This is a genomic window from Lysinibacillus irui (genome assembly GCF_028877475.1).
Lineage (GTDB): Bacteria > Bacillota > Bacilli > Bacillales_A > Planococcaceae > Lysinibacillus > Lysinibacillus irui.
The window spans coordinates 117,501-175,171 of the sequence record NZ_CP113527.1; the positions used below are offsets into that span (position 1 = coordinate 117,501).

Genomic DNA, 57,671 nt, shown 5'->3' on the forward strand with positions numbered 1-57,671 from the left:
TAACAAACACATTTATTTTTTAAGTTTTTTATAGGCTTAATAACATTAGTAAGGTTTCAAGACACAAGCAGTTCTAGGAAGCAATCGAGTGAATGAAGGAGCGTACTTCAGTACGTAACTGATTGAACGAGTGAAGCTGACAACGAAATGCGATGTGTATTGAAAGCTGTAGGTTAAGTTATTAAGGGCGCACGGCGAATGCCTTGGCACTAGGAGCCGAAGAAGGACGGCACTAACACCGATATGCTTCGGGGAGCTGTAAGTGAGCTTTGATCCGGAGATTTCCGAATGGGGGAACCCACTACGTTTAATCGCGTAGTATCTTGACGTGAATACATAGCGTCTTGAAGGCAGACCCAGGGAACTGAAACATCTAAGTACCTGGAGGAAGAGAAAGAAAAATCGATTCCCTGAGTAGCGGCGAGCGAAACGGGAAGAGCCCAAACCAAGAGGCTTGCCTCTTGGGGTTGTAGGACACTCTATACGGAGTTACAAAAGAGCGAGTTAGATGAAGCGACTTGGAAAGGTCCGCCAGAGCAGGTAAAAGCCCTGTAGTCGAAAGTTCGTTCTCTCCTGAGTGGATCCTGAGTACGGCGGAACACGTGAAATTCCGTCGGAATCCGGGAGGACCATCTCCCAAGGCTAAATACTACCTAGTGACCGATAGTGAACCAGTACCGTGAGGGAAAGGTGAAAAGCACCCCGGGAGGGGAGTGAAAGAGATCCTGAAACCGTGTGCCTACAAGTAGTTAGAGCCCGTTAATGGGTGATAGCGTGCCTTTTGTAGAATGAACCGGCGAGTTACGATTACGTGCAAGGTTAAGCTTTAGAAGGCGGAGCCGCAGCGAAAGCGAGTCTGAATAGGGCGAAATAGTACGTGGTCGTAGACCCGAAACCAGGTGATCTACCCATGTCCAGGGTGAAGGTAAGGTAACACTTACTGGAGGCCCGAACCCACGCACGTTGAAAAGTGCGGGGATGAGGTGTGGGTAGCGGAGAAATTCCAATCGAACTTGGAGATAGCTGGTTCTCTCCGAAATAGCTTTAGGGCTAGCCTCGTGATGAGAATACTGGAGGTAGAGCACTGTTTGGACTAGGGGGCCATCCCGGTTTACCGAATTCAGACAAACTCCGAATGCCAGATATTTATACACGGGAGTCAGACTGCGAGTGATAAGATCCGTAGTCAAAAGGGAAACAGCCCAGACCACCAGCTAAGGTCCCAAAGTAATCGTTAAGTGGAAAAGGATGTGGCGTTGCACAGACAACCAGGATGTTGGCTTAGAAGCAGCCATCATTTAAAGAGTGCGTAATAGCTCACTGGTCGAGTGACGCTGCGCCGAAAATGTATCGGGGCTAAACGATTCACCGAAGCTGTGGATTGACATCTACGATGTCAGTGGTAGGAGAGCGTTCTAAGTGCGTTGAAGTCAGACCGGAAGGACTGGTGGAGCGCTTAGAAGTGAGAATGCCGGTATGAGTAGCGAAAGACGGGTGAGAATCCCGTCCACCGTATGACTAAGGTTTCCTGAGGAAGGCTCGTCCGCTCAGGGTTAGTCGGGACCTAAGCCGAGGCCGACAGGCGTAGGCGATGGACAACAGGTTGATATTCCTGTACCACCTCCTCACCGTTTGAGAAATGGGGGGACGCAGTAGGATAGGGTAAGCGCGCTGTTGGTTATGCGCGTCCAAGCAGTAAGGCGTGTGTGTAGGCAAATCCGCACACTGTAACGTTGAGCTGTGATGGCGAGTCCGTATGGACGAAGTTCCTGATTTCACACTGCCAAGAAAAGCCTCTATCGAGGTGAGAGGTGCCCGTACCGCAAACCGACACAGGTAGTCGAGGAGAGAATCCTAAGGTGTGCGAGAGAACTCTCGTTAAGGAACTCGGCAAAATGACCCCGTAACTTCGGGAGAAGGGGTGCTCTTGAGCGTGCAAGCGCATGAGAGCCGCAGTGAATAGGCCCAGGCGACTGTTTAGCAAAAACACAGGTCTCTGCAAAACCGTAAGGTGACGTATAGGGGCTGACGCCTGCCCGGTGCTGGAAGGTTAAGAGGAGTGGTTAGCGCAAGCGAAGCTGCGAATTGAAGCCCCAGTAAACGGCGGCCGTAACTATAACGGTCCTAAGGTAGCGAAATTCCTTGTCGGGTAAGTTCCGACCCGCACGAAAGGCGTAACGATCTGGGCACTGTCTCAACGAGAGACTCGGTGAAATTATAGTACCTGTGAAGATGCAGGTTACCCGCGACAGGACGGAAAGACCCCGTGGAGCTTTACTGTAGCCTGATATTGAATTTTGGTACAACTTGTACAGGATAGGTAGGAGCCAGAGATCTCGGAGCGCCAGCTTCGAAGGAGGCGTCGGTGGGATACTACCCTGGTTGTATTGAAATTCTAACCCATGCCCCTTAGCGGGGCAGGAGACAGTGTCAGGCGGACAGTTTGACTGGGGCGGTCGCCTCCTAAAAGGTAACGGAGGCGCCCAAAGGTTCCCTCAGAATGGTTGGAAATCATTCGTAGAGTGTAAAGGCACAAGGGAGCTTGACTGCGAGACCTACAAGTCGAGCAGGGTCGAAAGACGGGCTTAGTGATCCGGTGGTTCCGCATGGAAGGGCCATCGCTCAACGGATAAAAGCTACCCCGGGGATAACAGGCTTATCTCCCCCAAGAGTCCACATCGACGGGGAGGTTTGGCACCTCGATGTCGGCTCATCGCATCCTGGGGCTGTAGTCGGTCCCAAGGGTTGGGCTGTTCGCCCATTAAAGCGGTACGCGAGCTGGGTTCAGAACGTCGTGAGACAGTTCGGTCCCTATCCGTCGTGGGCGTAGGAAATTTGAGAGGAGCTGTCCTTAGTACGAGAGGACCGGGATGGACACACCGCTGGTGTACCAGTTGTCTTGCCAAAGGCATCGCTGGGTAGCTATGTGTGGACGGGATAAGTGCTGAAAGCATCTAAGCATGAAGCCCCCCTCAAGATGAGATTTCCCATTACGCAAGTAAGTAAGATCCCTCAAAGACGATGAGGTAGATAGGTTCGAGGTGGAAGTGTGGTGACACATGGAGCTGACGAATACTAATCGATCGAGGACTTAACCAAATTGTTTGAAGCAGTCAATGCGCCGTTTATCCAGTTTTGAAAGAACAATACTTTCAAAAATGAGAGCTTCAAGACACAAGTAGAACAAGGAAGCAACCGAGTGATTGAGGGAGCGTACTATTGTACGTGACTGATTGAGCGAGAGCAGCTGACGCAGTAATACGCCGTGTATTGAAGGTCGAACATAGTCTAGTGATGATGGCAAAGAGGTCACACCCGTTCCCATACCGAACACGGAAGTTAAGCTCTTTAGCGCCGATGGTAGTTGGGGGCTTCCCCCTGTGAGAGTAGGACGTCGCTAGGCAATTAAAAGACCAGAGAAAATATTCTCTGGTCTTTTTTGATACCTTAAAATTCAAGAGCACTTCTAAGATTATTAATATATGATTGGCTCACAGGTAATTCACTTCCGTCAATTAATGTAACAATAAAGTTTGATGTTAGGTCTCGTGCCATCTTTTTTATAAAATAAATATTTACAATATAGGAACGATGAATGCGAATAAAGTAGGTCGGTAATCTTAATTGAAGCTCTTTGAGTGTAATATTCGTTTTAAACTGTTCTTTTTCTACATAAAACCATGTTTTTTTCTGCAAGCTTTCTATATGAGATATTCTATCGATTGCTACTGGCTTCCATTCCTCCTCCTGCTTTCCTGTTAAAAACTGAAATGGTTCAGTTTTTTTCTTGGTGAAGGTGGACGGTAAGACAACGACCAGTGCAGCTGGTTTATGATCAATGTATATTGGATAACCCATACCGTAATATGGCGTATCGAATAAGGAATTATCTAATATGGCATCTGTTTTTTTCTGAGTCCGTAGCACTTGCTCCGCAATACTCCCTGGCATCACTTGTTGTCCGATCTCTAGATGAATATTTTGATGGCCTGAGTGAAAGTAAATATAAGAATTATCAACTGCAATTGCAAAGGATGAATCGGCTGGTACCCAGTCTTGCATCATTAAAATATATTGTTGTGAAATATCTTTTGCAAATGAATTTACCTCATTGTTCATTGTAACATCCCCCTTGTTTGTAAACAGCCTTCCAAATTTCATCGTTTAAAAAGGTAGTTTTATCCTGAAATTCCGATATTTTATCAAAAAATAGTGAAAATTTAAACACTCTGTTATATATTAATTTACAACAAATAAACCTGTTATGGAACAGTGAATTAAAAGTTTTTTAACAGAGTATATTGTACACAAAGGGGAAGGTGGAATTTCAATATGTCAACTCGTCAAGAAAGAATCGAAGCTTTAGAAAAACAATGGGCTGAAAACCCACGCTGGGCTGGTATTGAGCGCACATATTCAGCTGAAGAGGTTGTTAAATTACAGGGCACAATTGTACTTGAACAAACATTAGCCCAAAAAGGCGCTACTAGACTTTGGAATTCGTTACATGAGGAACCGTTTATTAATGCATTGGGGGCATTAACGGGTAATCAGGCAGTGCAACAAGTAAAAGCCGGATTAAAGGCTATTTATCTATCAGGCTGGCAAGTAGCTGCGGATGCAAACCTTTCTGGACAAATGTATCCTGATCAATCTTTATACCCTGCTAACTCTGTACCAGCAGTAGTAAAACGTATCAATCAAGCACTACAACGCGCCGATCAAATTGATCATGCTGAAGGTCGTGTCGATCAATTTGATTGGTTCGCACCAATCGTCGCAGATGCAGAAGCAGGTTTTGGTGGTCCTCTAAACGTGTTTGAACTTGTAAAGGGCATGATTGAAGCTGGGGCTGCTGGTGTTCACTTAGAAGATCAATTAGCGTCAGAAAAGAAATGTGGGCATCTAGGCGGTAAAGTTTTACTTCCAACACAAAATGCTATCCGTAATTTAATTGCTGCTCGATTAGCAACAGATGTTATGGGTGTAGATACAATTTTAATTGCTCGTACGGATGCAGATGCTGCAGATATGGTTACTTCAGATATTGACCCACGTGATGCGGAGTTCATAACTGGTGAACGTACACCAGAAGGTTTCTTCCGTACAAAAGCTGGTATTAAACAAGCAATTGCTCGTGGATTAGCTTACGCACCATATGCAGATTTAATTTGGTGTGAGACTTCCAAACCATCACTTGAGGAAGCTCGTGAATTTGCTGAAGCAATTCATGCTGAATTCCCAGGTAAAATGCTTGCGTACAATTGCTCACCTTCGTTCAACTGGAAAGCAAATCTTTCAGAAGAAGAAATTGCAGAATACCAACGAGAACTTGGTAAGTTGGGTTACAAATTCCAATTTGTTACGTTAGCAGGCTTCCATGCACTTAACCACTCCATGTTTGAGCTTGCACATGATTATAAAGATAATGGTATGGCTGCATATTCTAAACTACAGCAAGCTGAATTTGCTTCTGAATCCAAAGGGTATACAGCTACACGCCATCAACGCGAAGTAGGTACTGGATATTTTGATGAAATTTCTCAAGTTATTTCTGGTGGTACTTCTTCTACAACAGCAATGGCAGGCTCTACTGAAACTGAACAGTTTGTTTAAGTAACATTTTATACGTGTTTTCCTAAATTCATAATCATAGAATAGTCTCCTCCGTTTCTCCTAAAACGGAGGATGACGAAACTAAAATTGCAAAGGTGGGTAAACAACTAATGGAACAAGCAACAACAGGTAAGCTTAAAATTGTTGGAGAACAGAACGAGCAAACAAAAGAAATTTTAACACCTGAAGCTCTTAATTTTGTTCTTGCCCTGCATGAAAAATTTGATACTCGCCGTAAGGAGTTGTTGGATGCTCGTCAAGAACGCCAAAAACGACTTGATGCGGGAGAAAAGCTTGATTTCTTAGCAGAGACGAAGCATATTCGTGAAGGTGATTGGACAATTGCACCACTTCCAAAGGACCTGCAAGATCGCCGTGTTGAGATTACAGGACCTGTTGATCGTAAGATGGTTATTAATGCTTTAAACTCGGGAGCAAAAATGTTTATGGCATGTTTCGAGGATGCTTCTTCTCCGACATGGGAAAATATGATTGGTGGTCAAATTAATATGCGTGATGCTATTAATAAGACGATAGAATTTTCACAAGCATCCAATGGTAAAACGTATAAATTAAATAAAGAAACAGCAGTGCTTTTAGTTCGTCCACGAGGTCTACACTTGCTTGAGAAGCATGTTCTTGTCGATGGAGAGCCGATTTCAGGTAGCTTCTTTGATTTTGGTTTATATCTATTCCATAATGCAAAAAATGCGCTAGCGCAAGGTACTGGTCCATATTTCTATCTGCCAAAGCTTGAAAGTCATTTAGAGGCTCGTCTATGGAATGATGTCTTTGTATTTGCCCAAGATTATATTGGCATTCCACAGGGAACAATAAAAGCTACTGTACTAATTGAAACGATTTTAGCGGCGTTTGAGATGGATGAAATTTTATATGAGCTACGCGAACATTCAGCTGGTCTGAATTGTGGACGTTGGGATTATATTTTCAGTTATATTAAACGTCTTCGCAATCAAGCTGATGTTATTTTGCCAGATCGTGGGCAAGTAACAATGACCGTACCGTTTATGAAGGCCTATACGTCTTTATGCATACAAACATGTCATAAGCGTAATGCACCAGCAATGGGGGGAATGGCTGCACAAATTCCTGTTAAAAATGATGATGAGGCGAATGCTATAGCATTTGCGAAAGTGGCAGAAGATAAACGTCGTGAAGCAACAGAGGGGCACGATGGTACTTGGGTAGCACATCCTGGTATGGTTGCAACTGCAATGGAGCAGTTTGATGCCATTATGACAACACCTAACCAAATTCATAAAAAACGTGAGGATGTACACGTAACTGCAGAAGATTTAGTAGCGGTGCCAGAGGGAACAATTACGCTTGAAGGTCTTCGTATTAACTGTAGTGTCGGTGTACAATATATTGCTTCATGGCTACGGGGTAATGGTGCTGCACCAATTAACAACTTGATGGAGGATGCCGCAACAGCAGAAATTTCTCGTACGCAAGTATGGCAATGGATTCGTCATCCAAAAGGAATCTTAGATGATGGACGTGGTATTACGTTAGCATTTGTCCTAGAAATATTGGAAGAAGAGCTTGTGAAGATTAAAGAGGCTGTTGGGGAACAAGCTTATAGCAGTGGTCGCTACATTGAAGCAGCTGAACTGTTTAAATCCTTAATTGAGCAAGATGAATTTGCGGAATTTTTGACACTTCCAGGATATGAAAAATTAGCATAAGACATAAATCTACTATCAGCATATTTCAACTTTCCTAATTCCACTAACATAGCGTGACGGGGTCTGTTCCCCCGTTTAGGCTAAAGAGATGAGCACGATTGAATTAAAGGGGTCTACTAATAAAAGTAAAGAGATTTTAAAGGGGTGAAAGATCTCTTACTAGCTTTGATGGGGAGCTTGTAAGGCATCTTTTATTAGGGGAATCCGCGTTAATATGGTAACGCGGATTTTTTCTATATTAGTTTACGATAGCAAGTACAAAGCCGTCATAGCCTTTTACACCAACTGTTTGTATAGCTGTTGCCTCAATTCTAGGTTCCTCTTTTAGTAGTTCCATAAATTGCTGAATACCGCGTACACGTTCATCCTCACTATTTTTATCAGTTATTGCACCATCACGTACTACATTATCTGCAACGATTATAGCACCTAAATGAGCTAATTGTATGGCCCACTTCAAGTAAGCGGGGTTATTCGGTTTATCAGCGTCAATAAAAATAAAGTCAAATAAGCGCCCTTCATTTTTTAACTCTGGCAATGTTTCTAATGCGTTTCCAACAATAACCTCAATTTTTTCCTCATAACCTGCATTCTTGATATTTTTCCTTGCAACCTTTGCGTACTCTTCATTAATTTCTAAAGTAACTAGTTTACCTTCTCGAGGAAGAGCTTGGGCTAAGCAAATACTGCTATAACCACCAAGTGTGCCAATTTCTAAAATATTTGCTGCGGCTTTCATTTTGGCTAATAAATATAATAGTCTCCCTTGCGTAGGAGATACATCGATCTCTGGAATACTTGCAGCTTTATTCGTCTGTAGTACAGCATTAAGATGTTTGTTTATTGGGAGGAGCTTATCCATAAAATAATGATCTACATTTTGCCAAACATTCATCTCTGTCATCATACAGTCCTCATTTCTTTAATTTATACGTGCAAGCTTGCAAATAAAGTGTATGATAGAATGAATCATAATAAAAATATATTCTAATTATTTATGTATAACTTTAGATTATGAGTAGGAGTAAAATCATGAATATTCATGGCTTAAAATTGTTTTATCAAGTTGCAACTACAGGTAGTTTCACAAAAGCTGCAGAAATATTACGTATAAGCCAGCCCGCTGTTTCGAGTCAAATTAAACGATTCGAACATGAAATAGGAGTACAGCTTTTTAAGCAACAGGGACGAGGGGTAGTTCTCACAGAATTTGGTGAGGCACTAGCGGAGAAAGCTCAAAATCTTATCGCCCTTGAACATCATATTGAAACATTTATAGAAGAATACCGGCTTGCAAAGGCAGGAAATTTACATATAGTCGCTACCTACCTGCCAGCAAATTTTCTAATTCCAAAATGGGCTGCTCACTTCAAGGCTGTAAATGAGCATGTCAATTTAATGATTACAACGACCAATACAAAGGATGCCTTTGAACAACTTATTCATTATAAAGCGGATATTGCTATTTACGGGGGAGGAATGTCCGAAAGACCTAAAGAAATAGAGTGGGAGGAGCTTTATGAAGATGAATTATGGTTTGTCGTGTCTCCAACTCATCGCTATGCACACCAAAACATTACCTTAGTTGAAATGTTTCAGGAGCCGTTTATTATGAGAGAGGAAGGAAGTTCGATGAGAGAGCATCTTTTTTCACTATGCCAAACATATCAGGTGAAACCTCCGAACATTGCGCTTCAATTTAATGGAATTAATGAAACAATTCGATCGGTCATGGCGGGTTATGGAGCGAACTTTATTTCTTCTCTTGCAGTTAGAGAATATGTAGAGAATGGGCAATTGGCTAGGGTTTATGTTAAGGATATCCATGCTATTAAACATAAAATTGCTATTTGTACGAGGAACAATGAAAAGCATAACTTGCTTGTACAAAAATTTATTGAAACCATCAAGAGTTCTCCTATTTGATATGTACATCATGCATAATAGTAGGAAATTTGTTATACTAGTTATATAACAATATGGAGCTGATAAACATGTTCATTCAAATAGAGCCACAATCGGACGTACCTATTTATGAGCAGGTGACACGTCAAATCATTGAAGGCATTGCAAGAGGTGAGATGAAGCCAGGGGATACCCTACCATCTGTTCGGAGTTTAGCTGCTGATTTAGGTGTAAATATGCATACTGTTAATAAGAGCTATCATGAATTAGAAGCCAAAGGTATTATAGTTATTCGGCCAAAATCGGGAGCTATTATAAGTTCTACAGAGGAGCGAGCTTTGACACCTGAGCAATTACAACAAATCGAAAAGAATTTGAAGCCTGTTGTGGCAGAAGGTATGGTGCTCGGCGCAACAGCAGAACAAATTGAGCACATGATGAAAAAGGTGTTCGCTGAATTGCAAATACCAGCAGAGGGAGTGTAGCACAATGCTACTTGGTGTTTTTATAACGATCTACATCATGACATTAGCTTTGCAATTGGTGGTTCCTTATATTGTGCGAGATACTATTGTTTTTGGGGTCACTGTACCAGATCAAAATATTATGCACCCCGTCTTAGCTAAAATGAAAAAGCAGTATGTTCAATTAGTAGGGGTCACTGGAATAGTATTCTTACTCATTATGATTATTAGTTACAATTGGTTAGCCCCTTCTGAATCAATTCAAAGTATCGTTTTATTAAGCTGTCTATTTAGCATGCTTACGGTCAGTATGGTGCTGTACTGGATAAGTCATCAAAAGGTATCAAGGCTGAAAAAGCAGGAACAATGGGGGGTAAATATTAAGCAAGTACGTGCCGTTGATTTAACTGCGCGAAGCCGTGATGAAATGCTACCTTGGTCATTTTTTGCTGTACCTTTAGGAATTTCAGTATTTTTAATCATTTACACAATGCTCCATTACGACCAAATGCCGAATGATATAGCTGTACATTGGGGGCCAAGTGGAGAAGCGGATGAGTGGAGGAAGAAGACGTATTTTACGGCTATTTCGTTGCCGCTTGTTATGCTAATGATGCAATGGATGATGTGGGGAGTTAGCGATTCCATTAAACGTTCTGCAATTAAGCTGGCTGTCAATCGCAAAGAACAATCATTAGAGGACCAGCTAAAAACTCGAAAATATATGAGCTGGCATATATTGTTGATTAGCTATGCTTTAACCATCTTATTAACAGTGTTACAACTAAGCAATATCTATCCCTTCATGACTGTAGGCTATAAGCTATTGCCAGTCTTTATTTCGTTTTTAGTTGTACTGTTTGGTTCACTATTTATTTATATTGTGAAAAAGCATAAACATAAAGTACGCTATGAAGAAAATATTGATTCACAAGTAATGGATGTAGATGAAGATAGGTATTGGAAGGGTGGCTTAATTTATATTAATCGACAGGATCCTTCCGTTTTTGTGGAAAAACGCTTTGGAGTAGGGTGGACGATGAACCTTGCGAATCCTAGAGGTTATATTTTCATTGGTCTGCCTTTTGTGTTATTGCTGTTGATTTCAATTTTTTCGTTATAAAATAATAGTAATTTGTAGGGGGAAAATTCGTTCCATGTGAACGGATTTTTTCTTATTACTGGAGGTAGGCAGATGAAAATTCTTGTAGTCGATGACGATATTCATATTTTAAAACTAGTTACAATTTATTTAACAAAGGAAGGTTATCAAGTGTTATGTGCAGAAAATGCCGAGCAGGCACTAGCATTACTTGAAGGAAGTCTACCTGATTTAGCTGTTGTAGATGTAATGATGCCAGGAATGGATGGTTTTACACTAACTGAGACTTTAACACAAGATTATGACATTCCTGTCTTATTATTAACAGCGAAAGGCGAGTTAGAGGATAAAGAGCGAGGCTTTTTAGCAGGATCAGACGACTATGTTGTAAAGCCCTTTGAACCAAAAGAGTTATTATTTCGCATAGCAGCTATATTACGGAGATTGGATAAGAAAAATCAAATAACGATTCAAGTTGGAAATATAGTGATTGATCGCCGAAGTTTTGAAGTTGTAATAGGAGAAGATACTCTTATTCTTCCTTTAAAGGAATTTGAATTACTGGCCTTATTGGCGTCACGGCCCCATCAAGTGTTTACGCGTAGCTATATTATGGAGCAAGTATGGGGCTATGACTATGATGGAGACGAGCAAACGCTGAATACACATATGAAGCGGATTCGCGAAAGAATAAGTAGGTATGACACTGCTGTTGAGATCACAACAGTGCGTGGTGTGGGCTACAAGCTAGAGGAAACAACATGAAGACTTTATACAGTAAATTTGTAGTGACGACAATGCTTGTCATGATTGGTAGCTTATGTATTGGTTTTTTAGCGACGAATACATATTATCATCAAGTGGTAAAAGAAAAAAATGATGCAAAAAATGTTACTATAGCTCAGGATATTGCGCAATATATTGAAACGGCCAAGCCAGAGGATTTAGATCATTACTTGATGACACTGGGCAAAGTTGGCTATCAAATATATGTAACATCAGGTGAGGAAGGGCAATTTTTTGGTGGAGAATATCGAGATAAAACATTGTCAGCATCTGTTGTTGAACGTGTTTTAAATGGAGAAGTCTATCATGGAATGCGAGATTTTCCAAAGGAAACTTTTGTAACAGGCTTTTTTGCTAATGAACTAATTAATACAATTGGTGTGCCATTTACATATGAAAAAAGGCCATACGCATTGTTCATAAGACCTGATATTCGTTTATTATTTTCTGAGGTGCATACGATACTTGCTGGATTAATGCTCGTTATGACCGTATTGAGCCTATTAGCTATGCTAATGTTTGCTAAAGCATTAATTCGTCCAATTACAAAGCTTACAGCTGCAACACAACAGCTTGCACATGAAAAGTTTGACACTGTTTTAGACATTGATCGTGCGGATGAAATCGGTCAATTAGCGGCTAGCTTTAATACGATGACAGAGAAATTACAAGAAAATGATCGTTTGCGGAAGGAATTTATTAGTAATGTATCACATGATTTTCAGTCTCCTTTGTTAAATATTCAAGGCTATGTAGATCTCCTTAAAAATCCTTTGCTAACTGAGCAGGAAAGACAGGAATATGCAGGGATCATTGAATTAGAAACAAAGCGTCTATCTACATTAACCAAGCAATTATTATTACTAACATCGCTGGATCAATCGACAAGAATGGTAAAACGGGAACGATACAGCTTAGACGAACAACTGAAAGAAACAGTACGAAAATATCGTTGGCAAATAGAAGAGGCACAGCTGCAGATATCATACAAGCTAGATCCAATTCATTATGATGGCGATGCAGGACTTTTGCAAAATGTGTGGGATAATTTGTTGACGAATGCTATTAAATATAATGTAAACGGTGGGCAAATACAAATCCAATTACAAAAGAAAACTACCTCACTAGAAATCCTTGTGGAGGATAACGGTAGAGGCATGACTGCTGATCAATTAGCTAAAGTATATGATCGTTTTTACCGAGGTGACGCCTCTAGAACCACGCAAGGAACGGGGCTAGGACTGGCGATTGTCAAACAAATTATAGAGCTCCATGGAGGCACTATCCATATGGAAAGTGCAATAGATGCTGGTACAAAGGTAACTATTGATTTACCCATTTTGTCATAAGGAGTTCATGTAAAGTTCATGTTCACACGATAAACTGCTACTTAGTTGAAACAAGCTTAGGGGGAGTTTATCGTATGGAACAAAAGTGGAGTATACGCCTTATTCGATTAGCAGCCATTTTTGCCTTAATCGGAACATACTTAGGTTCACATATGTCAGGTTCGGGTAGTTATGAGTATAGACCGATACATGCACATATTTTACTTGTTGGTTGGCTGAGTATGTTTGCGTGGGGTATTTTTTATCGAGTTTTCAAAGTGAAATCACAAAAATTAGTAACCATACATGGATGGACAGCTATTCTTGGTGTTTTAGGATTAACATTAGGCATGTGGTTTTATAATATAAATCCATTTAATTTTAGTAGCACGTTTACATTAGTCTTCTTTATTGTAGGTGGAACTACGCTATTAATTAGCTTCGCTTTATTTATTGTCGTTACATTCATGATTAATCAAAAAGTGGATATGAAAAAATAATGAAACCTACCGTGTCACGATTTGTGAAGCGGTAGGTTTTCATGTTTATTGTATAACTTCTAGAGATTTTTTCAGCCATTTTGAAGCTCTTGGTAATCTTGTGCACCATATCCTTTTCTTGCTTACCAAGTTTGTTTTTTCTTAAATGAATCGTGACAAAATTCGACAGAGAGATAACACGATAGTTAAACAATTTACTGTTCCTACAATAATATATGAGGGTTTAATCGGAGAAATATCGATATTATTGATATGTTTTGATGGGATTCATCAGTTGAATTGTTGCTGTTACATGATACTATTTGATATAAGGGAAATTCGTCTAAGGAGAGCCTGTCAGCCTATAGATAGGGGATCGAAATAATGAAAAATATTGTAGCTATTATTCCAGCTTATAATCCACAACAATCACTCATTACTTATGTACACCAATTATTAGCAACAACCATTACACAAATAGTTATTGTCAATGATGGGAGTGATCAAAAATATAATGAGCTTTTTGAAGATCTAATGAAAATAGATCGTTGCCAGGTACTGCAGCATAATGGCAATATAGGCAAAGGGGGAGCACTTAAGACGGCCTTTGCCTATTTACGGAAACAATCGAGAATGTATCATGGCGTCCTTACAGTAGGGGCGCATGGCCAGCACACATTACAAGATGTGAAGCTTATTTTAACAATGACAAGGGTGTTTTCTGAAGGTATTGTATTAGGTGTACGTAACTTCCATTCCGTTGATAGTACGTTTCTTTCTTATTGGGGAAACCGTGCAACAAGCCTCTTTTTTGAGCTGCTGTATCATCGAAAATTAATGGATACGCAAACAGGTCTGCGATATATTTCGATAAATGAGCTGCCTTGGCTGATGAAAGTAAAAGGTGAAAAGTATGACTATGATACAAATATGCTAATTGCAGCACTTAAAAGAAAGTGTCCGATTTTTGAGGTAGAGATTGGGCAATTACGTGTAAAAAAGAATACGATTATTCATTACGATGAAATTACAAATGCAGGAACGTTAATTACGAGAATGCTTATGAATTATTTAAAACCAAGGAATAGTAATAGCTAGGTTTAAATTCGAAATAATAAGCTAGGATAAAGATTAATGATAAATATAGAACGTAGCGAGTTTAGAATAAAGGAGCAATGGAAATGGAATATTCAGATCAAGTGAAAAATCGTGTAAAGCGGATGGAAGGTCAGCTACGTGGGATTCTGAAAATGATGGAGGAAGAAAAGGACTGTAAGGCAGTCATTACACAGCTATCAGCAGTAAGGTCTGCTGTAGATCGTACAGTTGGTGTTATTGTCAGTACAAATTTATTGGAATGTGTACAAAATGCTGAAGGAGATGGCGAAAAAATGAATGAGGCCATTCAGGAAGCAGTTAATTTAGTTGTGAAAAGTAGGTAACAGTTATGAATTTGTAGTATGAATAGAATCATAACTTAAAATATACAAATATTAGCAAGCGCAATTGGACCCTTAAGTGAGTTCTTTGTGCTTTTTTTGTATATAATGAAAAGAAGACGGTTGGAGGTGAGGAATTTGTGGAAGAAATTAGCCATTATCGCCATTATTGTTATTTTTATTGATCCCATTTATTCTGCTGGTAAAGCGGTTGTACAGCAGGTGGTGGATTGGACAAATAATGATGAAATTGAAACTATGCTTCTTTCAACAAAGGAGAAAATTGTGGATGTTACTGCTAGACTTTCAGACAATGCCTCAATTGAAACAGCCATACCCATAGAAGATGTACATGAAGCGGAGGTAGCCCCAACAGCTCCACCAATTAAGAAACCAGAAACGAAGTTAGTCGTGACGAATGCCAAGGAAATGGCGGATGCGATGTATTCATATTATAGTAGTTTTTCACCGAAGTTTGAAATTCAATACAAAGGAAATACCCAACGAATTGAACAAATTGTAGAAGAGGCCTACAACAATGCGATTAAACGAGATGACTATGTTTATGGGCATATTAGTAAACATTCAATCCGATATGAATATGGACGGAATAAGGCTACTGTTTTTGGAGAACAGAGCTATTTAATGACACCAGAGCAGGCAGCATATGTGGAGATGAATGTTCAAGATATTATCGCCAAAATAAGTAAAGAATCGATGACAGAAGTAGAAAAGGTACGAGCTGTCAACGACTATATTGTTGCCAATACTTCTTATACGGATCAAACAAATTCAAGTCCGCATAGTGCTTATACGGTTCTTGCTGAGCATGGAGGGGTATGTCAAGGCTATGCTTTACTCGCACATTCAATGCTTCAAAAACTGGGCATTGAAACGAAATATATCGTAGGTTATGTCGGTCAAGAGGGACATGCGTGGAATTTAGTCAAACTAGATGGTCAATGGTATCATCTCGATACGACATGGAATGATCCAGTACCTGATCGCAAGGGAGCTATACGTTATCAATACTTTTTGGTAGATGATCGCACAATGGCGAAAGATCACTCATGGATAGCTGAAGACTATCCAAAGGCAACTAGTACACTTTATAATAACTATCATGATATGGATTTTCCAGCACAGGTTGGAGATCAGTTATTTTTTAGTAATATCTCTGATAATAATAAGCTATATGTATTTGATATAAAGACCGGTAAGACGAAGCGTGTCACAGATTCTCGCGCACAATACATCGTTTATTCGGATGGTTGGCTCTATTTTAGTAATTATTCACGAGGGGCATATTTAACGAAAATTCGTCCAGATGGCAGTGGGGAGCAGGTATTAAATAGAGAGGAAACGAAAGATTTATTTGTGAAGGATGGCTATCTATATTTTACAACAAATGAATTAAAGAGAATGGCACTCTAATTTTTCGGTATAAGAAAAGGGCAATGACTTATAAACAGTCATAGGCCCTTTTTGTTCGTTCAATCAGATAAGTAATAGGTTGATGCTGACAAAGCGTAATAGAAATTTGAGGATATGTTAAGGCAATTTGTTCTGAAAAGGTTTTTAAAATGAGTGGATTATGCTTAATGGCGCCTCCATTACAATAAAGTGAAAAAGGACCATTCTGATAGCCAATTTTTTTTACCACGGCACTTGCTAGAAGGGCTAGTTCATGAGCAGCTTGTTGCGAAATGTGAATGGCACAAGCATCTTCTTGTTCGACTGCTTTAGCCACAAAGGAGCCCATCTTAGCCAATTGTGCATTAGTATAAGAAGGCTGAAATAACCATTCCGCTAGCTCAGTTATATCTTGGATACCTAAAGAACGATAGACAGCATCTTTTAATAAGGTTGGTTGACCACGCCCATCTTCCATTTTAAATATAGCCCTTATAACCTCTTGCCCTAACCAATAACCACTCCCCTCATCCCCAGCTCGATGTCCCCATCCCCCAGCACGAACAATTTGCTGTCCATCATAGGCATAGGCGATGGCTCCAGTGCCAGCAATGAGTAATGCACCTGCCTGTCCAGCAGTCACACCAAGTAGAGTAGCTTCTGCATCATTTTCAATAATCAGTGTATCAATTTGTAGCTGTGCGGCCGCAAGAGCCTTGTGAACGATTGCCGTTACCGTTTTATGATCTTTAGGAGAATCAATACCAGCTAAAGCAAAGGTTGCTACAGCAATTTGTGAACGGGGGAATTTTTGCAAAAATGTTTTTATATTTGCTAAAAGTCCCTGTAATATTGCTGTAGCGGATTCGACACCAATTGCTTGATAATTAGACCCCTTAGTGGAAGTAGAATAAGGAATGTCACCAGATTCCGCATGAACTAATGCACATGCTGTTTTTGTCGCCCCACCATCAACAATCAGAAGCCATTTCTTCATTGATTCCATTCCTCTAGAAATGTTGATAAGATTTTTTCCGCTTCGATAATGCCATTTTCCTTTAAGCGTACCCATTCATAAAGGGTATGAGTATTCATCTTTGAACGTTCTAGAGCTGCTTTCATAGTGGCTGGAGCTGGACCACCTGGTAATGTTCGTACACCAACGAAAGATTCTGGTTTTAATGTCTTATAAAAGTCCTCTTCTGTAATAGTTAATTCTTTTCCTGTAATTAATTTAGATTGGGTATTAGCAAGGCCCCACGTAAGGCTTGCTAGCGATTCCTCGCCATGAGCAAGTAAAACTTTTATACATTTACTAACAATACTATGTGCTTGTCGAAACGAGATTCCTTCCGAACGTACTAACGTATCAGCAAGTTCTGTAACATTGGCAAAGCTATTTTCCGCACGACTTCTTAACTTTTTCTTATTGACATCCATTGTGACAACGAGAGAACCAAATAATTTGTAAATACCTAGTAAGCGATCGATGGCACGCCATAAATAAGGCTGCATGTCATCCTCAGTATCGACGATATCTCCGAATGGTGTATTATGTACCATCTGTAATACTGTGCCCGCATCGCCAACAACAGCAGATAGTAATGAGCGTGTATGCTCTATGGAAACAGGATTACGCTTTTGAGGCATAATAGAGCTAATTTGTACATACGGACTTGCTAGAGTAAATGCGTTAAACTCCTGTGTAGCCCATAATAAAAAATCCTGAGATGTACGACCAAGATTTAGCGCAGCAAGCTGTACAATACTTGCAGCTTCTGCAATGTAGTCTGCACCTGCAACAGCATCCCACGCATTTTCGATAATGTCATCAAATGCCAGTAATTCACGCATACGTTCTCTACTAATATTAAAGCCTGTCGTCGTTAAGGCAGCTGCTCCCATACTACTACGATTGACAGTTTTATAGACATGCTGCATTCGCTCAAAGTCACGCTCAAGCTGATCAATAACAGCTTTTAAATAATGGGCAAAGGTTGTAGGCTGAGCCTGCTGAGTATGTGTGTAGCCAATCATGATCGTATCCACATGTTCCTCTGCAGCAGCAATTAAATCATCACGTAATGTTAGTAACTCACGCATTAATAATAATAATTTTTTTCTTAATGTCATTCGATAGATGGCGATGCCCATATCATTCCGACTTCTACCAATGTGAAGATTTCCAGCAACATCACCAGCAAGCTCTATTAATTTATTTTCAATGCGGAAAAATAAATCTTCGTATTGGGGACTGTAATCCTCTAAACGATAATAATTTAAGTCTATTTTTTTTAGAGCCGCCCCAATCTGTTTCGCTTCATCTTTTTTTACAAGTCCTTGTTCTTCTAACATTTTTAAATGTGCAATATTAATTTGTAGCATAATGGATAAAAAATTTTTTTTCGCCTCATCATAAGCTGGCTGTAAGACAATTTTTCGATAGATGTTAGAAGGAAAGATTATCCCATCCTCAAGCTGTGTTTTGTTGCGAAAATCTTCAAACATTGTAATGGCCCCCTAATAGATGGCAGCTAGATGGCTGTACCAGCACTGCCCTTTGATAATTTTTCAGAAATAATAAGGACAACTAAAATTAAGCAAATTTGTAAGACACCATAAGCACAGGCGGTCCCAAATTTAAATGCATATAATTTTTGGAAGATTGCTACAGACAATGGAATAGTGGATGTACTATAAATTAGAATGGATGCAACAAACTCACCGAAGCTTTGTACGAGGGCTAAAAGTGTCCCTGCTAATATACCGGTGAATGTTAAAGGAACGACAATACGTCTAAATGTATACCACCAATTGGCGCCTAAGCCACGAGATGCCTCTTCAATCGATTGATCTAGTTGTACAAGAGAAGCGGATGTCGATCGAAAAACAAGTGGTAAATGTCGAATAAAATAGGCTAATGGTAAAATCCAAAATGTACCGATCAATACTTGATTAAAGCTAAAAATACTTTCGGTACTAAAGGCAGCGATTAAATTGACTGCAACTACTGTCCCTGGTAAAGCCCAAGGCACCATAATCAAAATATCGAGTAATGTTTTCCCTTTAAAATTTAAGCGAACCATCGCATACGCTGCGGCTACACCAAAGATAATATTGCCGATTGTTGCGACGACACCCATTTGTATTGAATTCCAAATAGGTCGCCATGTGCGTTCGTCAGTAAAAAGGGCAATATAATGATCAATTGTATAGTCTGTTGGAAGAATTTGTGTCTTCCAAGCACCGTCAACAGAAAAGGATATCAATATCAGAACTAAAATCGGTAAAATTAATATTAATGTGCCAACAAAAGAGGCGATGGTTGCCAAAACTCTTATTTTCTTAGAGGATACCTCTGAACGATGAACACTAATTCCCTTACTGAGATTTTGATAATTTCTCCGATTTTGATACCAACGCATAATGATTAAAAAAGTAATAGACACAAAGGATAAAATCATCGACTGAGTTGCAGCCATCTCCAGATTTCCATTCGTTCGAGATAAATAGATTTGCATCGTCATTGTGCGTTCTACACCAAACATTAATGGAGCAGTATAAGAAGCCATTGAAATCATAAACACTAATAAGGATGAGGCGACAATGGAAGGTGTTAGCATCGGCAAAATAACCTTTGTCCATACGCGAATACGGCCTGCGCCTAAACTTGTTGCAGCCTCTTCTAGAGCAGGATCTAGCCCCTTAATTGCTGCCGAAGCGGTTAAATAAAAGTAGGTATACATCGTGAATGTATGGACGACGATAACTCCCCAAATGCCTTTCAATGAAAATGGTACATGATCTAAACCAAATAAATGCTGAAAGATTCGAGGGAAAATACCACTATCCCCGTACAAGAAAGAAAAGGATAACACACCCACTAGGGGAGGAAGAGCCATAGGAACTAATACTAAAATGGACAGGATCCGTCTACCTGGGAAGTTATAGCGTTCAAGTAAAAAGGCCATCGTTACCCCAACAATTGCGCAGCAAATGACACTAATAATGGAAATGTAGATACTGGTCCATAAAGCCTCTAAGTTTGCAGGGCTAGCTACATTAAAAAACTTCTTATAATGAAAGAGAGCCTCATCACCAGCAAAGCTTTGAATAAACGTTTGATAGAAGGGATAAACCACGTAGGCGAACAACACTAAAAATAGTGGCGCTATTAACACATAGACAAACCAATTGGATTGAAAAATTCGTGTCCAGATACTTTCGTGAGGGGCATTGATAGATTGTTTTTCCATATTGGCTTCCTCCTATTCTCCTAAAAAATATAGTGAGTCATGCGCAATATTGATTGTAATGTCTTCACCGAGCTTTTTTATGTGGTCATAAGAATTGATAATCATTACTTTGAGTGAAAATGCAGTAAAATCCACAATGTAATTCACGCTTATACCTGTAAATTCAACGAAGGTAATTTTCCCTGTTAAGGTGTTATCACCAACACCTAAATGAATAGATTCCGGACGAATTGAAATAAATACTTTGTCTCCAATCATATGCGTTAAAGTTGGAGAGCTTTGTTGCTTTCGCCCAGTAAAAATATGTCCATTGGCTGTTTTCACTTTTATATCTTCGTCATTTATTTCTTGTATTGTGCCTTCGATTAAGTTGGTTTCGCCAATGAAATTTGCTACAAAGCGATCTACAGGCCGATTATATATTTCTTGAGGAGTTCCAATCTGCTTGATATGGCCATTCTCCATGACCATGATTCGATCAGACATAGCCATTGCCTCCATTTGATCATGCGTAACGTAAATCGTTGTCACACCAAGCTCTGATTGAATTCGTTTGATTTCAATACGTGTTTCCTCACGCAATTTGGCATCAAGATTGGATAGAGGTTCATCGAGTAATAAAATGTCTGGCTCAATTACTAGTGCTCTAGCTAAAGCAACTCGTTGCTGTTGCCCACCAGATAGTTCGTTGATTTTTCTGTTGCCATAAGCGGCTAAATGTACTTGTCCTCTAATTCGATCAACTTTGTATTGAATCTCGGCCTTCGAAAATTTACGAACTTGTAAACCAAAGGCAATATTTTCATCAACCGTCATATGAGGGAATAGAGCGTAATTTTGAAATACCATACCGATATTCCGTTTATTTGGTTGAAGTCGAGAGACATCTCGCTCATCAAAAAAAATTTTACCTTTAGAAGGGTAATAAAAGCCTGCTATCATTCTTAAAGTAGTGGTCTTGCCGCAGCCACTAGGTCCGAGAAAAGTAAAGAACTCACCTGCTTTGATTTCCAGGTTTAAATCTTTCACACCATACATTTGGCCAAATTGCTTCGAGACATTTTCGATGTTGACACTTCTCAATGATAAACTCCTCTCTAACAAAGAATCCAGATGATACAGAAAGGTAAAAATTCGCTGCATAAGCCGAATTTTTACCAGTTATACTATTTGCCGCGCCCTTTAATATTGTTATCCCAATACTCCATCCATTCGGCTTCTTTGTCAGACATTAGCTGCCAATCTATATCGAATGTTTTTAAATCTAACTCCTGATACCATTCAGGCATAGTGGCTTTATCAATGTCAGAACGTGTAGGAATTTGATAATAATCATTCGCTAACTGTGTCACCATTTCCTTTTCAAATAGGAATTCTACAAATAGTTTTGCATTCTCTAAGTTTTTCGCATTATTTACAACGGCTACACCATCTACTAAAATAGGTGCTCCACTTTTTGGATAAATATAATCAAAAGGATAATCTGTCGTATATTTCTTTAATAAAATATCTTGAAGATTCCATAAGGAGACACTGCCTTCTTGACGTGTTAGCTTTAAATACAAAGCATTAGGATCCTGTGTATACTCTTTTGTATTTGCGTCTAATTGCAATAACCATTCATAGCCTTTATCTGGTGAATTGGCATCTTGTCGTACAATCATAGAGGAATAGATCGTACGCATTGTCCCTGATGCAAGCACGCCGCGGATTAAAATTTGATCCTTCCATTTAGGATCTAATAGGTCATCCCAGTCCTGCGGTCCTGTTTCTTTTGTCAGTAGATCACTGTTAATCATGATGACTTCTGGTAGCAACATCTCGCCAAACCAACGTCCATCGGCATCTTTATGGGCAGTATCAATGGCATTGATAAAGCTAGGCTGCCAAGCATGCAGTAGGTCTTCATTTGCCCCAACCATGAGTGCTGATTGAGTACCACCCCACCAAAAGTCTGCCTGTGGATTGGCCTTTTCACCACGGAGGCGCTCCAAAATTTGCTGTGCCCCCATTGTTAAAAACTCCACTTCAATGTCTGGATATTTTTCATTAAACTGATCGATCACATTTTGCACCATTTCCTCATCGCGACCTGTGTAAATCACAAGTTTTCCTGATGGCGTCGTAGCTGTTACTTCTGTCTTGTCGCCATCAGCGTTTTTGTCGTTATTTGCTGAATTACTTGTGGAATTTTGCTGTTCCTTGCCGTTACAGGCAGTTAAAACCAAGAGCAGAAAGATAAGGAAAAGACTAAGAATATGGTGTTTTTTCATCAACTTCCCCCTTCTTAAAGTAAGTTACTTGCATATTGCAGTATAATACGAAGGGATATCATTAATGTTAGAATTATTAAAAAATTAAACTTACCTTCATCATAGCGAAGCACCAATCCATTAGCAACGGCATTTTGTAAAGTTAAAAAAACTCCTTGAAAAGGAGTATTCCATTTTCAAGGAGTTTTTTTGACTATTTAAGAATGTACCTCTAAGAAGCTATCTTTTTGTCGACGTTGTGCAACAATCGTTGGTAGCATCATACCTGCAATAACGAGAAGAATCCCGATGATTTGTATAGCTGTTAAAGGTTCATGTAGCACAATAACAGAAACAGTAACTGCAACGGGTAATTCAATGGCACTTAAAATTGAAGCAAGTGCACCACCAATTTTGGGGATGGCTATTGAAAATAAGTATATCGGTAATATGATACCGAAAAGACCAAGGGCTAGTCCAAATTTCCATAAGCCTTGCATAAATAACTTGCCGTTCCAAATAACCTCAGGGCTAAGGAAAATACTTATCATAATAAGGGCTATAAAGGAAACGATTAATACCCTTGATGTTGTTGTAACGCCTTCGACAGGTCGAGAATTGAATTGTATGAAGCAGGCAAAGGTGACGGCTGCCGCAAAGCCGAATAGCCATCCTTGGATAGGGATGCCGCTTAAATCTACATTTAATACACCTGCCGCTAAAATAGTTCCTACAAATAAAATAATGATCGAAATCACTTCAGGGCGACTTGGTAAACGTTTATGTAGTGCACAATCAATCAGCAGACCAATCCATGTAAATTGGAATAGCATGACTACTGCAAGAGAAGCGGGAAGATACTTTAGCGATTCCCCGTATACGATACCTGTCGTCCCAGTAAAAATACCAGCACAAATTAATATAGCTAAGCCTTTTCTGGAGGGCTTTGGTAATTTCCTGTCTGTAAAAATAAAAATAGCTACTACGAGTATAAAGCCAATAATATATTGACTTGATACAGCCTCTGCTGATGTAAAGCCATGTTGCATGGCTACTTTGACAATAGTCGACAAAATACCATAGCTACTAGATGCAATAACGATCAAAAGAGGGTAAAGAAAATTTGTTTTCATATTTTCGTTGTTCACTTCCTAAAACTGTTTCACCATATGATGAAATGGTTCGTCAATTATGGACCATGGCTCGGTAATAACAAAACCTAAACGCTCATAAAGACGGCGTGCATCTTCTTTTTGAGTTTCAACATTTAGTGATAACTTTTTATAACCACGCTGCTTTGTAAGCTCTTCCGCAAACTGTAATAGCAAGGTTCCGATTCCTTTGCCTCGTGCTTGTGGTGATACACATACAGTATCGATATAGGCCTCATCTTCATGGGCTTCTTGATCAATAATGATAGACGGTGCATTTTTTTCTTCTAGCCATTTAACAAGGTTAGCATCCATATCAACGGCTTGTGCGCCAAAATAATAAACGAGAATCCCTAAAATTTGCTCACCTTCAGTTGCGACAAAGGTATTTAAATAAGAATGTCGATTGTCGTCACGTTGAAAAAGAATTGTCAGCTCTTGACTAACGGCTTCGGACGATTGCTCGCCAGTTAAGCGATTTGCAATATCACCAATTGCATCGATTATTAGAGGCACAACAGCATGGGCATCATCTGGTTGCGCTTGTCGAATTGTAATACTCATCTTGAAAATCCCTACCTTTCTATAGGCAAGTATAACAAAGATAGAGAATGACTCAAATTTTCAGACATGCTCTTCAAAGTTAAACCTTTATAGAATGACAATTTTCGTGTTAATCTATAATGACTAGACTTTCAGGAGGACAATCATGACAAAGCAAGAGAAGGATTTTATTTTAGTCTATGGAGATGCTTTTATTGACTATATTGCTGATGATGTAACAAACACATCATTTACTAAATATATGGGTGGCGCAACGGTTAATGTTGCAGCTGGTATTAGCCGTATTGGAGCGCCATCAGCCTTAATTACAATTACCGGAGATGACGAGGGTTCTCAATTTGTGCGTGATGGACTTGCACAAGAGGGGGTAAAGCTAGATTATGCTATATTTAATCCGGCTAAGCGAGTAAGTGGTGTATATGTTCATCTAACAGAAGCGTGCGAGCGAATTTTTAAAGATTATGTCGATGAAACACCGGACTTACAAGTCGAACCATCACAATTAAATGAAGCAGCCTTTAAACACGCCTCAGCTTTAACAGTATGTTCAGGTACTATGTTCCATCCAACAGCACTTGCTACAACTCGAGCTGCTGTAGAAATGGCAAAGGACAAGGGTGCAATTATTGCGATGGATGCGAATATTCGCCCCTTACGCTGGAGTAGTGAGGAAATTTGCCGAGAAACAATAACGTCATTTTTTGAAGATGTAGATATTTTAAAGGTGACAGATGATGAATTATTCTTCCTGACAGAGACAACGAGCTTAGAAGAAGGTATTGAACAACTAAATAGCTATCTTGTCCCTATTATTCTAATCACAGTAGGAGAAAACGGAACTTACGCCGTGCTGAATGGTGAGGTTATCCATGTACCTACTGAGAAAGTAGTGCCAGTGGATACTACAGGTGCAGGAGATGCATTTATGGCAGGTGTATTACGCGATGTCCATTACAATGGCTTACCTACGACGAAAGAAGAACTAGTTCGTTGTACAAGCTTTGGAAATAAATTAGGGGCATTTGCTGCTACGAAAGCAGGGGCATTAACCGCTCTACCGTATTATGAGGATATTAAGCATTTACTGAAATAAACATATGGAGTGGGTAAAGTATGGAAAAAAACTATGATGTTTTAGTAAAAGATCAAATATTCTTTGGTGGTGCAAAGGATGCGGAGGCTGCATTTGCACAAGAATCAGTAGATGTAGTGATAGATGTTCGTGTTAAGGGGCTTTCATCACAAGAGCAAGAAGCTGTATCTTATGCATACAAGCATATGCCTATTGCAGATGAAGATATTGAGGTAGCACCTTCCATTCAACAAGTAGCGAAAGAAATTGCTACAGCCTATGAGGCAGGTAAGAAAGTATATGTCCATTGTGGCAGTGGTGGTGGTCGTGCAGGTGTTGCCGCAACAGCCTTGTTAATGGAGCTAGGAATGGCTAATTCATTAGAGGAAGCGGAAACAGCAGTAAAAAAAGCTCGTCCACAAGTAACCATTCGACCAAAAATGGAAGATGCTTTGCAACAACTATATAAACAAAGCTAGAGATGAAGATGTACCGATGATGGTGCATCTTCTTTTTTATTCCTTGTCATAAAATTGTTCTATACATATTAGAACAAAATTGTTATAGTAAATATATAACAACTAATGGGGTGATCTGTATGATGGAGGAATTAGCGAAGGTGCCATGGGCTGTTATTGCGCCACTTATCATTGTCCAAATTATTTTAATGATTGTAGCACTTATAGACTTACGTAAAATACATGCAACCAACGGTCCTAAAATTTTATGGGTATTTATCATTATATTTGCTAATTTATTAGGGTCCATTGCGTACTTTATTGTAGGGAGAAAGCAGTCATGACAACATTACTTCAAGTAACGGGTTTAACAAAGCAATTTGCAGAGCATAAAGTTGTGGATGATATTCATTTTACTTTAGAAGAAAAGACTTCTACAGCTTTAATTGGTCCAAATGGTGCTGGTAAAACAACGACATTATCCATGTTAACTGGTCTTTTAAAACCTACTGCTGGGAGTGTAAGAATGCTGAATGGGGATGTACGTGCGAATATAGGGTTTTTGCCACAATATCCTCAGTTTCATCCTTGGCTTAGTGCATTAGAGTTTACCGAGATGGCTGCGAGGCTGAATGGTATCACAGCAAAAAAGGCTAAATTGGAAGCACAAAAAACATTGGAGTTTGTAGGGCTAGGAAACGCACAACATAAAAAGATTGCTACTTTTTCTGGTGGAATGAAGCAACGTCTAGGTATTTCCCAGGCAATTGTGCATAAGCCTAAATTACTGCTATTAGATGAGCCTGTTTCAGCATTAGATCCTGTTGGTCGTAGGGAAGTCCTCGATTTATTAAAAGGATTGCAACAAGAGACAACTATTTTATATTCAACACATATTTTAAATGATGCCGAGGAAATGACAGATCAGTTATTATTCTTGCAGGATGGCAAGCTAGTAGAGCAAGGAACATTACGTGAGGTACGCCAACGTTTTGATGAGCAAAGTTATGTAGTTGAATTTAATAATGAAGAAGAGGCAAGGCTATTTGCAGGCCCAACAGAAAGTGTAAAGGGATGCTATGTGTATATAAATATTTTGAATGAAGAGCCAACGATGAAGGAGTTATTGCACCGTTTAAGTATATGCCCATATACGATACGAAAAGTGGAGAGACAAACAGCATCTTTGGAGGAAATTTTCATGAAGGTGGCGAAAAAAGCATGAGGGGATTCAGTGTACTTCTAAAAAAGGAATTTAGAGAGGCTTGGCGGAGCTGGAAATTTCTATGGATACCTCTTGTGTTTGCTCTGCTAGGAATGAGTGACCCGCTGACAAATTATTATATGATGGATATTTTAAATGCTGTTGGGAACGTACCCGAAGGCTTTGAAATGTTAGTGCCAGAATTAATGCCAGTTGACTTAATACAAGCTTCTATAGGACAGTTTCAAACAATAGGATTGTTAGTGATGATGGCTACTTTTGTGGGTATCATTAGTAAAGAACGTGCTAGTGGGATGGCTACCTTATTATATGTCCGCCCGATTTCTTTTGGCGCCTATTTTATGAGTAAATTTATCGTTATGAGCTCAGTTGGCTTTGTAAGTATTTTAGCTGGCTTTGCGGCGAATATCTACTACACTAGTATCCTATACGGAACTTTAGAAGTTGGGTCACTGTTTGCAATCTTTTTTACGTATTATGTGTGGCTACTATTCGTCATCGCTGTAACCTTAATGATGAGTGCCAGTTTTAAAACTATTATAGCTACGACATGTGCCTTTACGGTTATCTTTGTAGGACAAATAGTAGATATGATAGTGGGTCTTTTTTGGACAATATCTCCTTGGAAATTAGCGAGCTATGGAACTTTGCTAGCTCGAGGCACAATGGAGATGTCAGATTACTGGTGGAGCCTGATAATTACTGTAGCACTGACAATGCTCTGTATTAGTATTGGGATCGTCATGATGAAGAAAAATGCGCCTATGACAAAAATATAAAGAAATAAAAACGGTAAAAATCCCTTTTTGACGGATATTTACCGTTTTTTTATTTTAGATCATGCCACCATTGATTAACAAAATTAGGCCAACAAAAAACATAATCCATGAAAGGGCAGAACTTGTACTTTGATCAAAAAGTGATTGAATTTTTCTTAAGGGCTGATGCATATATCGACGGAATAAAAGATGGAAACAAAGCAGGATGATTCCAGGTGTAATCATCATCAAATTGTAACCTGCCAATATTGGTAACCATTCATAGAACGATAAATGATGGCTCGTTAAAATGCCAATTGCTGCAAAGTAAGGGAGAGCTGTTGCAACTTCTAAAATAGAGGTAGTGAAACCTAGGGCTATCATAGCACTAACATGTAAAGTTTTTGGTCTAGGTGCTCCCGTTGTCTTTTTCTTTGGTACTAGCCAACTACCTATGAATAAAATTCCGCCCACAATGGTCATGGTTAAACGAGCAGAGTAGCTGCTTAGCAAATTAGCGAGTGGATCAAATATGACATCTAGACCCAGCATTAGAAAAATGCCAGTGCTAAAGTAAAATAGTGCAACAGTTATCAAATAGGTAAGGACAAGTCGCAATTGGTGCTTTTTAGCCACAAGTAATAAATAGACGGTAACACCAATAATAGAGGGACTAAACATATCTAATAAAGCTAAAGCGCCAACCAACAACAGTATTTCATTGCTCATACTTAGGATCACCGAATGCCTTTTTTGTTTCATAAACATGGAAAGCCTGTTCGATAAAATGCAGAAAATCCTCCTCTAAGGGATATAATCCAATCTGTTCAGATTTTTGAGGAGACTTACGTATTGCCCACATTTTTTCTAAAAATTCTTCATTTCCTTCGAATTCTACTTGTGACTTTTCCATCATTCGTTTAATAATGTTCTGTACTGAAACTGCTTCAGGGCTCTCATTACTAAGTTGTTCTAACTGACCTAACAAACCAATCCATTCTAAAGTATTGGGGTCATTACGATTGACATTAGGAAGTTTTTGAAGAAGTTCTATTTCGGCTGCTGCAAAAATTTGCTTACACAATGCTTGCTTGTTCCCTTGATCTCGATTGGAAAGCTGAATAAATTTTTGAATAAGAGACTCAGTTAACCCTCCCTCAATAGCTGAAGCATTCTTTAATCCGTGTATAGCGTTCTCCATCTGTTGAAGTTTTCTTTGCTCTTCTATTAGAAAAGCTAATTGCTGATCTAAGCTAGCTTCCCAATCCCATGTATTATGAAGAAGTGTTTGAATTTCTTTTAATTTAAATCCTAATGCTTTTAAAAATACGATTTGCTGTAGTGTTTTCAGTTCATTCTCACCATAAATCCTATGTCCTCCATCAGTCCTTGTTGTTGGAAGTAATAATCCGATCTCCTCATAATAACGTAATGTTCGAACAGATATACCAGTTTGTTTTGATACAGTGTGAATCGTAAGCAAAATAACCATCCCCTCTCCTGTTATTGCCATTATACAAAATGACGTAACGTAACTTTCAAGGGGGAAAATACATACAAATGCTAACAAAATTACTTTCTTGGAATTTCCATAACTTAGGAATATAATGGGGATGTAACTCGAAATTTGTCAAATAACTCGGAAAATAAAAAGATCATGTAGAAAGAAGGTTTATACAAAGTGGGAACTGAAAATTCCGATCGTTTTCTGACAGCGTTTAATCGGATAGACCATAGATTAAGAGATATTGTAGGCATAAAGGATTTTATGCCATTTTATCGGCTTATTGATCAAGCGAAGAAAAAAGAGGTATTAGTGAAAAAATATGAAGATGATTTACGCTCATACGCTGATTTGCGAAATGCCATTGTACATCATCGTACGGCTTTAAACTATGTTATTGCAGAACCACATACTGATGTTGTAGAAAGAATTGAATACATAGATGCTACTCTTGCTAAGCCTATGCTTGTAGGGCAAATGTTTCGAAAGAGAGTCTTTGTTTTTCAAGAGAATGATTCACTAGCACATGTCTTAAAAGTAATTCGCCAACGAAAATATACACAGTTCCCTGTCTATTATAATCGACAATTTAAAGGACTTATCACAACCGTAGGAATCACCAATTGGCTTGCTTCAAAGATGGGTGGCGATCATTTACCGAAAGGTATTCCGACGTTGTATGATATTTTAATGCATGAGAAAAATAGGGTGAATTATAAATTCGTCAGTAGATACATTACGATTTATGAGGCAGAGGAAATATTTAAACAGGGAGTAGAAAGAGGTAGGCGTTTTGAGGCATTATTAATAACGGAGCATGGCAAACCACATCAAAAATTAATTGGAATTATTACACCATTAGATATTGTTAAAATTGATTAATAAAAGAACGAGACAAACAAGCAATTATGGGCTTGAATGTCTCGCTTTATCTTTTAAGCTGATATATAAGGAACCATTTGTTTGAACTTGTGCAAAAAAGACATCCTCAACTGACTGCACGTTTTGCTTTTTTAACTTTTTCATTACCCAGTCTTCTGTTAACTCAAGCTCCACTATATTCTCCTTAATAAGCTGACCATCAGAAATAACCTCAGTAGGTAAATAGGTAGGTGGCGAAACATCTGCTTTAACATCCTGCTTCGTAGCAACTTGTTCAGATGTTTTTTGCAGCACACTAAGCTTCCCGTTTGTTTCAAGCAATGCGTACTGGACGTCCTGTACAGAGAAAATGGCTTGCTCTCGTAGCATCATTGTTAGTTCGTCCATATGCAAACGATTTTTCTTTAAAGCTGATTCTAAAATAAGACCATTTTGTACAACAATCGTAGGCTTGTCATCAATCAGTACGCGTGCCTTTTTAGACTTAATTGTAATAATGGTCATTAAATAAGTTAAAGCACTCCACCAAATAAGGGAAATCATACCGTCTAAAAAAGGCGTTTCTTCTTGTGAGGCAATTTCTGAGGCAATCGATCCAAATGTGATACCCGTAATATAATGGAAGAACGTTAGTTGACCTAATTGCTTCTTCCCAAGGATACGAGCCAGAATAAGTAAGACAAAAAATGAAAGCGTTGTTCGAAGAATCATTTCCCAAAAATGAGCATGAATAAAGCTTTCCATGCATATATCAACTCCTTTTACAGCTGTCGAAACATAGCTTGTGCAAAATGATTGATAGTATGCGACAATCAAAAATAACCAAAATTTATAAGAGCGAGGTGGCAGCATGAATAATCAATTAAATGTGGCAAATCCTATCTATCCAATAATGATTGCAATAGGTGTTGCTCACCTAATCAATGATACGATGCAAGCAGTAATACCAGCGATGTTTCCGATATTCAAAAGTGAGTTAGGACTGACCTTCACACAAATTGGACTCATATCATTTGTCTTAAATATATTTGCTTCTGCCTTACAGCCTATTGTAGGGTTTGTCAGCGATAAAAAGCCAATGCCATATGCGTTACCGATAGGAATGATAAGTTCTTTTATAGCCATTGCTATTATTGCGTTCACAACACAGTATTGGATTATTCTTATTGCAGTATTATTTTTAGGCTTTGGTTCGGCAATTTTTCACCCAGAGGGATCTAGAGTATCATTTATGGCAGCAGGCTCTAAAAGGGGACTTGCTCAATCTATTTATCAAGTTGGAGGAAACTCAGGGCAAGCTCTTGCACCATTGATTAGCGCCTATATTTTTGATATTTTTGGTCAGCGTGGTGCAGCAATCGTATTAGTGGCGGCAACTTTTGGAATTATATTATTAAGTAAGATTGCAGGATGGTATAAGAAACAATTGGAGCAAGAACGTGAGGCGAAGAAAAAACGTGTTTTAGTTTCATCATTGCCACCTTTAACAAAGAAACAAGTAGGGATTGCTTTAACTTTATTGTTTACTATTATTTTTGCGCGATCATTTTATACAACAAATATAACAAGCTTTTACGTCTTTTATCTGATGGATCATTATGATGTCAGTCTACGACTAGGGCAAATACTTATTTTCCTCTTCATGGCATTTGGGGTAGTAGGTACATTTTTCGGCGGCTCTTTGTCTGACAGGATTGGGAGGAAAAACGTCATCATCCTTTCTGTTGCAGTACCAATGCCATTTTGTTTAGCATTACCTTATGTGCCATTATGGGCTGCTATGATCTTTTTAGTCATTATCGGTACATTGATTATGATTAGCTTCTCCGTGACAGTGGTCTATGCACAGGAACTCGTCCCTACAAAAATTGGCACAATGGCTGGCTTAACGACAGGCTTTGCCTTTGGTATGGGAGCAATAGGTGCGATGGTTATCGGTGTATTAATGGATCATAAGGGTATTGATTTTACAATGATAGTTGTTTCGTTATTACCTTTATTATTGTTAGTTGCTTTCTTCTTACCGAAGGATAAACCCGCATCTCCTGTAGTTTAATAAAAAAACGCGTCTAGGACGCGTTTTTTATTGTCTTAATGGGGCTAAAAATTCGGCAGGAAGCTTCTCTTGATCGATCACATAGCCTTCTGAAATATGGACTTCATGCATTTTATCGTTGTAAGTGAACTTGAAAATGCCATTATCAAAATCTGTGCCGATTTCCTTGAAAAATATCCCTTCAATTGATACATATTTAGGGCATGTAAAGGCTACTTTGAAGTCTTCCTGCTCTTTAATTAAGTAAGCACGTACTCCTTTTTCGTATGTTTCATTTGCATCATCATCTGTTGGACGTTGAACAGCAACAATATGAAAATCCACAAAAGGAACTTCTTTTAACAGAACGTTGAGGAAAGAACCTTTAGTAATTTCCTCCCACCTGCTTTGAGCGCTTTGCCCTACGATAATTTGAGAAATTCCATAATTTTTTGCGACTTCTGCAATTACTTTCTGTATGGGGCGTTTTTCATTATCTTGCAAAATAAATTTTTCAACCTCTAGTTCATCTGATAACTTCTTCCACTGCTCAATATAACTAGATTTCTCTGCGTCAAATGCATCAAGGGGTTGCGAATCGACTGAAAGAATATAGAGTGGGCAATCTAGCATGGAGGCCATCTTGTGACCACGACGTATTAAACGTTCGCCATTTAAGCCGTAGTAAACGCAAACTAATATACTTTCATCCAAACGCCCTTTTACATGCTTCATAAAAAATGTACACCTCTTATCTGTTGATATTTTATTAATTTCACTGCTGATTTTGAAAAAATTATCCTAAAACAGCTAAATTCGATGCTGTTACAGTGCATTATGCTCATTTATATTGTATACTTTAAAATGTATAAAAGTTAACGAAAATATATTGGAAAACCCTTGAAGGATAAAGCTTAAATCAATGATTTATAATTATTTAATTTATGCATCATGTGCATCAAAGATAAATTGCTTCCATATGCCACACTATTATGCAGGGAGTTAAAAATATAGTCAAGTGTCTTCATTGTGCTGATATAATTGAGTTGAATTGATTTGCGACCGTATAAATTATTTGATTTTCCACAAGTTATTTAAGCTTGCATCGGGTTAGATGTAACAAAGTAACTAAAAAGGATCCATTTGTTAGGCATTTTAATACCCCGCACCTTCCAATTACAAAAATTTCAAGAATATATCTAATATGTTACTTAGCTTAAACAAAATTCTAAAGTCTTAGCACTTATTATTCCAATTCACCATAAAAATTGCTAGATGATTTTGATTGTAGGAGGTTTTCATTTGGTTACAGTTCTCATTGCGATACTTTTGCCATTTGTTTGTGCTGCTCTAATCCCATTGCTTTATAGGCGACTAAGGCGTGTTACACATCTTGGCTGGTTTGTTTTATCCGTTCCATTCATCTTGTTTGTTTTACTCGCGCGCTATATTCCTCAAATTGCCGAGGGTAAGACGTTTATCCATACATATGAGTGGATTCCCTCTTTTAATATAAATTTCACAACTTATCTTGATGGACTCAGTATGATTTTTGGCTTGCTGATTACAGGAGTAGGTAGTTTAGTCATTTTATATTCTATTTTTTATTTATCAACGAAAGAATCTCTTCATCATTTTTACTGCTATTTATTACTATTCATGGGCGCTATGCTTGGCGTTGTTTTTTCAGATAACTTAATGATATTATACACATTTTGGGAATTAACAAGTGTGTCATCATTCCTATTAATTGCATTTTGGCATCATAGAAAGGCATCACGTGCAGGAGCAAAAAAAGCAATGATGATTACAGTCTTTGGCGGACTATCAATGCTTGCAGGCTTCTTAATGCTCTATGTAGCTTCCAATACATTTAGTGTTCGTGAAATTGTGGCCAATGTAGAAGTTATACGTGATCATGCACTATTTACTCCCGCACTAATTTTAATTTTATTAGGGGCTTTTACGAAATCGGCACAATTTCCATTCCATATCTGGTTACCTGATGCAATGGAAGCGCCAACTCCAGTTAGTGCTTACTTACACTCAGCCACGATGGTTAAAGCAGGTATTTATTTAGTTGCGCGTTTTTCTCCAATCTTTGGTGGAGAATCAATCTGGTTCTGGCTAGTGAGCGTTATCGGTTTAGTAACGTTATTCTGGGGCTCCTTTAATGCTGTTCGACAAACGGACTTAAAAGCTTTATTAGCCTTTTCTACAGTAAGTCAGCTAGGCTTAATTATGAGTCTATTTGGCCTTGGGTCTGTTGGACATTATTATGGCTATGCAGAAAGCTCGATTGTGTATACACAAGCAAGCTTTGCGGCACTATTTCATCTTGTCAATCACTCTACATTCAAAGGTGCTTTATTTATGATGGTTGGAATTGTCGATCATGAAGTAGGGACACGAGATATCCGTCGTCTTGGTGGTTTAATGTCTTTGATGCCTGTAACTTTTACAATTGCAGTAATCGGAAGCTTCTCAATGGCAGGATTACCGCCGTTTAATGGTTTCCTAAGTAAAGAAATGTTTTTTGCAGCTGTATTGGCTATAAGGGATGTAGAAGCTTTCTCTATTGCTGATGTAGGTTTATTTTTCCCATTCATAGCATGGGTGGCAAGTATCTTTACCTTTGTTTATAGTATGATTTTAATTTTCCGTACATTTTTGGGTAAACTACAGCCTGAAAAAATGGATCGAAAACCACACGAAGCCCCATTTGGCATGTTAATTTCACCCATTATTTTATGTTTATTAGTAGTCGGTATCTTTTTCTTCCCAAATGTGCTCGGCCACTATATTTTAGAGCCTGCAATGGCAAGTATTTATCCTACATTTCCGTCCTCAAGTGAATTAACGCCACATATTCATGCATGGCACGGCATTAATGCAGAGTTATGGATGACGTTAGGTGTCATTATTATCGGTATTATCTTATTTAAAACATTAAAAAGTTGGAAGCCACTGTATCGTATATTTTCTCAAAAGTATACGTTTAACACATACTACAATCGATTGATCGAAATTAGTGAAAATGGCTCTGAGAAGCTCACTCGTAAATATATGACTGGCAATTTAACGCATTATTTTGTCTATATATATGTATTTTTCATTGCGCTTATAGCTGGCTACTTTATATGGTCAGATGCAATGACCTTTCATTTTGACATGGACTCGGTCATTGAGTCTTACGAGTTAATTCTTGTGTTTGTTATGATATTTGCGGCTGTTTGGATGATATTTGCAAAGGGCCGGGTTACAGCGATGTTGTTAAATGGTGTTTTAGGCTATTCCATTGCATTTTTCTTTGTTATTTTCCGTGCTCCAGATTTGGCTTTAACACAATTAGTTGTTGAATCGGTAACAACCGCTCTATTCCTTCTATGTTTTAAATATTTACCGGATTTAATGCCTGAAGCGCCTCCTAAAAGGGTGCAATGGTCAAAAGCGGTGATTTCTATTTTTGTTGGGGCAACCGTAACGATGGTTGGATTCGCAGTAGTGCACTACGACCGCTTTGAGCCAGTGTCCACTTATTTTAATGATGCCTATGAGTTAGCAGGTGGTTCCAATATTGTTAATACAATTTTAGGGGATTTCCGTGCCTTTGATACAATGCTTGAGGTTGTGGTTCTTCTGATTGCTGGCTTAGGGGTTTATACATTAACGAAGCTTAAGCCACGAAAGGAGGAAGCGGATCGTGAAAATTAATGATGTGATATTAAGGACAGTCACAAAGGCAGTCGTGTTCATTATTTTAACACTTGGCGTGTACTTGTTCTTTGCTGGTCATCATGCTCCAGGTGGTGGCTTTATAGGGGGCCTTGTGTTAGCTTCTGGCATTGTTTTATTATATCTCGCTTATGATATAGAGACTGTTCATAAAGGAATGCCTTTCGATTTTAAAAAGGTTGCTGCTCTTGGTGTTTTTCTTGCGACTGGAACGGCAATTGGTGCATTGTTTTTCGATGTGCCATTTTTAACGCAGACATATACGTATATAGATGTTCCGATATTTGGAAAAATGGGCTTTTCAACCGTAACTATTTTTGAAGCGGGTGTCGCATTAACGGTTGTAGGTGTTGTTGTAACAATTATTTTAAGTATAAGTGAGGATGAGTAGCCAATGGAATCTTTAATACTTGTTTTAGTCGGTATATTAGTAGCTGTTGCGACGTACTTAATCCTCTCTAAGCAGTTATTGCGTGTAATTTTAGGAACAGCTGTTTTATCTCATGCTGCCCACTTACTGATTCTGACAATGGGAGGTCTTAAAAAAGGGGATGTACCGTTATTAGGGGAATCAGAGGGTCCTTATACAGATGCATTACCACAGGCATTAATTTTAACAGCCATTGTTATTAGCTTTGCTGTTACAGCTTTTGTTCTCGTTTTAGGCTATCGAGCGTACAAAACAAATGGATCAGGTAATTTTGATGAAATGAGAGGTACGCCGGATGAGTAATATGATTGTTTTACCATTAATTGTACCGGTAATTACTGCCATTTTACTGGTATTTTTAAAAGAGCATGTTATTTTACAACGCATCATTAGTTTACTGACTTTAAGCTTTATCGTTATTATTAGCATCATTTTATTACTAGAGATTCAAGAGCAAGGTGTGATGCGAATTGATTTTAGTGGTTGGGCACCACCTTTTGGTATATCGTTTGTTGCAGATTCTTTTGCAATATTATTAGTATTAGTGGCCAATCTTGTAGCTGTTATTTGTATGCTATATGCAATTTTTACAATGGAGCTTGGATATGAAAAGATGTATTTTTATCCATTTACTCTGCTTATGGTTGCAGGGGTTAATGGTTCATTTTTAACAGGGGATATTTTTAACTTATTTGTATGCTTTGAAGTAATGTTGCTCGCTTCTTATGCATTGATCAGTCTAGGTGGCGAAAAAATTCAACTACGAGAAGCATTAAAATATGTGTTAATTAATATTGTTGCTTCTTGGATTTTCTTAGTAGCTTTAGCCTTTCTATATGGTACAGTTGGTACTTTAAATATGGCCCATATTTCTGTTCGTGTCATGGAGGCAGGAGCGAATCCTCTCATTACAACAGTGGCGCTAATATTCTTAATCGTCTTTAGCTTGAAGGCTGGACTTTTATTATTCTTCTGGTTGCCTGGCTCCTATAGTGTACCACCAACTGCCATAGCGGCTTTATTTGCGGCATTATTAACAAAGGTTGGGATATATGCACTTGTGCGGACGTTTACATTGCTTTTCCCTAATAACACTGAAGTGACACACATGGCTCTTGGTATAATGGCAGGGATAACGATCGTAGCAGGTTGTATCGGTGCTCTATCAGGGCGCGATGTTAGAACGATTGCTTCATACAATGTGCTCATTGGAGTTGGATTTATAGTCACTGGTTTAGCGATTGGTACAGAGTCTGCTTTACAAGGTGTTATCTATTATTTAATGCATGATATGGTTGCTAAGGCAATGCTTTTTTTAGCAGTGGGCATGATGATTTATGTTACGGGGGAAACGGTCATAGATAAAATGAGTGGGCTTATCCGGAATTATCCCTTTTTTGGATGGATGTTCTTCATCGCCATGTGCTCATTAGCAGGTATACCCCCTTTAAGTGGCTTTTTAGGGAAAGTTTTAATCGGACAAGGAGCAATAGAAGGAGGCCATTTTGTTCTATTAGGTCTAGGATTTTTCTCTAGTTTAATTGTTTTGTATTCACTGCTGCGAATATTCCTCTCCTCCTTTTTTGGAGAAACCATTATTAGCTTGGAAGATGAAAAGCCATTACCCAAGCGAATTTTGCTACCTATAACATTACTGGCTGCTTGTACAATTGGCTTAGGAATTGGAGCAGAGAAATTGGCTCCTTTTGTAACGGATGCGGCAGAAACACTTTATACGCCTTCCATTTATATTGATGCAGTATTAGATGGGGAACTATGGCAAGGTGAGGTGAATAAATAATGGCAATGCAGTTTATATTGAATTTATTTATTGCAACACTTTGGTTACTCTTACAGGATGAAGTGACACCCCAATTTTCGACATTTTTAATGGGCTTTATCGTAGGAGTGGGTATTTTATATGCTATGCACCGTTTTTATGGCACCCAATTTTACTTGCGACGAGTATTTTCCATTATAAAGTTATTATGGCTTTTTAATTGGGAGCTATTTTTATCAAGCTATAGCGTATTAAGACAAATTACAACGCCAAAGCTTACTATTACACCTGGTATTTTCACTTATAAAACAGTATTAAAGGGTGATTGGGAAATTACAGCACTTGCATTATTGCTTACACTAACACCAGGTTCTGTCGTTATGGAAGTATCAGAAGAGGGGGATGTTTTTTATATTCATGCCATGGATATTGAACAGTCCAAAGATGCTGTCATACGCTCTATTGGGAAATTTGAACAAGCAATAATGGAGGTGACACGTTAATGATTGATAATATTTTACTTTTAGCACTGGCTTTCTTTAGTATCTCCATTGCATTATCGCTGTACCGTGTTATTCGTGGTCCATCAATGCCTGATCGAGCTATAGCTCTTGATACAATTGGCGTAAATCTATTATCAGCCATTGCCATCGTATCAATAATTTTAAAAACAAAGGCATACCTAGAAGCTATTCTTATTTTAGGTATATTAGCGTTTATTGGAACAATTGCCTTTACAAAATATATAGAAAGAGGTGTGATTGTTGAACGTAAATCAAATGATTGAGTGGGCAGCAGTCATCCTTATTCTTATAGGTTCAATTGTGAGTATGATTAGTGCATTTGGTATGATTCGCTTACCAGATGTCTATACACGATCACATGCTGCTACCAAAAGCTCCACGTTATCAGTATTAACATGCCTATTAGGTGCATTTATTTACTTTTGGGTGCATGATGGCTTTGTCAGTGTACGTTTAATTTTAGGTATTCTATTCGTCTTTGTGACAGCTCCCGTCGCAGGACATTTAATTTGTCGGGCCGCCTATCGTTCTCGCGTTCCATTAGCAGAAGGCTCTGGAGAGGATAAGCTAAAAGCTAAGCTATTTAAAGAAGAAAAATAAGCGCTGGACCTCCATATGGGGGTCTTTTTTATTAACTCGAAATTTTAATTTTTTACTTACCGAACGATGGATAATATTCGAGCTTTCGGAAAATAGTATAGTAAAGCCTTTATGAAAAATAAATAAATTGACTTATCTGAAAATTATGTATATAATATTTCACTAAATTTTTTTTAGTTTGTCTTGATTATTATTTCAAAAGAGTATATCTTAATTAGCAGATAGATTTTTTATTCTTTAACATGAATAAATATCCAATCGACTATTTTCGAGAAATGTATTCTCATACACAATAAATTATAAATAAAAGGAGAGTATAAATGATGAAGAACAAGTTATTCTTGTTAATGCTTGTACTTGTAATAGGTGTACTTGTCGCATGTGGCAGTAAAGATAATAATGCTAGCAATGCAGGATCAAATACTAATACAGAGGACAAGCAGGTATTAAAAGTTGGTACATCAGCTGACTATGCACCATTTGAATATGTGGACGCAGCGAAAGGCGAAGAAATTATTGGCTTTGATATTGATTTAATCAAGTTAGTTGGCGAAAAAATAGGCGTTGATATGCAAGTGCAAGATATGGACTTCAATAGTTTAGTACCAGCGCTACAGGCAGGAAAAATTGATGTCGTTATTTCTGGTATGACGCCGAACCCAGAACGTGAAAAAGTGGTTGATTTCTCTGATAAATACAATGAAACAGAGCAAGTAATCATTGTTAAAAAGGATAGCGGTATTAAAAAAGAGGCTGATTTGGCTGGTAAAAAAATTGGTGTACAAACAGCATCTATTCAAGAAAATTTAGGTAATGAAATCGCGAAAAAAGTAGATGTATCAGTAGAAGGACGTACACGTATTCCTGAGATTATTCAAGATATGATGTCTAAACGCTTAGACGCAGGTATTTTAGAGGGTGGCGTTGCGAAAGGTTATTTAAAAACAAATGATCAATTAGAAGCCTTCCCTGTAGAAGAACAACCAGAAGATTTCAAAGCGATCGCGGTTCCAAAAGGAAGCGATTTAAAAGATAAAATTAATAAAGCATTAAAAGAACTAGCTGATGAAGGCAAAATTCAAGAGCTAGAAGAAAAATGGTTAGAAAAAGTTGAATAATTAAAGCATGCGATAGCTCCTATTTGGGCTATCGCTTGTGCTTTTCTTTTTATCAATTCCGCCTCGGCACAACCTCGTCTAGATTTATTTATGAATTTTCTGTACGTGAGATTGTGCCTTCGGTGCAAAAAATAAAAGCTGTATTAAGTTGAAAAAGAAAGGAGGGAGCGCTGTGAATTTAGATTTTACGGCGATTGTTCCCTCTATTCCTTATATTTTAAAAGGGATAGGTGTTACACTTCAAATTGCAATCGGTGCATCCATCATCGGTTTTATTGTAGGTATACTTTTAGCATTATGTAAAATTGGAAAGGTCAATGTTTTACGTTGGTTTGCAGATTTCTATACGTCGATTTTCCGTGGTACACCACTTGTATTACAATTATTAATTATTTATTATGCAGTACCACAATTATTAGATATTCAAATTGAACCTATACCAACAGCCATTATTGCGTTTGGTCTAAACTCGGGTGCTTATATTTCGGAAATTATCCGTGCCGGTATTAATGCAGTGGATAAAGGGCAGATGGAAGCAGCACAAGCTCTTGGTATTCCATATGCAAAAATGATGAAGGATATTATTATTCCACAAGCAGTAAAAAATATTTTACCATCTTTAGTGAATGAATTTATTACATTAAATAAAGAAACAGCTGTTGTAACAGTTATTAGTGCATTAGATATTATGCGTCGCGCCTATATTGTAGGGGGTTCAACATACCGTTATCTTGAGCCATTACTTTTTGCAGGGGTCATCTATTATCTCATGACGCTTGTTTTAACGTTCCTTGGTAAACGAATTGAGAAAGGAATGAGAAAAAGTGATTAAAATTGAGGATTTACACAAATCGTATGGACAGAATGAAGTATTAAAAGGTATTTCAACTGAAATTAAGGAAAAAGAAGTAATTGCGATTATTGGACCTTCTGGATCAGGTAAATCGACCTTTCTTCGCTGCTTAAACTTGTTGGAAACTCCTACAAGTGGAAAGGTAACGATTGCAGGTGATGTCCTTACAGATAAAGGGACAAATATTATGAAAATACGGGAAGAAGTAGGGATGGTATTTCAGCATTTTCATCTTTTCCCTCATAAAACAGTGCTCGAAAATTTAACGTATGCTCCAATCAATGTTAAAGGAATGGACAAGGCTGCTGCAGTGAAAATGGCTGAGGAGTTACTAAAAAAAGTTGGTCTTTTTGAGAAGCGTCACGAATATCCAAATCGCTTATCTGGGGGACAAAAGCAACGTGTTGCTATTGCACGTGCACTAGCGATGGACCCTAAAGTCATATTATTTGATGAGCCTACATCAGCGCTTGACCCAGAAATGGTTAAAGAGGTATTGGATGTTATGAAAAGTCTTGCAGATACTGGTATGACCATGCTCATTGTGACGCATGAAATGGGCTTTGCTCGTGAGGTTGCTGATCGTATTCTCTTCCTTGATGGCGGCAAGCTTATTGAGGACGCATCACCCGAACAGTTTTTCACAGCCCCATCAACACAGCGTGCGAAGGATTTCTTAGAGAAGGTTTTATAAATAACGAAACGCATTTAGCTCTCCTACCTAATTGAGTGCTAAATGTGTTTTTTTATTAACAGGAATAGGGAAAATTTCTGTTCCTACAAATAGGAAAGGATTATAGAGACTATATTTTAAAAAACTATGCTTATAATCTAGTGAATTAGTATTGAAGATCTTCTATCACTTTCGGTAGGATAGCTTATCCCAATGCATTCTTTGTAATTTCGGTGCATATACTTACAATCACTCTGTTTTTTGCTTATAATAGAGAAGTCAGAGTTTTTTTCTGAAAAAAGTAGCCACAAAGTGAGCGATTGCGATTGAAAAAATTATTATATGGTATTTTCTTTGTCGTTTTTATAGTCATTTTTTTGTACGTAAACAATCACTGGCTCGTTGTAAGTAAGCATGTGTTCGAATCGGAAAAAGTGCCTGCTAGCTTTGATGGGCTACGCATAGTACAAGTATCAGATTTACACGATGCCCTCTTTGGCGACAACCAAAAAAAATTGATTGCTAAGGTTAAGGCTACGAATCCTGACTATATTTTTATTACGGGTGATGTTATTGATAGCAATCGCTATGATTTAGAACAAAGCCTTCAGGCAGTGAAAGGACTAGTTGCAATAACGGATGTTTATTATGTACTGGGAAATCATGAAGTAGCGACGAATAAGGTGAATGAAATTTATGAGGCGCTGTCATCGTTAGGGGTACATATAATGGCCAATGAATCGACTGTTTTAGAGCGCGACGGGGAGCGTTTGGCGATTGTTGGAATTGAGGATCCGTTAATGGGTAGACCAACAGAAGACATGCTGGACATTGCAACAGCTTATTTACCAGATGACATGTTTAAGCTGTTACTAGCGCATCGACCAGAAGTATTTCATACGTATGTAAATTATCACATAGATTTAGTCTTTTCGGGACATGCGCATGGTGGGCAAGTTCGTATTCCTGGGCTTGGTGGTCTAGTTGCACCAGGTCAGGGGCTGTTTCCAAAATATACGGCTGGTGTCTACGAAGCTGCATCCACTAAGATGGTAGTTAGCCGTGGATTAGGCAATAGCTCTGTACCCTATCGCATTTTGAATCTTCCAGAAATTATTGTGATGGATTTAAAGAAAAAATAAGCACTGCGTTCAATTTACGCAGTGCTTTCAATTTGTTTACGTTCTATACGTTTGACAAGGTATATGCTTATTTCATACAAAATAATCATCGGTATTAACACAAGGAGCTGACTAATGAAATCAGGTGGCGTGATAACAGCAGAACCTACGCCCATTGCGATGTAAGACCAACCTCTTATTTTTTTCATGGATTCAGCAGTTAGTACACCAATGGCTGATAAGAAAAGGGCGACAATCGGTAACTCAAATAATAAGCCAAGTGGTACTGTGGTCATGATTAAAAAATGCATATATTCACTCGCTGATACCATGACATCGAAATTAGTTGCTCCTATGCTCACTAAAAACGAGTAACTTAGCGGGTTTACAACAAAGTAACCGAAAGCTATTCCTAATAAAAAAAGGACTAGCATAATTGGTGCATAGAGACCTAGAAAGCGGCTTTCCTCTTCCTTTAACCCTGGTTTTATAAAACTCCACAAAAAATGAACGAGAAAAGGCATAGAAAGACCAAATGCTAAAGTAGTCGAAATAGTCATATAAAATTTAACGACCTCAAGGGGTCCTAATATAATGAGAGAATGGCCTCGAGTTACAAAGGGAAACCAAATATTGATAGTAGAGAAAACAACAATAAAAAATAAAATAAATACGGTTAACCCTTTTATAATTTGCTTACGTAGCTCAGAAAGGTGTTCAAATATGGAATTAACAGGTATAAGTGGTTCATCTGCTACATGCTCCTGCTCCTCAACTACTACCGTTGGCATTTCAACTAAAGCCTCCACTGGTGGGGGAGGCTCAGTTTCTGGTTTATCGAGAGGGCTTAAATATTTTCTTTTTCCATCTTCATATGGATCCATAGGAAACCCTCCTACGAAGCATCAGATTTTTTTTCGACCTTTTTCACTGAATCATCATCATCGTCTATAAGCCCCTTAGTGGACTTTTTGAATTCTGCAAACGTTTTACCAACTGCTCCACCGATTTCGGGCAATTTTTTTGGACCAAATACAATTAACACAATGACCAAAATAATGATTAATCCAGGTACTCCAATTGCTCCAAGACCTCCCATAAGTCTTGCCTCCTTTAAATTAAGGTATTTACACTAAAGAACCGCCAGATTGACTATATTTTATAACCCCTTCCGCACAGCGGTATGCAAGTGCTCCTAATGTGCCTGTTGGATTGTACCCACTATTATGTGCAAAGTTACCAGCACTCACTGCGAAAAGATTATCAACATCCCAGTGTTGTAGATAATTATTCACGACGCCTTGTTCTGGAGTTAAACTCATCACTGTTCCACCCGTGTTATGCGTTGTTTGGTAAGGAACGATATTGTAATCCTTAATTTCAGCATTTGGAACAATCGTTTTAGCGCCCATTTCTTTCATAATGTCAGCCGCACGTGCAGAAATATATTTATGAAGCGCACGATCCTGATCTGTAAAGTTGTATGTCAATTGTACTAACGGTAAGCCATAAGCATCCTTGTAGGTTGGATCCAGAGATAGATAATTTTCTTTATGTGGCATAGATGCTCCCTGTGCACCAATCCCGAAGGAGCGTGTATAGTAATAAATAGATTGCTTTTTAAATTCTGGTCCCCAAGTAGGTGTATCTGGTGGTGTCGGATTTGAGCCAATTGGACGGGCACCTGTCTGAGTAAGGGCAAGATTTCCTCCATGAATAAAATCTAAATCACTATGATCAAAATTATCCCCATTGTAGTCATCTAGACACACACCTAAAGAACCTGCTCCCATAAACGTATTGTATTGTTCATCAAAGAATCCAGCAGCACCAGGTAAAATTTGATAGCAATAGTTTCTACCAAGTGTACCTTTGCCAGTAGTAGGATCGTATCTTTCTCCAATGTTAGAGACCATTAATAGCTTGGCATTATTAAAGACATAACTAGTTAAGACAACAGCATTAGCGGGCTGAATGAATTCTTCTCCAGACACGGTATCGATATATCTTACACCAGTAGCCTTATTGCCTTGCTTTAAGATTTCGACAACATTCGAGTTGTAGCGTAAATCAAAATTACCTGTCTTTAAAGCGGTAGGAACAACCGTAACTTCTGCAGAAGATTTGGCACCATATTCGCAACCAAAGCGTTCGCAAAAACCACAATATTGACAAGCATTGATTGTTTCACCATCAGGATTTTTATAAACCTCTGATAAGTTGGCGGATGGCACCATATAAGGTGTTAGCTTTAAGTTTTTTGCAGCTTTTTCAAATTGCGTAAGCATAGGTGTTTTTTTCATAGGACCTGTTGGATAAGGATTTGAACGTTTACCACTAAATGTGTTTTTGTCATCCCCTGAAATACCAGCGGTTTTTTCAAACTTATCCATATAAGGTTCAAGCTGATCATATGTTAAACCCCAATCTTGAATGAGGTAATCCGGACCGAGTTTGTTTGGCCCATAACGTTTATCTGTTAGCGTTTTGATTTGAAAATCATAGGGTAAGAAACGGAAAGTCATTCCATTCCAATGGGTACTTGATCCACCAAGGCCTTCTCCAAGTAAAAAGGAGCCTAGCTGGCGCATTGGCAAAGCCTTCATATTACGATCATTACGGAAGCTTACCGTCTCTTTGGATAAATTTTGCATTAAATCATATCGTATGGCATAGCGGTATTCATCATGAACATTTAAATAATCTTCGGTACCACGCTTTTGTCCGCGCTCTAAACCGACCACCTTTAGGCCAGCTTTGGCACATTCAGCAGCAACGATACCACCTGTCCAACCTACACCAACTGTTACAACGTCTACACTCGGCAATGTTTTAGCCATATTCTAACCCCCTTAATGGTTGCCTAATGGATTAGGCTCAATTTTTTGGAACTTTGTATCTTCTATTTGTGTAATATAAGCCATTTGGTGGCCAGGGAAGCCCTTCATACGCCAGCCATCCATATTACGATTTCCTCCATACATTGGATCGGAATAGGCACCCTCTAAAGTAGCCGCGCGTAAGAGTGTAAAGAAGAATGCAGATGTAACTCCGACCATTTCTATGTCACCCTTTTGAAAGGCTGTTAAAATTTCATCCATTTGTTTTCCATCTAAATCATTAAAGCTTTTTTTATATCGCTTTTGAGCTTCATCCTCCATCGTTTGAATGCCCTGTCTAAAAATCTCTGCTCTTGTTAGGCGACTTTGATAACCTTGTGTAGGGGCACCTACGTCAAATGGCCCTTGCATATACTCTTTAGAGTTACTTCCATAATTACCTGCAAGTTGATGATCGATAAAATAGGGAACATCCAAGCCTATAGCACCTGGCCCTAAATCATCTTCTGGGAAGATGCGTTCTGTAGCATTTGATAAGATACTAAAATCTCTTTCATTTCTAAAAAACATCTTAGCCTTTGGTGAACCAGTAGCCTCATTTGTTGTTCCATGCCCACCATGCTCCAGAGTAGAAGTTCCTTTACCATGGATGTTGTAACCTACTAGCCCTCCTATTAATCCACCACCGACTAATGTACCAGCAGCAATACCTGTTGTTTTCAAAAAGTCTCGACGCGAAACATTGTTTTTGTCTGAACTCATGGAAATCCTCCCCTCAAAATGTTTTAAACTGATTCTATCTTTAATAATCAGCAAAAAATGTGGATTATAATCAATTTTTGTTGGAAAAAGTTTTAATTTCATCCAACAGCGCAATATATTCTGTCTTTCTAAAGCGAGTTTTGTCCTATAAGTTGAAAATTTGTAGAAAATGGTTAGCACTATATCAATAGTATAAATGGTATTATTATACATTTATTAATCAAAATGGAAAACTTTTGTTGACTTCTACTTTTGGTGACTTTACTCTGTAGTTATAAATAAGCGAAATAGTATAGCTAAAAGTGGAAGTAGTGTGATAAAAGGAATGTGGATAAAAGGTATTGGTGGTAAATTAGTCGTTGCGATCATAGCGCTTGTGTTTGTAACATGTGGTACGCTTGGTCTATCCACCTGGATAAATAGTACGAAGGCAATGAATGAACAAGTGGAATCCAATTTGGTATCCAGAGCAGAGGATGTTTCAAAATACATAGAAGAACACTTCCAGCTAACATTGGTAGAAGTTGAGGCAATTGCTGAGCAAGAGGCAGTTCGTAGTATGGACTTTGCAAAACAAAAACAATATTTGTCAAAGCGTCTTGCTAATAATGAAAATTATTTAGGATTTGGCATTATTAAAGCAGATGGGGTTGCCCATTATTTAGATGATACAACCGCAGAATTAGGTGATCGTGATTATGTAAAAGAAGGCTTTACAGGTAAGTCAGTTATGTCTGACATAACAATTAGCCGTGTAACGGGTGAACCAGTCATTTTAATCGTTTCACCAATTAATACTGTCACAGGCGAGCAAGCTTTATTATTAGCTCGTATTGATGGCTATTATTTATCCAATATTGTAGAGGGCATTAAAGTTGGAGACAATGGATATGCATTTATGCTCGATGCCAAAGGGACTATCATTGGTCATAATAATCATACCTATGTGAAGGAGCAGAACAATCCCATCGAAGAAGCCGAGGAAACGGGTGTCATGACAGGCAGAGCATTAGCTGCAAAAGAAATGATTGCTAATAAAAGCGGCTACTTTTCGTTTAAAACAGAAGATACAGGAACAAGCTTAATGGGCTTCCATACGCTTAATAACGGTTGGAAAATGGGAGTTATTGCTTTAGAAAACGAGATGTTTACAGGACTATCTAAGCTAAAGACGAACTTTATTGTCACAACCATTATTGTTTCGATACTGGGCCTTTTCATTTCTTTTGCTATTTCGCGTTCTGTCAGTAGACCACTCCGTCACGTGCTGCGTATAAGTGAAGGCTTATCAGAAGGTGACTTTACACAAGAGATTCCTGAGAAATATTTGAAACGAATTGATGAAATGGGGACAATGTCACGTGCATTAAATCGCATGACTGATAATATGCGAGAAATGATAGCGAAAGTGAGCCATGAAGCGACCGCAGTGAACGATGCCTCATGTGATTTAATGGGAGATGTAATTGCAGTCACAAAACATTCTGAGCAAATAGCTGGTGCAATTAGTGAAGTAGACAGAGGGGCACAGAGTCAAACCTCTATGGCAGAAGAAAGTGCCTCAGCTATGGAACAAATGGCGCTTGGCATACAAAATGTTGCGGAAGTTGCTTCAACAATTGCTTCTAATACAGAATTTATTTCCCAGAAAATTAGTGAAAGTAACGATGCAGTGCAGCAATCTATTTGTCGTATGAGTGAGATTCAGCAAGGTACGACAGCTGAGCTAACCATTATTCACAAACTAGAAAAGGAGTCAGAGGAAATTAGCTTAATTTCTAAAATGATTACCGATATTTCTGATCAAACCAATTTATTGGCACTAAATGCTTCTATTGAGGCTGCTCGTGCAGGAGATGCTGGTAAAGGTTTTGCTGTTGTTGCCGATGAAGTTCGTAAGCTATCAGAGCAAACAGCAGAATCTGCTACTAAAATTAATGTGTTAATTCAACGAGTTCAATCCTACACATTAGAAGTAGTAAAGGCTGCAGAATCTGGTGAGCATAACGTGGAACGTGGATTAGCTTCAATCGAGGCAGTAGGAAATCGCTTCGAGGAAATGATACGAGCAGTTGGAGAAATAGCAGGCCAAATTGAAGAAATGAATGCTTCAGCTGAACAAATGTCTGCAAATACTGAAGAAGTTTCAGCCTCTATGGAAGAAATGGCAGCTACAGCACATGCGGCTAGTGACTATGTGCATGAGGTAACAGCTTCCACAACGGAACAGATAAAAACAGTCACAACGATGAATAATCAAACCGAGAAGTTATCAGAAATGGCAAAACGTTTATATGGAGCCATTCAAAAATTTAAATATTAAAGAAGTAGGAGCTGTCGCTGGTGACAGCTCCACTTTTTAATAGTGGGATTCAGCGTTTTGCAATACTTCTAGTAGCTCTTCTTTAGAAATTGTACATTCTCCACCGCCTTGTACCATTTGGTCACTTCCGCCACCCTTACCATTAATAAGTGGTAGTACTTTTTCGGCAATGACTTTCATGCTTTTTGCAACATTTTTCCCTTTTGCTGCTACGAACTGCAATTTGCCTTCATTTTCTGAAGCAAGAAGGGCCGTAACATCTGGATTATCGATGACAATAATACGAGCTATTTTTTGCAATTCCTGCATTGTTCGTTGGTTAAAGGCTGCTGCAACTACATCCTCGTTCCCAGCAACAAGTGCTTTTACTTCGTACGCTAGTAATTCCTCTTTTGCGGCAGCAAGTGCTTTTTCAGTATTTTTTTGAGAGACTAGAATTTTAGAAAGTGCTGTAGCAGCTTCGACCTCTGGTACACTTAATTGACGAGCTACATCAGCTAAAACCTCTTTACGCATAGCAAGCTCGGATAAGACACGTTGCCCACAAACAAAAGAGACGCGTACATTGCCCTTCATTTTCTCGGTGCCAAGAATTTTAATGGCAGTAACTTGCCCAGTAGATACAGGATGTGTTCCACCACAGCCGTTATAGTCAAAATCAGGGATGATTACAAGCCGAATATCTCCTGTCACAGCGACTTCTTTGCGAAGATTATAGTTGGCAAGCTCATTTTCTGTAATCCAAGTCGTTTGAATTGGACGGTTTTCTAAAATGATATCATTTGCTCTTGCTTCCGCTGCTGCTAACTGTTGTTCTGTTAGTGTATCGGTAGCAATATCTATCGTGACATGCTCACTTCCTAGGTGAAAACTTACAGTCTGTGCATTGAAAAGTTCAACAAATGCAGCTGTTAAAATATGTTGACCAGCATGCTGCTGCATATGATCAAATCGTCTAGCCCAATTTAATTTGCCATGGACGACACCGTCTAAAGTCGACGGGTCACCTTGAATATAATGACGAATCTCATCGTTAATTTTCTCGACATCTAAGACCTCAATAGCATCCAATGTACCTGTGTCATGAGGTTGTCCACCACCTGTTGGATAGAATGCAGTATTAGATAGCACAACATAATGACGACCAACTTCATCAGTCCCCTTACTGACAATCGTAGCTTCAAACTCACGTAACATAACGTCTTGGTAATATAATAGCTCTTTCAAGAAAAAGCCTCCTTTATGTAGATATTTTAGTCTCTAAATTATTTCCATTTTATTGTGGCATAATTACTTACAGGTGTATACGGCTTTTCTAGTTGACCCATGCTGAAATTGATTTAATATAGAAAGGAACAGCTAAAGATAAAGGAGCTAGCATAATGGAAATTACACAATTCTCAATGGAAGAAATTTTAGACCCAACAAATATTATTGAAGGTAAGCGTTACGAATTTATTTTAGATGTAGAAATCGATGAGGATGATGAGCTATATCACGAAGCGGGTATAGAAATTCGTGTACTGATTGGTGAGAAGGGCGAGGAGCCATTTATTTTAAACTATTTCATCATGGAAAAAGCAGAGGGTGAATATTTAGATTTCGCATTAGAGGATGAAGAGCTAGAGGAAATTTTAACATTCTGTAAGGAAGAAATGGCAAAAGCATAAAAATATTGCAGGGACAGGTAGAGAGTAATATTCTTTACCTGTTTTTTTCTGGAGTTAAGGATTATGTAAGCTTGCTGAAATATATATGTTGTATTAGATGTCTAAACTTAGTTTTAGCGTTCAGGAAATCGGGCAACTTAAATAGCGAGGTGCTTATATGTCAACTTACACAGAATCCATTTTCATAGCATTTTTTATTACTATTATTTTATCATTTGTACTTTTCATTCCATGGCTAATTTATACGTATCGCAAATATGGTTACTTATCGATGTCTAAAACTATTATTATGTTGTCATTTATCTTTTACTTTTTATCCGCACTATGTTTAGTATTACTACCATTTCCATCTACAAGAGATACATGCTCACTGCAGCCTGCAGATACCATTCATTCCAATTTACGATTATTCCAATTTGTTGAAGATATTTTAAAGGACAGTGGAGTTGTCATGACAAATCCGTCTACATGGCTTGCAATCACAAAACAGCAGGCATTTTATCAAGCTTTCTTTAATTTTTTATTACTGATGCCATTTGGCGTATACTTACGATATTTTCTTAAAGAAAGAAGGTACTGGAAACGTGCATTTATCATTAGCTTTTTGCTAACATTGTTTTATGAGATCACACAAAGAACAGGTATTTATGGCATTTTTAATTGTGCCTACCGTCTCTTTGATGTTGATGATTTATTACTAAACAGTGTAGGCGCGTTACTGGGGTTCTTTTTAGCACCAATTGTATGGGCATTATTCCCTTCTCATGAAGAAGTTGAGGCTAAAGCGGCTGAAATGGAAAAAAGAGATATTGTTAAACCTATTTCTATTTTGCTGGCACTCGTTATTGATTTATCCATTGCACAAATGATTTGGCTCATAATTGGTGCTCTGACAGGATATAATGGAACTTTTGAGTTTTTAGTAAAAATAACGCTGTACATGTTACTTTTTGGTGTGATGCCAAGCATGCTAGATGGTGCAACACTCGGTATGAAGGTAATGCGTTTTACAATGGTTAATAAGAATGGAAAAAGTATTGTAAGGCAATCGTGGCGTCGCTGTGTTGCAATTATCGCTACGGCTTGTCTATTTGAGGCCATTACAACGATTGGTGGTATTCAATTAAATATCGATTCACCATTTTATGTTCTGCAAATTATCATTTCTCTCTTTGCAGCAACAGCAGGTTTTATACTAACAATGATTATAGCCATCCATGTCCTACGCGTCATTGTAAGTGGTGGAAAACGACGTTTATATATCGATCAATACGCAGATTTAATGGCAACAAGGAAAACATAAGGGGGCTTGTAGAATGAAATACGTCATCATCGGGGGAGATGCTGCAGGTATGTCTGCAGCAATGGAAATCTATCGTAATGTACCGGGGGCAGAAATTACCACTTTAGAGCGTGGCTTTATTTATTCGTATGGGCAATGTGGTTTGCCCTATGTTGTAGATGGTCGTATTTCTTCAACTAATCGTTTAATTGCAAGAGATGTCGAGACTTTCCGTGATAAGTATGGCATTGATGCAAGAGTGGGCTATGAAGTAGAAAATGTAGATGTAGAGAAGAAAATTATTACAGGTACACAAGCAAGTGGAGAAGCATTTGAAATTCCTTATGATAAGCTTCTGATTGCAACAGGGGCAAGTCCAGTTATGCCAGTGAAAAAGGGGTCTGATTTAGAGGGTATCCACACAGTAAAAACGATTCCACAATTAGAAGACTTAATGGCTGATTTAACGCCCGCTATTCAACAGGTAACTATTATCGGTGGTGGCTATATTGGGTTAGAAATGGCAGAAACACTACATGCCTGCGGTAAAAAGGTAAAACTAGTTCAACGTGGAAGCCATGTAGCACGCACTTTAGATGAAGAGCTTGCCCAACATGTTCATGAAGAAGCAAAAAAGAATGGTGTGGAGCTATTATTAAATATAAGTGTGGAAGCATTCGAAGGGAATAAACGTGTTGAACGTGTCATTACAGATAACGGCGTTTTAGAGACAGATTTAGTTATTGTCGCTTCAGGCATTAAACCAAATACACAATTTTTACAGGGTACTGGGATAGCACTAGCCAAAAATGGAGCAATTATTGTAAATCGTCATTTAGAAACCTCTATAGAAAATATTTATGCTGCAGGAGATTGTGCAACCCATTTTAATATTGTCAAAGAGCGTTTAGACTATGTACCATTAGGAACAACTGCTAATAAGCAAGGGCGTTTAGCTGGACTTAATATGTCAGGCAAATGTGCGCCATTTAGAGGAATTGTAGGAACTTCGATCTTAAAGTTTTTCAATTTAACAATTGCTACAACAGGCATTAATGAGCGCACGGCTAAAGAGCTTGGCTTCGACTACGAGGCATATAAATTATCTGCTCGACATATCGCAGGCTATTATCCAGGTGCGCAGCGCATGTATATAAAAGTTATTGTGCGCAAACGAGATCAGCTGCTATTGGGAGCGCAAATAGTAGGGCCAGCAGGAATTGATAAGCGTATCGATGTTTTTGCTACAGCATTGTATAGTAAAATGACATTACCAGATTTGCTTGATTTAGACTTAGCCTATGCACCGCCTTTCAACGGTGTATGGGATCCTTTACAGCAGGTGGCAAGAATGAATGGACGTTTATAATGGGAGGTAGAAAGATGGACATTTATGATATTAACGTAACTTTAGAGGATGGTACTATCTATAGCCTAGAACGTTATAAAGGAAAGCCTATGCTTATTGTCAATACAGCTTCTAAATGTGGCTTTACACCGCAATTTGAAGAATTAGAAGGTCTCTATGAGAAATATCAGGAGCAAGGTCTTGTAGTCCTTGGTTTCCCATCGAACCAATTTAAACAAGAGCTAGCGACAGCTGAGGAGGCGGCTTCTCAATGTCGACTGACGTATGGTGTGACGTTCCCGATGCACGAGATTGTCAAGGTGAACGGTAAAGAAGCCCATCCTATATTCGATTATCTGACTTCCCATTCCAAAGGATTTTTAGGTAGTAATGTTAAATGGAACTTTACAAAATTCCTCGTAAATCGTCATGGTGAGGTTGTTGGACGCTACGCACCGGCAGATAAGCCAGGTAGCTTTGAGGATGATATTCAAAAGGTTTTACAGCAATAGATGAACAGGGTTCATGCACAGTTTGTGTATGAATCCTTTTTTTACTTTGATTGAGGAAAAGGGGACCTTCGTGGATGTGTGGATAGAATTCTAGATAATTTACATTGGTAGTAATTTATAAAGCTAATGATTTAAGGTTGTTGTAAGCTTGTGACAAATTTCTTGTAAGTTTGGGGTCGTATACTAAAGTCAGAAAGAAGAGGTGAGCGTATATGACGCCATTATTAAAGGTACAAAACGTTGGAAAAACTTACGGCAAAGGCGCAAATACTTTTACAGCGCTATCGAATATATCATTTGAAGTAGAAAAAGGAGAGTTTGTTGGAGTAATGGGTCCTTCAGGGGCTGGGAAATCTACGCTTTTGAATGTATTAGCAACGATTGATACGCCAACAAATGGTGAAATTATTATTGGGGATACCAATTTAGCACGTATGAAGGACGCTGAATTAGCAGATTTTCGTCGTGATAACTTAGGATTTATCTTCCAAGATTATAACTTACTTGATTCTTTAACAGTACGAGAAAACATAGTTTTACCACTGGCTATTGCAAAGATGCCAACAAAGGCCATTAGCGCAAGGGTTGACCGTATTGCAGGTTTGTTTGGAATTAGTGATTTGCTTGATAAATATCCTTATCAAATATCGGGTGGACAAAAACAGCGTACAGCCTCATCGCGTGCATTAGTGACAGAGCCAAAAATAATTTTTGCTGATGAGCCTACAGGAGCACTTGATTCAAAATCTGCTACTGATTTACTTGAAAGTTTAAGTGATTTAAATCAATCTCAAGCCGCAACGATTATGATGGTTACCCATGATGCATTCGCAGCTAGCTTCTGTCAACGCATACTCTTTATTCAGGATGGGCAGCTTTCTAAGGAAATTCATCGTGGGACTCTAACAAGGAAGCAATTTTTCCAAGAGATCTTGCAGGTGCTATCTAGCATCGGGGGTGGAGTAAATGACGTTATTTAGTTTAGCGCGTAAAAACATTCAGCGCAATTTATCGAATTACTTTTTATATATTGCCTCGATGGTATTTAGTATTGTTATTTACTTTACATTTGTGACGCTGAAATATAATGATGATCTTTCAGCGTTAAAACAATCGTCACAACAGATTAAAGGATTGATGAGTGCGTCATCAGTAGTACTGCTGTTCTTTATAGTTATTTTTATGGCATATTCCAATTCATTTTTTATGAAGAAGAGGAAAAAGGAAGTTGCCCTCTACTCGTTACTAGGTGTTCGGAAGCAAAAAATTGGCTTAATGCTCTTTTTTGAGAATTTAGTTATAGGGCTTGTTTCTTTAGTACTTGGTATTGTTCTTGGATTCTTTATGTCACAAGGGTTATTAATGATTTTAGTGCGCTTAATGGGCTATGAAGTGGTAGGTAGCCTGACATTTTCGATGGAAGCACTAATTAATACGACATGCATTTTTACACTACTGTTTTTATTCACATCTTTACAAGGTTATCGTGTTATTTATCAATTTAAGTTAATTGATTTATTTCATGCTGAAAAACAGGGAGAGCAAATCCCGCGTGCATCATTAGTAGCTGCCTTACTGGGCACAGCGCTCATTGCATTTGGCTATTATACAGCTGCTTCTGATTTGTTTACAAGTAAAATTTGGCGATTCTTTACTATTTTAGGTACGCCATTAATGGTCATCGGTGTTACGATTGCCGGGACATATCTTCTATTCCATAGTGTGAGTGTCTTTGTGCTAACCGCTTTAAAAAAAGCAACATCATGGTCATGGAAAGGATTAAATTTAATCGGTGTTTCCCAACTATTGTATCGTATCCGAGCAAACGCAAAGTCGTTGTCGATTATTGCTATTTTAAGCGCAACAACCATTACAGCTGGTGGTGGGGTCTTCGGTATGTATTACAATGCAGAAGCAAGTGTACGCCAGATGCTTCCGAATACGTTTATGTGGAAGGGCGATGCAGTTGAATTACCGCAGCAAGAAGTTTTGTATAATGAATCGCTGTCAGTGAAAAATCTACGTGTGGATAATGAATTCTCATTCTTCGAATATACATTACTTAAGGAATCTGATTATAATCGTTTAGCTAAATTACAAGGTAAGAATCAAGAACTGCACGTTGCAGATGGTTCTACTGTGTTACTTGATGCAGCCTATGATGAGCGATTTTCACATGATTTTACTAACGAAGACTTTAAACTTGAAAACGGAGATTCCTTCCATGTAGATAAAATGTACACAGAAAGTGTTTTAAACTTTACATCTGCAGGCACAGTACTCGTTGTGAATGATCAGGAATTTACTGCTACAAATGCTGAAGAGGTGACGATTCAGGTTATTGGATTAGACAATGATTTAAAACAACAGACCATATCCAAAGACATTTACAAGCAGTTATCCTCTGAACAGCAAGAATCTTTCTCTAGCGTTCCACAAAGTTATGAGGACAGTATAGCGACAGTAGGTGCACTATTGTTTGTAGGAAGCTTTCTAGGCTTAGTGTTCCTAGCGGCAACAGGTAGTATTATTTATTTCAAAATTTTAACGGAAGCTGAAGAAGATCAGGCGAAATATGCCATTTTAAATAAAATCGGTGTGAATAGTAAGCAAATCTTAAAGACAGTAGCAGGTCAAGTAGCTGTAATCTTTAGTGCACCACTGATTGTCGGTATTGTGCATAGTTCGTTTGCATTACTTGCATTTTCACAATTATTTGGTATGAACATTACAAAGCCAGTAATACTGTGGATGATTGCATACTCAGCTATTTACTTTATTTATTATATTTTTACCGTACGTTCGTTCTATAAAATTGTAAGACAGGGGAATTAATATGAAAAAAGTATTTCTCGGAATAGGTGCTTTGTTTATCTTATTCGTAGCAGGGTTAGTCGTATTAATGACTGTAGACTTTAACCGTTTAAATAAAGACACGTACTATGTGCATATCACAGCTGATGGCGAGGTAGAGGAGTATAAGGCAGATAGCGGTCAAATCTATCAAACATATTGGTACGAGCTACCTGCATTCAATAAAAACGGAGAAGAAAAAACATTCAAATTTTCAGCTCAAAAAAACTTACGTCAGGATGCGTATTTAAAGCTTTATGTAAAAAAAGAAACGGAAGTTACTTCATATGATGAGGTGAAATTCCATGAGTTACCTGCTAAGGTGCAGGACCAAATGAAGTAGAAAAAAGGGGTGTCTCAAAGATTTTTTGAGACACCCCTTTAGCGTTAAAATTTCTCGTTTTGACTTATGCGATTTTCACTTTGTAGATAAATGTTAACACTGGTTCCTTTTCCTTCTTCAGACGTAATGGTAACAGTGCCTCCATGGGCCTCAATAATATCCCTAGCAATGGCTGTGCCTAAGCCGGTACCCGTTGTTTTTTCTGTATTTGTACCTCGGTAATAGCGTTCAAAAATATGTTCTAAATCCTCTGCAGGGATTCCCTTGCCGTTATCAGAAATTGTAATAGAATTCCCATCAACCAACACTTGGACAGCTACATCTGGAGTATTGTGAAGGAGAGCGTTGTGTAAAAAGTTCATGATCGCTCTACGCATAAAATGCTCGTCGATTTGATGGTAACTGTTCTCAGAAGCCGCATTAAACTCGATATTGGCAAGCTCAAATTGTGTTGTATTTAAAGTATCAATAACAATCTCACGAATAAATGGCACCATATTAACTTT

Annotated in this window: 56 protein-coding genes and 2 rRNA genes (1 of these 58 only partly in view); 39 read left to right on the plus strand and 19 right to left on the minus strand. The window is 38.4% G+C overall.

The genetic code is table 11. From position 1 onward, the window contains the following. Nucleotides 1-171: 171 nt before the first annotated feature. Nucleotides 172-3,099: ribosomal RNA gene (locus OU989_RS00620) — 23S ribosomal RNA — on the plus strand. Between the two features lie 188 nt (nucleotides 3,100-3,287). Next, a 5S ribosomal RNA gene (gene rrf / locus OU989_RS00625) occupies nucleotides 3,288-3,403 on the plus strand. Between the two features lie 44 nt (nucleotides 3,404-3,447). On the opposite strand, the gene OU989_RS00630 is transcribed toward rrf, so the two are convergent. Next, the gene (locus tag OU989_RS00630; protein WP_274795191.1) at nucleotides 3,448-4,119 is read right to left on the minus strand and encodes a LytTR family DNA-binding domain-containing protein; all 672 of its coding nucleotides are present in this window, start codon (nucleotides 4,117-4,119) and stop codon (nucleotides 3,448-3,450) included. Nucleotides 4,120-4,332: 213 nt separating this feature from the next. Here OU989_RS00630 and aceA point away from each other — a divergent pair, with 213 nt between their 5' ends. Then, nucleotides 4,333-5,616 (plus strand): isocitrate lyase, encoded by a 1,284-nt coding sequence (gene aceA / locus OU989_RS00635; RefSeq protein ID WP_274795192.1) that lies wholly within the window; start codon nucleotides 4,333-4,335, stop codon nucleotides 5,614-5,616. A 110-nt stretch (nucleotides 5,617-5,726) separates the two neighbouring features. Continuing rightward, nucleotides 5,727-7,325, plus strand: a complete 1,599-nt coding sequence (aceB, locus tag OU989_RS00640) for a malate synthase A (protein ID WP_274795193.1) — start codon at nucleotides 5,727-5,729, stop codon at nucleotides 7,323-7,325. A gap of 238 nt (nucleotides 7,326-7,563) precedes the next feature. Here aceB and OU989_RS00645 read toward each other — a convergent pair whose 3' ends face one another. After that, a complete protein-coding gene (locus OU989_RS00645) occupies nucleotides 7,564-8,229 on the minus strand; it encodes an O-methyltransferase (RefSeq protein WP_396631772.1) in 666 nt (221 codons plus the stop codon). 128 nt (nucleotides 8,230-8,357) lie between these two features. Here OU989_RS00645 and OU989_RS00650 point away from each other — a divergent pair, with 128 nt between their 5' ends. The 9 genes from OU989_RS00650 (at nucleotide 8,358) to OU989_RS00690 (ending at nucleotide 16,262) form a co-directional block, all read left to right on the plus strand. Beyond that, entirely contained in the window at nucleotides 8,358-9,251 is an 894-nt protein-coding gene (locus tag OU989_RS00650; protein WP_274795195.1) for a LysR family transcriptional regulator, read from the plus strand. Between the two features lie 68 nt (nucleotides 9,252-9,319). Then, nucleotides 9,320-9,715, plus strand: coding sequence for a GntR family transcriptional regulator (locus OU989_RS00655; RefSeq protein ID WP_274795196.1), 396 nt, complete (start codon nucleotides 9,320-9,322; stop codon nucleotides 9,713-9,715). A gap of 4 nt (nucleotides 9,716-9,719) precedes the next feature. Beyond that, entirely contained in the window at nucleotides 9,720-10,817 is a 1,098-nt protein-coding gene (locus OU989_RS00660; RefSeq protein ID WP_274795198.1) for a DUF1648 domain-containing protein, read from the plus strand. Nucleotides 10,818-10,889: 72 nt separating this feature from the next. Further along, the gene (locus tag OU989_RS00665; protein ID WP_274795199.1) at nucleotides 10,890-11,561 is read left to right on the plus strand and encodes a response regulator transcription factor; all 672 of its coding nucleotides are present in this window, start codon (nucleotides 10,890-10,892) and stop codon (nucleotides 11,559-11,561) included. Then, nucleotides 11,558-12,931, plus strand: a complete 1,374-nt coding sequence (locus OU989_RS00670; RefSeq protein WP_274795200.1) for a HAMP domain-containing sensor histidine kinase — start codon at nucleotides 11,558-11,560, stop codon at nucleotides 12,929-12,931. Before OU989_RS00665 ends, OU989_RS00670 begins: the two co-directional genes overlap by 4 nt. Nucleotides 12,932-13,005: 74 nt before the next feature. Continuing rightward, on the plus strand, nucleotides 13,006-13,410 hold the full coding sequence (locus tag OU989_RS00675; protein WP_274795201.1) for a hypothetical protein: 405 nt from the start codon (nucleotides 13,006-13,008) through the stop codon (nucleotides 13,408-13,410). A 363-nt stretch (nucleotides 13,411-13,773) separates the two neighbouring features. Beyond that, nucleotides 13,774-14,487: a glycosyltransferase family 2 protein gene (locus OU989_RS00680; RefSeq protein WP_274795202.1), complete on the plus strand. Its 714-nt coding sequence runs from the start codon at nucleotides 13,774-13,776 to the stop codon at nucleotides 14,485-14,487. 83 nt (nucleotides 14,488-14,570) lie between these two features. Next, a complete protein-coding gene (locus tag OU989_RS00685) occupies nucleotides 14,571-14,831 on the plus strand; it encodes a metal-sensitive transcriptional regulator (RefSeq protein ID WP_004233098.1) in 261 nt (86 codons plus the stop codon). Between the two features lie 126 nt (nucleotides 14,832-14,957). Further along, complete coding sequence (locus tag OU989_RS00690) at nucleotides 14,958-16,262, plus strand: transglutaminase domain-containing protein (RefSeq protein ID WP_274795203.1); 1,305 nt, start codon at nucleotides 14,958-14,960, stop codon at nucleotides 16,260-16,262. Nucleotides 16,263-16,290: 28 nt separating this feature from the next. Here OU989_RS00690 and OU989_RS00695 read toward each other — a convergent pair whose 3' ends face one another. The 7 genes from OU989_RS00695 to OU989_RS00725 all read right to left on the minus strand — a co-directional run bounded on the left by OU989_RS00695 (nucleotide 16,291) and on the right by OU989_RS00725 (nucleotide 24,464). Further along, on the minus strand, nucleotides 16,291-17,238 hold the full coding sequence (locus OU989_RS00695; RefSeq protein ID WP_274795204.1) for an N-acetylglucosamine kinase: 948 nt from the start codon (nucleotides 17,236-17,238) through the stop codon (nucleotides 16,291-16,293). Continuing rightward, nucleotides 17,235-18,749: an argininosuccinate lyase gene (gene argH, locus OU989_RS00700; protein ID WP_274795205.1), complete on the minus strand. Its 1,515-nt coding sequence runs from the start codon at nucleotides 18,747-18,749 to the stop codon at nucleotides 17,235-17,237. Before argH ends, OU989_RS00695 begins: the two co-directional genes overlap by 4 nt. A 26-nt stretch (nucleotides 18,750-18,775) precedes the next feature. Next, a complete protein-coding gene (locus tag OU989_RS00705; RefSeq protein WP_274795206.1) occupies nucleotides 18,776-20,497 on the minus strand; it encodes an ABC transporter permease in 1,722 nt (573 codons plus the stop codon). A 12-nt stretch (nucleotides 20,498-20,509) separates the two neighbouring features. Further along, nucleotides 20,510-21,580: an ABC transporter ATP-binding protein gene (locus OU989_RS00710; protein ID WP_274795207.1), complete on the minus strand. Its 1,071-nt coding sequence runs from the start codon at nucleotides 21,578-21,580 to the stop codon at nucleotides 20,510-20,512. An 83-nt stretch (nucleotides 21,581-21,663) separates the two neighbouring features. Next, nucleotides 21,664-22,770, minus strand: coding sequence for an extracellular solute-binding protein (locus tag OU989_RS00715; protein WP_274795208.1), 1,107 nt, complete (start codon nucleotides 22,768-22,770; stop codon nucleotides 21,664-21,666). Nucleotides 22,771-22,967: 197 nt separating this feature from the next. Beyond that, nucleotides 22,968-23,882 carry an EamA family transporter gene (locus OU989_RS00720; protein WP_274795209.1) on the minus strand — a complete coding sequence of 305 codons (915 nt, stop codon included), beginning with the start codon at nucleotides 23,880-23,882 and terminating at the stop codon, nucleotides 22,968-22,970. Nucleotides 23,883-23,900: 18 nt separating this feature from the next. Next, on the minus strand, nucleotides 23,901-24,464 hold the full coding sequence (locus OU989_RS00725; RefSeq protein WP_274795210.1) for a GNAT family N-acetyltransferase: 564 nt from the start codon (nucleotides 24,462-24,464) through the stop codon (nucleotides 23,901-23,903). Between the two features lie 145 nt (nucleotides 24,465-24,609). On the opposite strand from OU989_RS00725, the gene OU989_RS00730 reads away from it, so the two are divergent. From OU989_RS00730 to OU989_RS00750, 5 genes are all read left to right on the plus strand, one after another. Continuing rightward, nucleotides 24,610-25,557, plus strand: a complete 948-nt coding sequence (locus OU989_RS00730) for a carbohydrate kinase family protein (RefSeq protein WP_274795211.1) — start codon at nucleotides 24,610-24,612, stop codon at nucleotides 25,555-25,557. Nucleotides 25,558-25,577: 20 nt separating this feature from the next. After that, entirely contained in the window at nucleotides 25,578-26,015 is a 438-nt protein-coding gene (locus OU989_RS00735) for a protein-tyrosine phosphatase family protein (RefSeq protein ID WP_274795212.1), read from the plus strand. 119 nt (nucleotides 26,016-26,134) lie between these two features. Further along, a complete protein-coding gene (locus OU989_RS00740; protein WP_016992404.1) occupies nucleotides 26,135-26,338 on the plus strand; it encodes a PLDc N-terminal domain-containing protein in 204 nt (67 codons plus the stop codon). Beyond that, nucleotides 26,335-27,219 (plus strand): ABC transporter ATP-binding protein, encoded by an 885-nt coding sequence (locus OU989_RS00745; protein ID WP_274795213.1) that lies wholly within the window; start codon nucleotides 26,335-26,337, stop codon nucleotides 27,217-27,219. Before OU989_RS00740 ends, OU989_RS00745 begins: the two co-directional genes overlap by 4 nt. Further along, on the plus strand, nucleotides 27,216-27,998 hold the full coding sequence (locus OU989_RS00750; RefSeq protein ID WP_274795214.1) for an ABC transporter permease: 783 nt from the start codon (nucleotides 27,216-27,218) through the stop codon (nucleotides 27,996-27,998). The genes OU989_RS00745 and OU989_RS00750 overlap by 4 nt, the downstream gene beginning before the upstream one ends. 54 nt (nucleotides 27,999-28,052) lie before the next feature. Here OU989_RS00750 and OU989_RS00755 read toward each other — a convergent pair whose 3' ends face one another. Then, on the minus strand, nucleotides 28,053-28,706 hold the full coding sequence (locus OU989_RS00755) for a GAP family protein (protein ID WP_274795215.1): 654 nt from the start codon (nucleotides 28,704-28,706) through the stop codon (nucleotides 28,053-28,055). After that, entirely contained in the window at nucleotides 28,696-29,469 is a 774-nt protein-coding gene (locus OU989_RS00760) for a MerR family transcriptional regulator (RefSeq protein ID WP_274795216.1), read from the minus strand. The genes OU989_RS00755 and OU989_RS00760 overlap by 11 nt, the downstream gene beginning before the upstream one ends. A gap of 189 nt (nucleotides 29,470-29,658) precedes the next feature. On the opposite strand from OU989_RS00760, the gene OU989_RS00765 reads away from it, so the two are divergent. Next, nucleotides 29,659-30,363 (plus strand): CBS domain-containing protein, encoded by a 705-nt coding sequence (locus OU989_RS00765; RefSeq protein ID WP_274795217.1) that lies wholly within the window; start codon nucleotides 29,659-29,661, stop codon nucleotides 30,361-30,363. A gap of 24 nt (nucleotides 30,364-30,387) precedes the next feature. Here OU989_RS00765 and OU989_RS00770 read toward each other — a convergent pair whose 3' ends face one another. After that, the gene (locus tag OU989_RS00770) at nucleotides 30,388-31,107 is read right to left on the minus strand and encodes a YetF domain-containing protein (protein ID WP_274795218.1); all 720 of its coding nucleotides are present in this window, start codon (nucleotides 31,105-31,107) and stop codon (nucleotides 30,388-30,390) included. A 106-nt stretch (nucleotides 31,108-31,213) separates the two neighbouring features. Here OU989_RS00770 and OU989_RS00775 point away from each other — a divergent pair, with 106 nt between their 5' ends. Then, a complete protein-coding gene (locus OU989_RS00775; protein WP_274795219.1) occupies nucleotides 31,214-32,419 on the plus strand; it encodes an MFS transporter in 1,206 nt (401 codons plus the stop codon). 27 nt (nucleotides 32,420-32,446) lie between these two features. Here OU989_RS00775 and OU989_RS00780 read toward each other — a convergent pair whose 3' ends face one another. After that, the gene (locus tag OU989_RS00780) at nucleotides 32,447-33,133 is read right to left on the minus strand and encodes an adenine nucleotide alpha hydrolase family protein (RefSeq protein ID WP_274795220.1); all 687 of its coding nucleotides are present in this window, start codon (nucleotides 33,131-33,133) and stop codon (nucleotides 32,447-32,449) included. A 567-nt stretch (nucleotides 33,134-33,700) separates the two neighbouring features. Here OU989_RS00780 and OU989_RS00785 point away from each other — a divergent pair. The 11 genes from OU989_RS00785 to OU989_RS00835 all read left to right on the plus strand — a co-directional run bounded on the left by OU989_RS00785 (nucleotide 33,701) and on the right by OU989_RS00835 (nucleotide 43,253). After that, the gene (locus tag OU989_RS00785) at nucleotides 33,701-36,112 is read left to right on the plus strand and encodes a Na+/H+ antiporter subunit A (protein WP_274795221.1); all 2,412 of its coding nucleotides are present in this window, start codon (nucleotides 33,701-33,703) and stop codon (nucleotides 36,110-36,112) included. After that, complete coding sequence (locus OU989_RS00790) at nucleotides 36,102-36,524, plus strand: Na(+)/H(+) antiporter subunit B (RefSeq protein WP_274795222.1); 423 nt, start codon at nucleotides 36,102-36,104, stop codon at nucleotides 36,522-36,524. Before OU989_RS00785 ends, OU989_RS00790 begins: the two co-directional genes overlap by 11 nt. A 3-nt stretch (nucleotides 36,525-36,527) precedes the next feature. After that, nucleotides 36,528-36,866: a Na(+)/H(+) antiporter subunit C gene (locus OU989_RS00795; protein WP_274795223.1), complete on the plus strand. Its 339-nt coding sequence runs from the start codon at nucleotides 36,528-36,530 to the stop codon at nucleotides 36,864-36,866. Beyond that, entirely contained in the window at nucleotides 36,859-38,364 is a 1,506-nt protein-coding gene (locus OU989_RS00800; RefSeq protein ID WP_274795224.1) for a Na+/H+ antiporter subunit D, read from the plus strand. Before OU989_RS00795 ends, OU989_RS00800 begins: the two co-directional genes overlap by 8 nt. Next, on the plus strand, nucleotides 38,364-38,846 hold the full coding sequence (locus OU989_RS00805; RefSeq protein ID WP_274795225.1) for a Na+/H+ antiporter subunit E: 483 nt from the start codon (nucleotides 38,364-38,366) through the stop codon (nucleotides 38,844-38,846). The genes OU989_RS00800 and OU989_RS00805 overlap by 1 nt, the downstream gene beginning before the upstream one ends. After that, nucleotides 38,846-39,130, plus strand: a complete 285-nt coding sequence (locus OU989_RS00810; RefSeq protein ID WP_274795226.1) for a Na(+)/H(+) antiporter subunit F1 — start codon at nucleotides 38,846-38,848, stop codon at nucleotides 39,128-39,130. Before OU989_RS00805 ends, OU989_RS00810 begins: the two co-directional genes overlap by 1 nt. Further along, entirely contained in the window at nucleotides 39,108-39,467 is a 360-nt protein-coding gene (locus OU989_RS00815) for a Na+/H+ antiporter subunit G (protein ID WP_274795227.1), read from the plus strand. Before OU989_RS00810 ends, OU989_RS00815 begins: the two co-directional genes overlap by 23 nt. 323 nt (nucleotides 39,468-39,790) lie before the next feature. Beyond that, the gene (locus OU989_RS00820) at nucleotides 39,791-40,585 is read left to right on the plus strand and encodes a transporter substrate-binding domain-containing protein (RefSeq protein WP_274797252.1); all 795 of its coding nucleotides are present in this window, start codon (nucleotides 39,791-39,793) and stop codon (nucleotides 40,583-40,585) included. A gap of 172 nt (nucleotides 40,586-40,757) precedes the next feature. Next, nucleotides 40,758-41,417, plus strand: a complete 660-nt coding sequence (locus tag OU989_RS00825) for an amino acid ABC transporter permease (protein WP_036125759.1) — start codon at nucleotides 40,758-40,760, stop codon at nucleotides 41,415-41,417. After that, the gene (locus OU989_RS00830; RefSeq protein ID WP_274795228.1) at nucleotides 41,410-42,132 is read left to right on the plus strand and encodes an amino acid ABC transporter ATP-binding protein; all 723 of its coding nucleotides are present in this window, start codon (nucleotides 41,410-41,412) and stop codon (nucleotides 42,130-42,132) included. Before OU989_RS00825 ends, OU989_RS00830 begins: the two co-directional genes overlap by 8 nt. A gap of 305 nt (nucleotides 42,133-42,437) precedes the next feature. After that, nucleotides 42,438-43,253 carry a metallophosphoesterase gene (locus OU989_RS00835; RefSeq protein WP_274795229.1) on the plus strand — a complete coding sequence of 272 codons (816 nt, stop codon included), beginning with the start codon at nucleotides 42,438-42,440 and terminating at the stop codon, nucleotides 43,251-43,253. Between the two features lie 14 nt (nucleotides 43,254-43,267). Here OU989_RS00835 and tatC read toward each other — a convergent pair whose 3' ends face one another. The 4 genes from tatC to OU989_RS00855 are packed head-to-tail and all read right to left on the minus strand — an operon-like array spanning nucleotide 43,268 to nucleotide 46,834. Beyond that, nucleotides 43,268-44,116: a twin-arginine translocase subunit TatC gene (gene tatC, locus OU989_RS00840; protein WP_274795230.1), complete on the minus strand. Its 849-nt coding sequence runs from the start codon at nucleotides 44,114-44,116 to the stop codon at nucleotides 43,268-43,270. 11 nt (nucleotides 44,117-44,127) lie between these two features. Further along, nucleotides 44,128-44,331: a twin-arginine translocase TatA/TatE family subunit gene (gene tatA, locus OU989_RS00845; protein WP_036122204.1), complete on the minus strand. Its 204-nt coding sequence runs from the start codon at nucleotides 44,329-44,331 to the stop codon at nucleotides 44,128-44,130. A gap of 28 nt (nucleotides 44,332-44,359) precedes the next feature. Further along, complete coding sequence (locus OU989_RS00850) at nucleotides 44,360-46,072, minus strand: GMC family oxidoreductase (RefSeq protein ID WP_274795231.1); 1,713 nt, start codon at nucleotides 46,070-46,072, stop codon at nucleotides 44,360-44,362. A 12-nt stretch (nucleotides 46,073-46,084) separates the two neighbouring features. Next, on the minus strand, nucleotides 46,085-46,834 hold the full coding sequence (locus tag OU989_RS00855) for a gluconate 2-dehydrogenase subunit 3 family protein (protein ID WP_274795232.1): 750 nt from the start codon (nucleotides 46,832-46,834) through the stop codon (nucleotides 46,085-46,087). A gap of 313 nt (nucleotides 46,835-47,147) precedes the next feature. On the opposite strand from OU989_RS00855, the gene OU989_RS00860 reads away from it, so the two are divergent. Beyond that, nucleotides 47,148-49,157 (plus strand): methyl-accepting chemotaxis protein, encoded by a 2,010-nt coding sequence (locus tag OU989_RS00860; RefSeq protein WP_274795233.1) that lies wholly within the window; start codon nucleotides 47,148-47,150, stop codon nucleotides 49,155-49,157. Nucleotides 49,158-49,193: 36 nt separating this feature from the next. On the opposite strand, the gene OU989_RS00865 is transcribed toward OU989_RS00860, so the two are convergent. After that, a complete protein-coding gene (locus OU989_RS00865; protein ID WP_274795235.1) occupies nucleotides 49,194-50,384 on the minus strand; it encodes an alanyl-tRNA editing protein in 1,191 nt (396 codons plus the stop codon). Between the two features lie 155 nt (nucleotides 50,385-50,539). Between OU989_RS00865 and OU989_RS00870 the strand changes: the two genes are divergently transcribed. The 7 genes from OU989_RS00870 (at nucleotide 50,540) to OU989_RS00900 (ending at nucleotide 57,165) form a co-directional block, all read left to right on the plus strand. Continuing rightward, entirely contained in the window at nucleotides 50,540-50,827 is a 288-nt protein-coding gene (locus OU989_RS00870) for a DUF6509 family protein (protein ID WP_274795236.1), read from the plus strand. A gap of 157 nt (nucleotides 50,828-50,984) precedes the next feature. Next, nucleotides 50,985-52,130: a VanZ family protein gene (locus OU989_RS00875; protein WP_274795238.1), complete on the plus strand. Its 1,146-nt coding sequence runs from the start codon at nucleotides 50,985-50,987 to the stop codon at nucleotides 52,128-52,130. A 13-nt stretch (nucleotides 52,131-52,143) separates the two neighbouring features. Then, complete coding sequence (locus OU989_RS00880; RefSeq protein ID WP_274795239.1) at nucleotides 52,144-53,478, plus strand: FAD-dependent oxidoreductase; 1,335 nt, start codon at nucleotides 52,144-52,146, stop codon at nucleotides 53,476-53,478. A 14-nt stretch (nucleotides 53,479-53,492) separates the two neighbouring features. After that, nucleotides 53,493-53,969: a glutathione peroxidase gene (locus tag OU989_RS00885; protein WP_274795240.1), complete on the plus strand. Its 477-nt coding sequence runs from the start codon at nucleotides 53,493-53,495 to the stop codon at nucleotides 53,967-53,969. Nucleotides 53,970-54,181: 212 nt separating this feature from the next. After that, nucleotides 54,182-54,949, plus strand: a complete 768-nt coding sequence (locus tag OU989_RS00890) for an ABC transporter ATP-binding protein (RefSeq protein ID WP_274795241.1) — start codon at nucleotides 54,182-54,184, stop codon at nucleotides 54,947-54,949. After that, nucleotides 54,936-56,804 carry an ABC transporter permease gene (locus tag OU989_RS00895; protein ID WP_274795242.1) on the plus strand — a complete coding sequence of 623 codons (1,869 nt, stop codon included), beginning with the start codon at nucleotides 54,936-54,938 and terminating at the stop codon, nucleotides 56,802-56,804. The genes OU989_RS00890 and OU989_RS00895 overlap by 14 nt, the downstream gene beginning before the upstream one ends. A gap of 1 nt (nucleotide 56,805) precedes the next feature. After that, a complete protein-coding gene (locus OU989_RS00900) occupies nucleotides 56,806-57,165 on the plus strand; it encodes a YxeA family protein (RefSeq protein WP_274795243.1) in 360 nt (119 codons plus the stop codon). A 44-nt stretch (nucleotides 57,166-57,209) separates the two neighbouring features. On the opposite strand, the gene OU989_RS00905 is transcribed toward OU989_RS00900, so the two are convergent. After that, on the minus strand, nucleotides 57,210-57,671 hold the 3' end of the coding sequence (locus tag OU989_RS00905) for a sensor histidine kinase (protein WP_274795244.1). The gene runs 945 nt beyond the window's last position; 462 of the gene's 1,407 nt are visible here — the last part of the coding sequence; the start codon falls outside the window, past its right edge — the gene reads right to left on this strand; the stop codon is at nucleotides 57,210-57,212.

Excerpts from the sequence above, each read along its gene's own strand:
- OU989_RS00630 (WP_274795191.1), bottom strand. The coding sequence starts at position 4,119 with ATGAACAATGAGGTAAATTCATTTGCAAAAGATATTTCACAACAATAT.
- aceA (WP_274795192.1), top strand. The coding sequence starts at position 4,333 with ATGTCAACTCGTCAAGAAAGAATCGAAGCTTTAGAAAAACAATGGGCT.
- aceB (WP_274795193.1), top strand. The coding sequence starts at position 5,727 with ATGGAACAAGCAACAACAGGTAAGCTTAAAATTGTTGGAGAACAGAAC.
- OU989_RS00645 (WP_396631772.1), bottom strand. The coding sequence starts at position 8,229 with ATGACAGAGATGAATGTTTGGCAAAATGTAGATCATTATTTTATGGAT.
- OU989_RS00650 (WP_274795195.1), top strand. The coding sequence starts at position 8,358 with ATGAATATTCATGGCTTAAAATTGTTTTATCAAGTTGCAACTACAGGT.
- OU989_RS00655 (WP_274795196.1), top strand. The coding sequence starts at position 9,320 with ATGTTCATTCAAATAGAGCCACAATCGGACGTACCTATTTATGAGCAG.
- OU989_RS00660 (WP_274795198.1), top strand. The coding sequence starts at position 9,720 with ATGCTACTTGGTGTTTTTATAACGATCTACATCATGACATTAGCTTTG.
- OU989_RS00665 (WP_274795199.1), top strand. The coding sequence starts at position 10,890 with ATGAAAATTCTTGTAGTCGATGACGATATTCATATTTTAAAACTAGTT.
- OU989_RS00670 (WP_274795200.1), top strand. The coding sequence starts at position 11,558 with ATGAAGACTTTATACAGTAAATTTGTAGTGACGACAATGCTTGTCATG.
- OU989_RS00675 (WP_274795201.1), top strand. The coding sequence starts at position 13,006 with ATGGAACAAAAGTGGAGTATACGCCTTATTCGATTAGCAGCCATTTTT.
- OU989_RS00680 (WP_274795202.1), top strand. The coding sequence starts at position 13,774 with ATGAAAAATATTGTAGCTATTATTCCAGCTTATAATCCACAACAATCA.
- OU989_RS00685 (WP_004233098.1), top strand. The coding sequence starts at position 14,571 with ATGGAATATTCAGATCAAGTGAAAAATCGTGTAAAGCGGATGGAAGGT.
- OU989_RS00695 (WP_274795204.1), bottom strand. The coding sequence starts at position 17,238 with ATGAAGAAATGGCTTCTGATTGTTGATGGTGGGGCGACAAAAACAGCA.
- argH (WP_274795205.1), bottom strand. The coding sequence starts at position 18,749 with ATGTTTGAAGATTTTCGCAACAAAACACAGCTTGAGGATGGGATAATC.
- OU989_RS00705 (WP_274795206.1), bottom strand. The coding sequence starts at position 20,497 with ATGGAAAAACAATCTATCAATGCCCCTCACGAAAGTATCTGGACACGA.
- OU989_RS00715 (WP_274795208.1), bottom strand. The coding sequence starts at position 22,770 with ATGAAAAAACACCATATTCTTAGTCTTTTCCTTATCTTTCTGCTCTTG.
- OU989_RS00720 (WP_274795209.1), bottom strand. The coding sequence starts at position 23,882 with ATGAAAACAAATTTTCTTTACCCTCTTTTGATCGTTATTGCATCTAGT.
- OU989_RS00725 (WP_274795210.1), bottom strand. The coding sequence starts at position 24,464 with ATGAGTATTACAATTCGACAAGCGCAACCAGATGATGCCCATGCTGTT.
- OU989_RS00730 (WP_274795211.1), top strand. The coding sequence starts at position 24,610 with ATGACAAAGCAAGAGAAGGATTTTATTTTAGTCTATGGAGATGCTTTT.
- OU989_RS00735 (WP_274795212.1), top strand. The coding sequence starts at position 25,578 with ATGGAAAAAAACTATGATGTTTTAGTAAAAGATCAAATATTCTTTGGT.
- OU989_RS00740 (WP_016992404.1), top strand. The coding sequence starts at position 26,135 with ATGATGGAGGAATTAGCGAAGGTGCCATGGGCTGTTATTGCGCCACTT.
- OU989_RS00745 (WP_274795213.1), top strand. The coding sequence starts at position 26,335 with ATGACAACATTACTTCAAGTAACGGGTTTAACAAAGCAATTTGCAGAG.
- OU989_RS00750 (WP_274795214.1), top strand. The coding sequence starts at position 27,216 with ATGAGGGGATTCAGTGTACTTCTAAAAAAGGAATTTAGAGAGGCTTGG.
- OU989_RS00755 (WP_274795215.1), bottom strand. The coding sequence starts at position 28,706 with ATGAGCAATGAAATACTGTTGTTGGTTGGCGCTTTAGCTTTATTAGAT.
- OU989_RS00760 (WP_274795216.1), bottom strand. The coding sequence starts at position 29,469 with ATGGTTATTTTGCTTACGATTCACACTGTATCAAAACAAACTGGTATA.
- OU989_RS00770 (WP_274795218.1), bottom strand. The coding sequence starts at position 31,107 with ATGGAAAGCTTTATTCATGCTCATTTTTGGGAAATGATTCTTCGAACA.
- OU989_RS00775 (WP_274795219.1), top strand. The coding sequence starts at position 31,214 with ATGAATAATCAATTAAATGTGGCAAATCCTATCTATCCAATAATGATT.
- OU989_RS00780 (WP_274795220.1), bottom strand. The coding sequence starts at position 33,133 with ATGAAGCATGTAAAAGGGCGTTTGGATGAAAGTATATTAGTTTGCGTT.
- OU989_RS00795 (WP_274795223.1), top strand. The coding sequence starts at position 36,528 with ATGGAATCTTTAATACTTGTTTTAGTCGGTATATTAGTAGCTGTTGCG.
- OU989_RS00800 (WP_274795224.1), top strand. The coding sequence starts at position 36,859 with ATGAGTAATATGATTGTTTTACCATTAATTGTACCGGTAATTACTGCC.
- OU989_RS00805 (WP_274795225.1), top strand. The coding sequence starts at position 38,364 with ATGGCAATGCAGTTTATATTGAATTTATTTATTGCAACACTTTGGTTA.
- OU989_RS00810 (WP_274795226.1), top strand. The coding sequence starts at position 38,846 with ATGATTGATAATATTTTACTTTTAGCACTGGCTTTCTTTAGTATCTCC.
- OU989_RS00820 (WP_274797252.1), top strand. The coding sequence starts at position 39,791 with ATGAAGAACAAGTTATTCTTGTTAATGCTTGTACTTGTAATAGGTGTA.
- tatC (WP_274795230.1), bottom strand. The coding sequence starts at position 44,116 with ATGGATCCATATGAAGATGGAAAAAGAAAATATTTAAGCCCTCTCGAT.
- tatA (WP_036122204.1), bottom strand. The coding sequence starts at position 44,331 with ATGGGAGGTCTTGGAGCAATTGGAGTACCTGGATTAATCATTATTTTG.
- OU989_RS00850 (WP_274795231.1), bottom strand. The coding sequence starts at position 46,072 with ATGGCTAAAACATTGCCGAGTGTAGACGTTGTAACAGTTGGTGTAGGT.
- OU989_RS00855 (WP_274795232.1), bottom strand. The coding sequence starts at position 46,834 with ATGAGTTCAGACAAAAACAATGTTTCGCGTCGAGACTTTTTGAAAACA.
- OU989_RS00870 (WP_274795236.1), top strand. The coding sequence starts at position 50,540 with ATGGAAATTACACAATTCTCAATGGAAGAAATTTTAGACCCAACAAAT.
- OU989_RS00875 (WP_274795238.1), top strand. The coding sequence starts at position 50,985 with ATGTCAACTTACACAGAATCCATTTTCATAGCATTTTTTATTACTATT.
- OU989_RS00880 (WP_274795239.1), top strand. The coding sequence starts at position 52,144 with ATGAAATACGTCATCATCGGGGGAGATGCTGCAGGTATGTCTGCAGCA.
- OU989_RS00885 (WP_274795240.1), top strand. The coding sequence starts at position 53,493 with ATGGACATTTATGATATTAACGTAACTTTAGAGGATGGTACTATCTAT.
- OU989_RS00890 (WP_274795241.1), top strand. The coding sequence starts at position 54,182 with ATGACGCCATTATTAAAGGTACAAAACGTTGGAAAAACTTACGGCAAA.
- OU989_RS00895 (WP_274795242.1), top strand. The coding sequence starts at position 54,936 with ATGACGTTATTTAGTTTAGCGCGTAAAAACATTCAGCGCAATTTATCG.
- OU989_RS00900 (WP_274795243.1), top strand. The coding sequence starts at position 56,806 with ATGAAAAAAGTATTTCTCGGAATAGGTGCTTTGTTTATCTTATTCGTA.